At 71.8% G+C, this 57671-nt stretch carries 46 protein-coding genes (1 of these 46 only partly in view); 17 read left to right on the forward strand and 29 right to left on the reverse strand.

All coding sequences use genetic code 11. The annotated features are described in order from the left end of the window. Nucleotides 1–128 precede the first annotated feature (128 nt). The 3 genes from ACLVWQ_RS36035 (at nt 129) to ACLVWQ_RS36045 (ending at nt 2504) form a co-directional block, all read left to right on the forward strand. Entirely contained in the window at nt 129–1088 is a 960-nt protein-coding gene (locus ACLVWQ_RS36035; RefSeq protein ID WP_414113480.1) for a LysR family transcriptional regulator, read from the forward strand. Between the two features lie 113 nt (nt 1089–1201). Further along, nucleotides 1202–1915, forward strand: coding sequence for an SRPBCC family protein (locus ACLVWQ_RS36040; RefSeq protein WP_414113481.1), 714 nt, complete (start codon nt 1202–1204; stop codon nt 1913–1915). Nucleotides 1916–1970: 55 nt separating this feature from the next. After that, entirely contained in the window at nt 1971–2504 is a 534-nt protein-coding gene (locus tag ACLVWQ_RS36045) for a GNAT family N-acetyltransferase (RefSeq protein WP_414113482.1), read from the forward strand. A 25-nt stretch (nt 2505–2529) separates the two neighbouring features. Here the strand turns inward: ACLVWQ_RS36045 and ACLVWQ_RS36050 are convergent, their stop codons facing one another. The 4 genes from ACLVWQ_RS36050 to ACLVWQ_RS36065 form a co-directional block, all read right to left on the reverse strand. After that, on the reverse strand, nt 2530–3843 hold the full coding sequence (locus tag ACLVWQ_RS36050; RefSeq protein ID WP_414113483.1) for an alpha-glucoside ABC transporter substrate-binding protein: 1314 nt from the start codon (nt 3841–3843) through the stop codon (nt 2530–2532). After that, nucleotides 3840–5066: a hypothetical protein gene (locus tag ACLVWQ_RS36055; protein WP_414113484.1), complete on the reverse strand. Its 1227-nt coding sequence runs from the start codon at nt 5064–5066 to the stop codon at nt 3840–3842. The genes ACLVWQ_RS36050 and ACLVWQ_RS36055 overlap by 4 nt, the downstream gene beginning before the upstream one ends. Continuing rightward, complete coding sequence (locus ACLVWQ_RS36060) at nt 5063–7390, reverse strand: tetratricopeptide repeat protein (protein WP_414113485.1); 2328 nt, start codon at nt 7388–7390, stop codon at nt 5063–5065. The genes ACLVWQ_RS36055 and ACLVWQ_RS36060 overlap by 4 nt, the downstream gene beginning before the upstream one ends. Nucleotides 7391–7538: 148 nt before the next feature. Next, nucleotides 7539–7955 carry a RidA family protein gene (locus ACLVWQ_RS36065; protein ID WP_414113486.1) on the reverse strand — a complete coding sequence of 139 codons (417 nt, stop codon included), beginning with the start codon at nt 7953–7955 and terminating at the stop codon, nt 7539–7541. 162 nt (nt 7956–8117) lie between these two features. On the opposite strand from ACLVWQ_RS36065, the gene ACLVWQ_RS36070 reads away from it, so the two are divergent. Genes ACLVWQ_RS36070 through ACLVWQ_RS36085 form a run of 4 tightly spaced genes read left to right on the forward strand, consistent with a single transcriptional unit; the run spans nt 8118 to nt 13701 of the window. Beyond that, nucleotides 8118–8600: a cupin domain-containing protein gene (locus ACLVWQ_RS36070; protein ID WP_414113487.1), complete on the forward strand. Its 483-nt coding sequence runs from the start codon at nt 8118–8120 to the stop codon at nt 8598–8600. Continuing rightward, nucleotides 8597–9523 carry an acyl-CoA thioesterase gene (locus tag ACLVWQ_RS36075; RefSeq protein WP_414113488.1) on the forward strand — a complete coding sequence of 309 codons (927 nt, stop codon included), beginning with the start codon at nt 8597–8599 and terminating at the stop codon, nt 9521–9523. Before ACLVWQ_RS36070 ends, ACLVWQ_RS36075 begins: the two co-directional genes overlap by 4 nt. 52 nt (nt 9524–9575) lie before the next feature. Continuing rightward, the gene (locus ACLVWQ_RS36080) at nt 9576–11309 is read left to right on the forward strand and encodes an AMP-binding protein (RefSeq protein WP_414113489.1); all 1734 of its coding nucleotides are present in this window, start codon (nt 9576–9578) and stop codon (nt 11307–11309) included. Between the two features lie 10 nt (nt 11310–11319). Beyond that, nucleotides 11320–13701 (forward strand): bifunctional salicylyl-CoA 5-hydroxylase/oxidoreductase, encoded by a 2382-nt coding sequence (locus ACLVWQ_RS36085; RefSeq protein ID WP_414113490.1) that lies wholly within the window; start codon nt 11320–11322, stop codon nt 13699–13701. 33 nt (nt 13702–13734) lie between these two features. On the opposite strand, the gene ACLVWQ_RS36090 is transcribed toward ACLVWQ_RS36085, so the two are convergent. Beyond that, nucleotides 13735–14157 (reverse strand): PPOX class F420-dependent oxidoreductase, encoded by a 423-nt coding sequence (locus ACLVWQ_RS36090; protein ID WP_414113491.1) that lies wholly within the window; start codon nt 14155–14157, stop codon nt 13735–13737. A 580-nt stretch (nt 14158–14737) separates the two neighbouring features. Here ACLVWQ_RS36090 and ACLVWQ_RS36095 point away from each other — a divergent pair. The 3 genes from ACLVWQ_RS36095 to ACLVWQ_RS36105 all read left to right on the forward strand — a co-directional run bounded on the left by ACLVWQ_RS36095 (nt 14738) and on the right by ACLVWQ_RS36105 (nt 24115). Beyond that, nucleotides 14738–17284, forward strand: coding sequence for a beta-L-arabinofuranosidase domain-containing protein (locus tag ACLVWQ_RS36095; protein ID WP_414113492.1), 2547 nt, complete (start codon nt 14738–14740; stop codon nt 17282–17284). Nucleotides 17285–17392: 108 nt separating this feature from the next. Then, nucleotides 17393–20800: a glycosylhydrolase-like jelly roll fold domain-containing protein gene (locus ACLVWQ_RS36100; RefSeq protein ID WP_414113493.1), complete on the forward strand. Its 3408-nt coding sequence runs from the start codon at nt 17393–17395 to the stop codon at nt 20798–20800. A gap of 30 nt (nt 20801–20830) precedes the next feature. Beyond that, the gene (locus tag ACLVWQ_RS36105; RefSeq protein ID WP_414113494.1) at nt 20831–24115 is read left to right on the forward strand and encodes a family 78 glycoside hydrolase catalytic domain; all 3285 of its coding nucleotides are present in this window, start codon (nt 20831–20833) and stop codon (nt 24113–24115) included. A gap of 100 nt (nt 24116–24215) precedes the next feature. Here ACLVWQ_RS36105 and ACLVWQ_RS36110 read toward each other — a convergent pair whose 3' ends face one another. The 3 genes from ACLVWQ_RS36110 to ACLVWQ_RS36120 form a co-directional block, all read right to left on the reverse strand. Continuing rightward, nucleotides 24216–25670, reverse strand: a complete 1455-nt coding sequence (locus tag ACLVWQ_RS36110; protein WP_414113495.1) for a glyceraldehyde-3-phosphate dehydrogenase — start codon at nt 25668–25670, stop codon at nt 24216–24218. Nucleotides 25671–25887: 217 nt separating this feature from the next. Next, nucleotides 25888–27660: a coagulation factor 5/8 type domain-containing protein gene (locus ACLVWQ_RS36115; RefSeq protein WP_414113496.1), complete on the reverse strand. Its 1773-nt coding sequence runs from the start codon at nt 27658–27660 to the stop codon at nt 25888–25890. A 373-nt stretch (nt 27661–28033) separates the two neighbouring features. Continuing rightward, on the reverse strand, nt 28034–28969 hold the full coding sequence (locus tag ACLVWQ_RS36120; protein WP_414113497.1) for an SDR family oxidoreductase: 936 nt from the start codon (nt 28967–28969) through the stop codon (nt 28034–28036). 142 nt (nt 28970–29111) lie between these two features. Between ACLVWQ_RS36120 and ACLVWQ_RS36125 the strand changes: the two genes are divergently transcribed. Further along, nucleotides 29112–29678 (forward strand): TetR family transcriptional regulator, encoded by a 567-nt coding sequence (locus ACLVWQ_RS36125; RefSeq protein WP_414113498.1) that lies wholly within the window; start codon nt 29112–29114, stop codon nt 29676–29678. Nucleotides 29679–29999: 321 nt separating this feature from the next. Here the strand turns inward: ACLVWQ_RS36125 and ACLVWQ_RS36130 are convergent, their stop codons facing one another. Both ACLVWQ_RS36130 and ACLVWQ_RS36135 read right to left on the reverse strand, forming a co-directional pair. Continuing rightward, complete coding sequence (locus tag ACLVWQ_RS36130) at nt 30000–30959, reverse strand: YihY/virulence factor BrkB family protein (RefSeq protein ID WP_414113499.1); 960 nt, start codon at nt 30957–30959, stop codon at nt 30000–30002. Between the two features lie 77 nt (nt 30960–31036). Continuing rightward, nucleotides 31037–31696, reverse strand: a complete 660-nt coding sequence (locus tag ACLVWQ_RS36135; protein WP_414113500.1) for a TetR/AcrR family transcriptional regulator — start codon at nt 31694–31696, stop codon at nt 31037–31039. 103 nt (nt 31697–31799) lie between these two features. On the opposite strand from ACLVWQ_RS36135, the gene ACLVWQ_RS36140 reads away from it, so the two are divergent. Further along, nucleotides 31800–32741, forward strand: coding sequence for an NADP-dependent oxidoreductase (locus ACLVWQ_RS36140; RefSeq protein WP_414113501.1), 942 nt, complete (start codon nt 31800–31802; stop codon nt 32739–32741). Nucleotides 32742–32776: 35 nt separating this feature from the next. Here the strand turns inward: ACLVWQ_RS36140 and ACLVWQ_RS36145 are convergent, their stop codons facing one another. The 7 genes from ACLVWQ_RS36145 to ACLVWQ_RS36175 form a co-directional block, all read right to left on the reverse strand. Next, entirely contained in the window at nt 32777–33061 is a 285-nt protein-coding gene (locus ACLVWQ_RS36145; RefSeq protein ID WP_414113502.1) for a zinc-ribbon domain-containing protein, read from the reverse strand. 45 nt (nt 33062–33106) lie between these two features. Then, nucleotides 33107–33715, reverse strand: coding sequence for an MBL fold metallo-hydrolase (locus ACLVWQ_RS36150; protein WP_414113503.1), 609 nt, complete (start codon nt 33713–33715; stop codon nt 33107–33109). Between the two features lie 14 nt (nt 33716–33729). Beyond that, a complete protein-coding gene (locus ACLVWQ_RS36155; RefSeq protein ID WP_414113504.1) occupies nt 33730–34629 on the reverse strand; it encodes an STM4011 family radical SAM protein in 900 nt (299 codons plus the stop codon). A gap of 7 nt (nt 34630–34636) precedes the next feature. Continuing rightward, nucleotides 34637–35992, reverse strand: a complete 1356-nt coding sequence (locus tag ACLVWQ_RS36160; RefSeq protein ID WP_414113505.1) for an STM4012 family radical SAM protein — start codon at nt 35990–35992, stop codon at nt 34637–34639. Beyond that, a complete protein-coding gene (locus ACLVWQ_RS36165; protein WP_414113690.1) occupies nt 35989–36795 on the reverse strand; it encodes an STM4013/SEN3800 family hydrolase in 807 nt (268 codons plus the stop codon). The genes ACLVWQ_RS36160 and ACLVWQ_RS36165 overlap by 4 nt, the downstream gene beginning before the upstream one ends. A gap of 70 nt (nt 36796–36865) precedes the next feature. Further along, nucleotides 36866–38161 carry an STM4014 family protein gene (locus ACLVWQ_RS36170; RefSeq protein WP_414113506.1) on the reverse strand — a complete coding sequence of 432 codons (1296 nt, stop codon included), beginning with the start codon at nt 38159–38161 and terminating at the stop codon, nt 36866–36868. 36 nt (nt 38162–38197) lie between these two features. After that, complete coding sequence (locus ACLVWQ_RS36175; RefSeq protein ID WP_414113507.1) at nt 38198–39166, reverse strand: STM4015 family protein; 969 nt, start codon at nt 39164–39166, stop codon at nt 38198–38200. A 220-nt stretch (nt 39167–39386) separates the two neighbouring features. Between ACLVWQ_RS36175 and ACLVWQ_RS36180 the strand changes: the two genes are divergently transcribed. Together ACLVWQ_RS36180 and ACLVWQ_RS36185 are read left to right on the forward strand one after the other, a co-directional pair. Next, entirely contained in the window at nt 39387–39713 is a 327-nt protein-coding gene (locus ACLVWQ_RS36180; RefSeq protein ID WP_414113508.1) for a hypothetical protein, read from the forward strand. 88 nt (nt 39714–39801) lie between these two features. Then, entirely contained in the window at nt 39802–40827 is a 1026-nt protein-coding gene (locus tag ACLVWQ_RS36185; RefSeq protein WP_414113509.1) for a DUF6745 domain-containing protein, read from the forward strand. A gap of 33 nt (nt 40828–40860) precedes the next feature. On the opposite strand, the gene ACLVWQ_RS36190 is transcribed toward ACLVWQ_RS36185, so the two are convergent. The 5 genes from ACLVWQ_RS36190 to ligA form a co-directional block, all read right to left on the reverse strand. Then, complete coding sequence (locus ACLVWQ_RS36190; RefSeq protein WP_414113510.1) at nt 40861–41781, reverse strand: endonuclease/exonuclease/phosphatase family protein; 921 nt, start codon at nt 41779–41781, stop codon at nt 40861–40863. A gap of 333 nt (nt 41782–42114) precedes the next feature. Next, on the reverse strand, nt 42115–42555 hold the full coding sequence (locus tag ACLVWQ_RS36195; RefSeq protein ID WP_414113511.1) for a hypothetical protein: 441 nt from the start codon (nt 42553–42555) through the stop codon (nt 42115–42117). Nucleotides 42556–42884: 329 nt separating this feature from the next. Beyond that, entirely contained in the window at nt 42885–43031 is a 147-nt protein-coding gene (locus tag ACLVWQ_RS36200) for a hypothetical protein (protein ID WP_217456678.1), read from the reverse strand. Between the two features lie 96 nt (nt 43032–43127). Continuing rightward, nucleotides 43128–43706, reverse strand: coding sequence for a hypothetical protein (locus ACLVWQ_RS36205; RefSeq protein ID WP_414113512.1), 579 nt, complete (start codon nt 43704–43706; stop codon nt 43128–43130). Nucleotides 43707–43781: 75 nt separating this feature from the next. Further along, nucleotides 43782–45914 (reverse strand): NAD-dependent DNA ligase LigA, encoded by a 2133-nt coding sequence (ligA, locus tag ACLVWQ_RS36210; RefSeq protein WP_414113513.1) that lies wholly within the window; start codon nt 45912–45914, stop codon nt 43782–43784. Between the two features lie 159 nt (nt 45915–46073). On the opposite strand from ligA, the gene ACLVWQ_RS36215 reads away from it, so the two are divergent. Next, on the forward strand, nt 46074–46763 hold the full coding sequence (locus ACLVWQ_RS36215) for a hypothetical protein (RefSeq protein ID WP_414113514.1): 690 nt from the start codon (nt 46074–46076) through the stop codon (nt 46761–46763). A 176-nt stretch (nt 46764–46939) separates the two neighbouring features. Here ACLVWQ_RS36215 and ACLVWQ_RS36220 read toward each other — a convergent pair whose 3' ends face one another. Next, a complete protein-coding gene (locus ACLVWQ_RS36220; protein ID WP_414113515.1) occupies nt 46940–47506 on the reverse strand; it encodes a hypothetical protein in 567 nt (188 codons plus the stop codon). Nucleotides 47507–47801: 295 nt separating this feature from the next. After that, entirely contained in the window at nt 47802–48992 is a 1191-nt protein-coding gene (locus tag ACLVWQ_RS36225; RefSeq protein WP_414113516.1) for an FAD-dependent oxidoreductase, read from the reverse strand. Nucleotides 48993–49385: 393 nt separating this feature from the next. Between ACLVWQ_RS36225 and ACLVWQ_RS36230 the strand changes: the two genes are divergently transcribed. Next, a complete protein-coding gene (locus tag ACLVWQ_RS36230; protein ID WP_414113517.1) occupies nt 49386–51200 on the forward strand; it encodes an ABC transporter ATP-binding protein in 1815 nt (604 codons plus the stop codon). 94 nt (nt 51201–51294) lie between these two features. On the opposite strand, the gene ACLVWQ_RS36235 is transcribed toward ACLVWQ_RS36230, so the two are convergent. From ACLVWQ_RS36235 to ACLVWQ_RS36255, 5 genes are all read right to left on the reverse strand, one after another. Continuing rightward, on the reverse strand, nt 51295–52299 hold the full coding sequence (locus ACLVWQ_RS36235) for an ABC transporter permease (RefSeq protein ID WP_414113691.1): 1005 nt from the start codon (nt 52297–52299) through the stop codon (nt 51295–51297). A 23-nt stretch (nt 52300–52322) separates the two neighbouring features. Beyond that, on the reverse strand, nt 52323–53285 hold the full coding sequence (locus ACLVWQ_RS36240) for an ABC transporter permease (RefSeq protein ID WP_414113518.1): 963 nt from the start codon (nt 53283–53285) through the stop codon (nt 52323–52325). After that, nucleotides 53278–54840: a sugar ABC transporter ATP-binding protein gene (locus tag ACLVWQ_RS36245; RefSeq protein WP_414113519.1), complete on the reverse strand. Its 1563-nt coding sequence runs from the start codon at nt 54838–54840 to the stop codon at nt 53278–53280. The genes ACLVWQ_RS36240 and ACLVWQ_RS36245 overlap by 8 nt, the downstream gene beginning before the upstream one ends. Before the next feature lies 1 nt (nt 54841). Further along, nucleotides 54842–55933, reverse strand: a complete 1092-nt coding sequence (locus ACLVWQ_RS36250) for an ABC transporter substrate-binding protein (RefSeq protein ID WP_414113520.1) — start codon at nt 55931–55933, stop codon at nt 54842–54844. A 165-nt stretch (nt 55934–56098) separates the two neighbouring features. Further along, nucleotides 56099–57112, reverse strand: coding sequence for a LacI family DNA-binding transcriptional regulator (locus ACLVWQ_RS36255; protein WP_414113521.1), 1014 nt, complete (start codon nt 57110–57112; stop codon nt 56099–56101). A gap of 156 nt (nt 57113–57268) precedes the next feature. On the opposite strand from ACLVWQ_RS36255, the gene ACLVWQ_RS36260 reads away from it, so the two are divergent. Continuing rightward, a protein-coding gene (locus ACLVWQ_RS36260; RefSeq protein ID WP_414113522.1) for a PA14 domain-containing protein crosses the window boundary here: on the forward strand, nt 57269–57671 show its beginning. Its footprint extends 2201 nt past the window's final position; the window shows 403 of its 2604 coding nt (coding positions 1–403); it begins with the start codon at nt 57269–57271; its stop codon lies off the right edge, out of view.

Below are 57671 nucleotides of genomic sequence, written 5' to 3' on the forward strand. Positions count from 1 at the left end.
GGTGTCCGGCCCTTCGGGGGAACCATCGCGCGGGCGTATGCGCCGGTCAACGGCGACTCAAGCGAATGCTTAAGACACCTCGTACCGGAAAGGGTCCCTCCGGTCGAACAGCCCTTGTAATGGCGGGCATGACGCTGACCCAGCTGCGCGCTTTCGTCACGGTGGCCCGCCTCGGTTCCGTGAAGGACGCCGCGCGGTCGCTCGGTGTCACCGAGGCGGCGGTCTCCGGAGCGGTCGCCGCGCTCCGCCGCGAACTCGGCGACGTGCTCTTCATCCGGGCCGCCGGCGGGATCAGCCTCACCCCGGGCGGCAGCCGGCTGGCCGCGGGCGCCGCCGAGATCGTCGGACTCGCCGAGGAGACCAGGCACCGCGTCCGGCAGGCGAACTCCGGCACCGCCCATCTGCGGGTGGCGTCCACCGAGGCCGGCGTCGAACAGGTGCTGCCCGCGCTGCTCACGGCCTTCGGACGCCGGCAGCCCGACCTGGACGTCGAGACCCTCGCCGTGCCGGTCGCGGTCTTCGGCGACCTGCTCCGCGACCGGCGTGCCGACGTCACGATCGGTCCGGCGCCGCGTCCGGTACCGGCCGTGGAGTCGATACCGTTCCTGCGCTTCCAGCTGGCCGTCGTCGCCGCCCCGGACCACCCGCTGACCCACCGGCAACGGCTGGCCCCCGCCCAACTGGCCCACGGACCCTGGCTGCTGGGCCCGGCCGGCCTCGACCCGGACACCCTGTCAGGCGCCTTCCTCTCGCACATCGGAGTCGAGGCCACCGGCGCCAAGGCCTTCCCCAGCGTCACGGCCTCGCTCAACGCGGTGGCCGCGGGGGCCGGCCTGTCGGTGACCTTCCTGCACGTGGTGCGCGACGACCTGCGGCGCGGGGCGCTGGTCCGGCTCGACGTCGTCGGCGCCCGGCTCGGCGGCATGCTGTACGCGAGCGCGCTCACCGGTGACCGACGGTCGACGACGTCCGCCGCGCTGTGCCGGTTCGTGACGACTCCGGCCGCCACCCAGGCGGTCCTGACCCGGTCCGACGGGGTTCCCATGAACGAGTTCCGCCCGCCCGTCCACGTCACGATCTGGAGCTGACGCGGGCTGACGGGCGCTGACGCGGGCCGACGAGGGCGGACGGCGTGGCGTCTTAAGCAAAGCCTGAAGAGCGCATTGACGCCCCGGTGGGCCGCGCCCATCGTGTGTCCGTCATGGACTTCACCCACGAGTTCCGAGTGAACCTGCCGCCCGACGGGGCCTGGGACCTGCTGACCGACGTGGAGCGGATCGCTCCCTGTATGCCGGGCGCCCAGCTCACCGGCGTGGACGGCGACGCGTACAACGGCGTCGTGAAGGTCAAGGTCGGCCCCATGACCGTCCAGTACAAGGGTGTCGTCTCCTTCGTGGAGAAGGACCAGGCGGGGCGTACGGCGGTGCTGCACGCCCGCGGCCGTGACACCCGTGGCCAGGGCAACGCCGACGCCCGGGTGACCGCCCGGCTCGTCCCGGACACGGCGGGCGAGGGCGGGGGAGAGGCCGAGGGAACACGGGTGACCGTGGACACGCGTCTCACCGTCACGGGCAGGATCGCGCAGTTCGGCAAAGGGATGATCGAGGAGATCAGCGGGCGGCTGCTGGCCCAGTTCGTCGACAACCTGGAGGTACGACTCGCGACGGAACGTGCCCACGAGCCACTGACTCCGGCGCCGCCCGCGCCGGCCGCCGCCGAAGCCGCGCAGGAGCCTGCCTCAGCGACTCCGGTGACTCCGGTGACTCCGGCGAGTCCCGGGGCCGCAGCCGCACAGCCCCTGGACCTGATGGGCGTCGCCCGCGGTGCCGTCCTCAAGCGAGCACTGCCGGTCCTGGTCGTCGTGGCCGTGCTCGTCGTCGTCCTGGTCGTCCTTGTCGTCCAGCTCACCCGGTAGCCGCGCGGGGCACGCGGATTTCGCACTCACGCCCGCGTATCGACAGGATGGGGGCATGAACGACATCCGCACCCCCCGCCTGCTGCTGCGCCGCTGGCAGGAGGACGACCTCCTGCCCCTGTCCGAGATCCACGCCGACCCGACGGTGATGCAGTGGATCGGCGACGGCAGCCCGCGCTCCCTGGAGGAGACCGCCGAGGACATCGAGGCGTGGGAGGAGGAGTGGGACGAGGAGGGCTTCGGCCTCTTCGCCGTGGAACTCCTCGGCTCCGGGGAGCTCGCCGGCGCCGTGGGCCTGTACGTCGCCGACTCCCCGCCCCAGCTCGCGGGCCGGATCGCGATCAGCTGGCGGCTCGGCCGGGTCTACTGGGGTCAGGGGTACGCGTCGGAGGCCGCCCACGCCGCGCTCGAATTCGCGCTCCAGGACCGCGGCATCGACCGGGTCGTCGCCGCGCCCCGGCCGGGCGACAGCGCGTCCGCGAACGTGCTGGACAAGCTCGGCATGCAGGAGGAGGGCTCCGCACAGGACCCGGTCCACGGACACGAACTGCGGCTGTACTCGATCGACCTGACGGAGTTCGAGGGCTGACCGCCGGGCGGCGACGGTACGGCCGTCAGCCGCCGGGGCCGGCGCAGATGTCCTCGGGCGGCCGGAACGAGGGCGCGTCGGCCGACTCCTCGGCCACCTGGACCCGTACGGTCTCCAGCTGGCGGAGCAGCGAGGCGAGGTGCTCGGGCGCGGGATCGCGGAAGAACTCCAGGACCGCCCGGTGGAAGGCGTCCCGCAGCTCGGGCGGCATCACGTCCGACGCGTCGAAGCACAGGGTGCGGGCCGTCGAGTTGAGCAGGGCGTCGATCTCCTGCTCGACGGCGTCCGTGGGCTCGGTGGGCGGCAGCCCCGTCGTGCTCGGGAACAGCGGACGCACCCCGGGGTCCGCCTCGGCCCGCCACCGCTGGCGTCCGGCCGGGCTCGACAGCCGCTCCACCAGTTCCTGGGCCGCCGGGTCGTCGCTGAAGACGGCGGCCATGTCACCGGCCACCTCGAACGCGCCCCGGTACTCGGACCGCCCGTCCAGGAACCGGGCCGACGGCTCCACCCGGATGTCGTCGCCCGCGTACACGTACCGGATGAAGGCGCTCTGGTGCTCGTGCGTGCAGGAGAAGCCGGGGGAGTCCAGCAGGCCGCGCGGTCCGGCCGGCCCGGAGACACCCTCGTACGACGTGGTCAGGGACCGCTCCACGGACGCCCCGGAGCGGCCGGCGAGCAGCCGTGCCCAGGTCGTCCAGGCCCGTACGACGTCCGGGTCGCGCCAGCTGAGCCGGCTCGTCGCCCACTGCGTGTAGCGGGCCGGACCCGCCTGGTGGAGCAGGATGTCCTCGATCCAGTCGGTGCCGGGCCAGCCCGAGGTGGCCTGCGAGGCGAGCCCCACGCACCAGGTCGGATCGTCACCCGACGCACCCTCCTTGCTCCACACCAGGCTCTTCAGGTCGACCTTCAGCGGCACCCAGTAGGTACGGCGCCGTCCGTCGACCAGCAGGGTCGGCGCCCAGGGCGGATACGCGCGTTCGGCGGTCGGCTCGGCGAGCGGCTTCAGCTGGTCGCGGCGGGCGTACTCGGTGAGTTCGCCGATGCTGTTGAGGACCGCCACGTCCGGCGGGGTGCCCGCCTCCAGCTGTGAGACGAGGGTCTCGCGCAGTGAGCGGGTGCCCTCGTAGGTGTACGTCCTGCCGGTGCCGTCGTCGAGCCGCTGGAGCGCTGCTTCGAAGGCCTTGCCCTCCGCACCGGTCCACGGGCCGAGGACGACCAGGGGGTCGGGCTCGGCGGACGTGCAGCCGGGGACCAGCGCGAGCAGGCACGCGGCGACCACGACACGCACGGCCCGTACGGCACCCAGGCCGCGCGGGACACGGTTCGTGCGGCAGGTCATGAGACGGCTCCCGGCCGGGTGACCACGAGGTACTCGCGGCGGTACGTGTGCAGGGCGCCCCCGACGAGCCCGGCGACGAGCAGGCCCGCGGGCAGGACGAAGGGCGCGACCCCGTCCAGGAAGGGGAGCCGCCCGTCGGAGAGCGTGCCGTCGATGCGGGACTCCAGGACGCCGATCGCGTACGGGTCGGGGCCGTCGAAGGGGCGTTCCTCGGCGATCGTCTCCGTCTGGGGCGAGGTCCGCCCGGCGAGCGAGTCGGCCAGGGGCGCCGACCGCGCCTGGGCATGCTGGGCGAGCAGCGCGTCGGCCGTCAGGAGCGGTACGGCGAGCAGCGGCAGGGCGGCCACGGCCAGCGGCACGCTGAGCCGGATCCGGAAGCGCCGGCGCAGGAACACGGCCGTCCGCCAGAGACCGGCGGCGAGCAGCACGAGGGCGACCCCGCAGACCACCGCGGCGGTGAGCACACCCCCGCCCCAGGCGGCCCGCTCCGCGAGCCGTTCGCGCAACTGCCGCTCCAGACCCGCGACCCGGTCCACGATCGAGGTCGCGCCGGAGCCGGTGGCCGCCGGGCACGGCGGGTAGCGGTCCTGGCGGTCCGCGGCGGCGACCGGCTCCGAGCAGAGCATGCTGCGCGCGTAGGTCAGCTCGGCGTCCCGCAGCACGGCGTCGCTCGCGTGGCCCTGCGCCCGGCCGATCCACCCCGTGTAGTCGACGACCAGCGCGGACACCACGCGCAGCTCCTGTTCCTCGGCCACGGTGAGCGCTCCGCTGCGGGTGACCTGGTTCAGGCTCTGGGTCGCCCGCGCCACCCGCGTGCGGTACCGCTCGCTGAGACCGCCGAGTTCCGCCGCCCCCGCCTCGGCGAGGTTCCGCTCGGCCTCGCCCTGCGCGATGAACAGCGACGCCTTGGCGTGCGCGAGTCCGACCAGCGCGGGCGCGACACGCTCTCGCAGATACTCCGAGTCGTCACGCACCTGCGCGTACGCCCAGCCGAGCGTGCCGAACGCCACCACGGCGAGCAGGGGCAGCGCGAGGAGCCGCTCCCGCAGGTACGCGCGATTGCGGCGGCCCGAGACCGACGGCCAGGCGTAACGCCGGAGCCGCCGGGCGAGTTCGGCGACGACGGCCGCCGCTCCCCTGGCGCCGCGGCGCAGGCGTGCCGCCCTGGCCGAGGGCGCCGGGGTGCCGCCGGCCGGCCGCCCGCGCCGCGACGGGCCGGTCACTCGCGGGCCCTCCGGGCGTCTTGGCCCTGCGCCGGTGCATGGGCGACCGTCCGCAGCCAGGTCGCCACTCTCTTTCCGAGCCAGGGGCTGTCCCGGTGGTGGCGGAAGGCGAGCGGACGGACCGCGTAGGCACGGTCCAGCAGGGTCTCGGCGACGGCTCCGTCCTGGGGCGCGGCGGAACGGGCGGCCTGGTGCGCGAGGGTGAGATAGAGCCGGGAGAGCTCTCTGCGCAGACCGGGTTCGTCGGACGGCAGCCCCAGCCGGCTGTCGGCGCCCGCGGCGAGCCCGGCCAGCGCCGCCGCGTCGATCGCTCCCCGGGCGAGAGCGCCCCGTACCGCCTCCCAGACCTCCGCCGTCATACGGACCCTGGCCTGCTCGTCCGTCAGTCCGTGCGCGTGGAAGAGCCGCGCCAGCCGCTCCAGTACCTCGCGGAGCCGCTCGGCCGGCTCGGCGGGGCGGTCGGTGGCGCGTACGTGTTCGACCCCGACCCGTACGGCGGCGGTGCGTGCGGCGGTCCGGTGCCGGGAGTGCTGCGGCACCGCGTCCAGGGCCCGCACGGCGTCGTCCCAGGCCCGCTCCCCGCCCAGCGCGAGCCGGGCCCGCGCGGCGCCGAACGCCGCGCTGCCGAGCGACGGGTTGCGCAGCCGCACCGCCTCGTAGAAGGTCAGCGCCTCCTGCCAGCGGCCGAGGCGTTCGGCGCAGTAGCCGAGTGCCAGCTTCGGCGCGTACTCACCCGGTATCGCCGCGAACACCCGGTCGAAGTGACTCCGCGCGGCCTCGACCCGGTCCCGTCCGAGCGCGAGCAGTCCGCGGTGCCAGCCGAGCCGCCAGTCGTGGGGGGCGCGCTCGGCGCCGATCAGGGTCTCGGCGGCCCGCAGTTCGCGTTCGGCGGCCTCCGCCCGACTCCCGTTCCCGCCGCCGTTGCCGGTGCTGCGCAACCGCAGGCGGCAGCGCAGCAGATGGACCTCCGGCGAGTCCCGCCAGTCCCCGGTGTGCTGGAGCAGCGCCTCGGGAGCGGCGTCGGCCAGCCGGCTCAGCTCGGCGTGATGGAGGTCGCAGGGGTCGGGCCGCGGGACGGGCAGCCGGTGGGCCACCTCCGAGGGCGACGGCGGGGCGTACGGGGCGGGGGCGTCCGGGGCCGCCCACCGGGTGAGGGGCGGCGCCGAACCGAGGGCCGCGTCGAGCGCGTACGGGGACTGGAAGAAGAGCGGGGACGGCTCGAAGGTCTCGGCCCCGGTCCGCAGCGACCGCAACTCCCGGAAGACGCCCCGCAGCTGCTCCTCCATCTCCCGTGCGGTGGCGAACCGCTCGGCCCGTTCGCTCCGGGTGGCGCGGTGCAGTACCCGGGCGAGCGACACCAGCCCCAGTCCACGGGGAGCGGGCGCCGTCATCGGGTGGTGGGCCCCGGGAGCCGGAAGGGCTCCGGCGCCGTCGGGCGGCTCCGGCCGGCCGGACAGGTCCAGGCGGCCCAGCTCCGCCAGGTCGTCGGGGGAGCGTCCGAGTCCGCTCAGCCGCCGCAGCGTCTCACCGAGGCTGAACAGGTCGTCCTGGCCGGTGGATTCGCCGTCCGGGCCGACGGTCGGGGCCCGGAACCCCTCGGTGGTGTGACCGGGCGTCCCGGCCGAGCGGACACTGCCCACATCGATGATCTTCGTGGAGGTGCCGTCGTGCATCACGTTGTCCGGTTTGAGGTCGCCGTAGACCTTGCCGGGCCGGTCGGCGTGCAGATGCCCGAGCGCGGCCAGGATCCGCACCCCGTAGGCGAGTACGAACTCGTGGAAGCGTCCGCCGCCGAACTCGTCCGGGTTCACCTGGACCCGGGCCCGTACCTCTTCAAGGGTGAGCCCGTCCACGTACTGCAGGACGAGGAAGTCGCCGACCTCGGGATGGTGCCCGTAGTTGAAGACGCGGATGATGTCGCCGTGGCTGAGGTCGACCAGCGCGCGCCGCTCCCGGGCCAGCGCGCCCGCCGAGGCCGCCGCCTGCTGAGGGTGGAGGATCTTGATGGCGACCTCGCGGTCGTCGACCTTGGTGTCGAGCGCGAGGTACACCTCGCCCATTCCGCCGTAGCCCAGCGGCCGGATCAGCCGGTACTGCCCCGCGAGCAGTTGTCCGGACGGCAGCGGCAGCCCGTCCGGATCGCCGCGGTGGGACGCCGAACGCTCCAGCAGGGTGATCGACGGCAGCAGGACCGGGTCCGGGCTCTCCTCGGGCAGCTCCACGTGTGCGGCCCGCAGGATCGGCGACGCGACGACGAGCGGGCCGAACGACGCGCTGGACTCCCGTGGTTCACCGGTCGCCCTGCCGCCCGCTGCCCCCTCCATGCGACCTCAGAATAGACGCGAAGGCCCGAAATGGCCCCGTGCCGAAGGGGAGATGCTGTGTTCGACGACGACGACGTCGACCGACTCGACCGCCGCAGCGCGAGGGCGTACTGCGGGTCGCCGCCGGGCGGTGGGAAGTCGGTGCCGGTCACGCCGGTCGGACCAGTCGCTCCTCGGGGATCACGGCCACTCCGAGGATCTCGATCAGCGCCTCGGGCTGCCACAGGGCGGTGCAGCCGATGCCGGCCATCGCCGGGTAGACGGGACCGGCCAGCTCGCGCCACACCGTGCCGATCTCCTTGCCGTGCGCCTGGTAGTCGGGGATGTCGGTGAGATACAGCGTCACGCTGACCAGGTCCCGCGGCTCGCCGCCCACCGCGCGCAGCGTCGTCAGGACGTTGCCGAACGCCTGGCGGAACTGCTCGACGATACCCCCCGGCACGATCTTCATGTCGGCGTCGAGAGCGGTCTGTCCGCCGAGGTGGAGGGTGTTTCCCGCGAGCGTTCCGTGCGAGTAGCCGCGGGGCGTCGGCAGCGCTCCCGGGTTCACGGCGAGGGGAGTCACAGGGCCTCCGGGGTTCGGTGAGGGCGGTCCGGCTGGACGGGGTGTCTCCGGCATGCTGTATTGACAATAAATGACGGTCGTGAAAAAAACGAGATACAGCAACGACGGTGCCACCGAACCACCCGCTCCCGAAGCCGCTCGACCGGAACGGAGCCAGCCGCCATGGAGCCCGACCTCAGCAAGTACCGCATCGAGGGCGACGCCTCGATGTACCGGCTGCCCAGCGGGATCGTCGCTCCCGTGGTGACACGCTCCGGATCGGAGAGCGCGAACACCGCCGACTCCGGCGGGGCCGTCCGGATCTCCGGCGTCAGCATCCAGCACACACCCGCCACGAAGCTCTGGTTCGGCAAGGTCAGCAACGAACCCGGCTACCGCTCGGTCACCCACCACCACGGCGAGGCCGAGACGGGCGGATACGTCCTGTCGGGGCGGGCGCGCATCTACTTCGGCGAGAAGTTCGAGGACTACGTCGACATGGCGGAGGGCGACTGGGTCTTCGTCCCGCCGTTCATGCCGCACATCGAGTGCAACCTCTCCCGCACCGCGCCGCTGACCTGGATGACCACCCGCACACCGGAGAACATCGTCGTCAACCTCGCCGACGTCCCCGACGCCGACCTGCGCGACTGGCTCGACCGATGACCCCGGGGCCCGGCCGGGCACCGGGCGGGACATCGCCGACCTCCGCGTTCTTCACCGAGGCCGTCACCCTGACCCCCGTCCCGCCGGTCCACCTCGACCTCGCCTTCACCGCCGTCACCCAGCCCTGCCCGTGGCCCAAGGCGTACGGCGGCGACCTGGTCGCCGCGGCGGCGGCGTCGGCGATGCGCTCGGTGACCGACGCCAAGACGCTGCACTCGATGCACAGTTACTTCCTGCGCCCCGCCGACATCGGCGCCGAGGTGCGCTACGAGGTGGAGGTGCTGCGCGACGGCCGCGGCTACAGCACCCGGCAGGTCCGCGGCTACCAGAACGGCAAGCCGCTCTACGTCTGCCTGGCCAACTTCGCCGCGGGGGAGCCCGGCGGGACCTTCCACGCCGAGTTCGCCGAGGTCGTCCCCGACCCGGAGGACCTCCCCGGCTCGGCGGCGTACCTCCAAGAGCGCAGCGGCGGCTCGATGACAGAGGAGTCGAAGGCCTACTGGTCCGCGGGGCGCAGCTTCGACATGCGGCATGTGCCAGGTCCGGTCTACCTCACCGTCGAGGGCAAACGGCTGCCCCAGCAGGCGGTCTGGGTGAGGCCGTTCGACGCGCTGCGCGCCGTCGGGGGGCTGACCGACACCCAGCGGGACCTGGCGGCACTGGCGTACGTCTGCGACTACACGATCCTCGAACCCGTCCTGCGCGTCCTGGGCCTGGCCTGGGCCGACCCCGGGCTCGTCACCGCCAGCCTCGACCACGCCATGTGGTTCCACCGCCCGGGGCCGGTCGGCGACTGGCTCCTCTACGTCCAGGAAGCGGTCGCCGCCGACGCGGGCCGCGGACTGGCCACCGGCCGTTTCTTCACCCGCGACCACTGTCACCTGGCCACCGTCGTCCAGGAGGGAATGATCCGCCCCGCCTGATCCGCCGCCCGGTACCGCCCGACACCGGCGGGCTCCCGGAAGGACTCCTCCGTTGACTCCTCAGCCCTCTTCCCAGCCCCCGCCCTCGCCTCCGTCCCGGCCCTCGCCCTCGGCGCACCGGGACACCTTCACCCGTGACCACCTGCCGCCCGCGCACCTGTGGCCGACGATCGAGTTCACCACGCCGGACCTGCGGCACCCCGAGCGGCTCAACGCCGCCACCGAACTCGTCGACCGCCCCGCGTCGAGGTTCGGGGCCGACCGCCCGGCGCTGCGCACACCGGCCGGGGAGACCTGGACCTACGGGGAACTGAGGAAGCGGGTCGGCCAGGTGGCCCAGGTACTGACCGAGGACCTCCACCTGGTCCCGGGGCAGCGGGTCCTGCTGCGGTCGCCCAACACGCCCTGGACAGTGGCGTGTTGGCTCGGCGTGCTCAAGGCCGGGGGAGTGGTCGTCACCGTCATGGCCGCGCTGCGCACCCGAGAGATCGCCCAGATCGCCGAGCGTACGCTGCCCGCCCTCGCCCTCGTCGACCACCGGTACGCCGAGGACGTCCGCGCCGTACGGGACACCGTGCTGCCGTCACTGAAGGTCGTCGAGTTCGGCGGCACCGGGCCGGGCGACCTCGTGGCCCGCGCCACCGCGAAGTCCGGCGAGTTCACCGCCGTGGACACCGCCGCCGACGACGTCGCCCTCCTCGCGCCGACGTCCGGCAGCACCGGCACCCCGAAGATCACCATCCACGTCCACCGGGACGTCCTGTCCATCGACGACACCTTCGGCCGCCGGGTGCTGTGCCTGCGCCCGGACGACGTGGTCGCCTGCAGCGCCCCCTTCGCCTTCACCTTCGGCCTCGGCATGCTCGTCGTCTTCCCGCTGCGAGCCGGTGCCTGCGCGCTGCTGACCGAGACCGTGACCCCGCTGGGCATGGCGGAACTCGTCGAGCGCCAGGGCGTCACCGTGCTCGCGACGGCGCCCACGGCGTACAAGGCCATCCTGCGCGAAGGACGGGAACAGCAGCTCGCCGGGCTGCGCGTCGGTGTCTCGGCGGGCGAACACATACCCCTCGGCGTCTGGGAGCAGTTGCGCGACAGGATCGGACTGCGGGTCGTCGACGGCATCGGCGCCACCGAACTGCTGCACATCTTCATCTCCGCGGCCGGTGACGACATACGGCCCGGCGCCACCGGCAAACCGGTCCCGGGCTTCCGCGCCACCATCCTGGGCCCCGACGGCGGCGAACTGGGCCCCGGCGAGCCGGGCAGGCTGGGGGTCATCGGCCCGGTCGGCTGCCGCTACCTCGACGACGAGCGCCAGAAGGACTACGTCGTGAACGGCTGGAACGTCACCGGTGACGTCTTCCACCGCGACGAGGACGGCTACTTCCACTACCACGCCCGCGGCGACAACATGATCGTCTCCTCGGGCTACAACATCGGCGGACCCGAGGTCGAGGCGGCCGTCGACACCCACCCCGACGTCCTGGAGTGCGCCGTCGTCGGCCGCGGTGACAGCGAACGCGGCGAGGTCGTCTGCGCCTTCGTCGTCCTGCGGGACGGCGTGACCGGTGACGCCGCCAAGGCCAAGGAGATCCAGGACCACGTCAAAGGCGTCATCGCGCCCTACAAGTACCCGCGCGACGTGCGGTTCCGCGCCTCGCTGCCACGCAACGCCAGCGGCAAGCTCCAGCGCTTCGCACTGCGCGCGGCCGTCGAGGAGGAGCGGACCACGACGGCCGCCGCCGTCGAGGACGACCAGGCCGCCGCGTCCGCCGGCGAGCACTGAGAGGAACCCCGTGAAGATCGCGATCGTCGGCGGTGGCCCCGGCGGCCTCTACTTCGCCGCGCTCATGAAACAGCTCGACACGGCCCACGAGATCACCGTGTGGGAACGCGACGCCCCCGACGAGACCTTCGGCTTCGGCGTGGTGTTCTCCGACGAGACGCTCGGCGGCATCGAGAACGCCGACCGGGAGTTCGCCGAGGCCATGGCGCGCCGCTTCGCCCGCTGGACCGACATCGACATCCACTACCGCGGCCGGACCCACACCGTGGGCGGCCAGGGCTTCGCCGCGATGAGCCGCAGGGAACTGCTCCGGCTGCTGCAGCGCCGCTGCCACGACCTCGGGGTGCGCGTCCGCTTCACCGAGTCCGCCCCCGACACCGGGCTCCTGCGGGCCTCGTACGACCTGGTGGTGGGGGCGGACGGCGTCAACTCGCGGGTCAGGGAGGCCTACGCGGACGTCTTCCGCCCCACCCTGGACCGACGGCGCAACAAATACATGTGGCTGGGCACGGACCGCGTCTTCGAGGCGTTCCAGTTCTTCGTCAGGCAGACGCGGTGGGGGACCATGCAGGTGCACGGCTACCCCTACTCCGAGACCGGCTCCACCTTCATCGTCGAGATGCACGAGGACGTCTGGCGCCGGGCCGGATTCGACGTCACCGAGGGGGCCGACCTCCCGCCGGGTGCCTCCGACGAACAGGCCGTCGAGCGGGTCCGCGGGCTCTTCGCCGAGGAACTGGCCGGGCACCGGGTGTTCGCGAACAACTCGAAGTGGCTCGCCTTCACCACCGTACGCAACGAACGCTGGCACCACGGCAACCTCGTCCTCGTCGGCGACGCCGCCCACACCGCGCACTTCTCGATCGGCTCGGGCACCAAACTGGCGATGGAGGACTCCCTCGCCCTCGCCGCGTGCCTGCACGAACACCCGGACACCGAGGGCGCGTTGAAGGCGTACGAGGCGGAGAGACGCCCGGTCGTCGAGTCCACGCAGCGGGCCGCCCAGGCCTCCCTGGAGTGGTTCGAGAACATCGGCATGTACGCCCACCAGGAGCCGACGCAGTTCTGCTTCAACCTGCTCACCCGGTCCCGCCGCATCACCTACGACAACCTCCGCACCCGTGACGGGGAGTTCGCCGACCGGGTCGACGCGGCCTTCGCCGCCTCGCAGGGACTGCCCGGGACGGTCCCGGCGATGTTCCAGCCGTTCCGGCTGGGGGAGTTGGAGCTGAAGAACCGGGTGATCGTGTCCCCGATGGACATGTACTCGGCCGTCGACGGCGTACCCGGCGACTTCCACCTCGTCCACCTCGGCTCGAAGGCGATGGGCGGCGCAGGGCTGGTCATGACGGAGATGGTCTGCGTCTCACCCGAGGGCCGCATCACACCCGGCTGCACGGGCCTGTGGACCGACGAGCAGCGCGACGCATGGGCGCGGGTGGTGTCCTTCGTGCATGACCGCAGCACCGCCCGGATCGGCCTCCAGCTCGGCCACTCCGGCCGCAAGGGCTCCACCCGGCTCATGTGGGAGGGCATGGACGAGCCGCTGCCGTACGACAACTGGCAGACCGTCGGCCCGTCGCCGCTGCCCTACGGCCCCGGCTCGGCCGTGCCCCGCGAGCTGGACCGTGCCGGGATGGACGAGGTGGTCGCCGACTTCGTGGCCGCCGCCCGCCGTGGCGCCGAGGCGGGCTTCGACCTGCTCGAACTCCACTGCGCACACGGCTACTTGCTGTCCTCGTTCCTCTCGCCTGTGGCGAACCACCGCACCGACGAGTACGGCGGTTCGCTGCCGGGCCGGCTCCGCTTCCCCCTGGAGGTCTTCGACGCCGTCCGTGCGGTCTGGCCGGCCGGGCGGCCGATGATCGTGCGGGTCTCCGCGACGGACTGGGTCCCGGACGGCACCACCGAGCACGACGCCGTGGAGATCGCCCGTGCCTTCATCGCCCACGGCGCGGGCGCGATCGACGTCTCCTCGGGCCAGGTCACCCAGGACGAGCGCCCGGCGTACGGCCGCTCGTACCAGACGCCGTTCGCGGACCGGATCCGCCACGAGGTCGCCGCGGCCACCGGCACGGCCGTCATCGCGGTCGGGGCCATCGCGTCCTACGACGACGTGAACTCGATCCTGCTGGCGGGCCGCGCCGACCTGTGCGCCCTCGGCCGTACCCATCTCTACGATCCGCACTGGACGCTGCACGCGGCGGCCGAGCAGGAGTACCGGGACGCGTCGGCCCAGTGGCCGCTCCCGTACCGGGCCGGTGCCCGCAAGCCGCCGAGCGCCCGCACCGACGCCGTCCGCCCGCGGCTGTCCCTGCTGCGGTCCGAGGACCCCGGCCAGACCGTCCACCTGCGCTGGATCCCGCCCAGGGAACCGGCCACCGTCCCCTGACCGGCAGCCGCCATCCGGGCCTGGGGGTCCGGCCTACGTGGACGCCTGGTCGTTGTCCTTCAGCGCGCCCCAGCCGTGCCACCGGTCGATCTCGACCCAGGCGCTGACCCGGGCCCGTACCCGGTCCGGATAGGGCTTGCCGGTGTAGTGCCGGGAGATGCGGTCGATGTCGGCCAGGCCCTCGTCGTCGTGCAGCTCGAAGGCGCTGCCCAGGAGGGTGACATGGGTGTACCAGTCGCCCTCGGCGAGGACGGTGAGGGTCACCCGCGGGTCGCGCCGCAGATGCTTCAGCCGCACCCGGCCCTCGTCCATGCTGAGCAGCACCCGGCCGTCCTCCCACAGATACCAGGTGGGCGTGGACACGGGCGCGCCGTCCGAGCGCACCGTGGCGATGACGGCCGCGTTGGGGCGGCTCAGCAGTTCGACGGCCTCGGGCGGAAGCGGCGGCTTGGACATGGGAACTCCTCGATGTCGGCGGGCGTCCGGAACGCGACGACGCGGACGACGTCCTGCGTCCGGGGCGGACCGCGGCCGCCGGGTCCCGCGAGTGCATCCTCGCAACCCGCGTCCGCGGGCGCCACTCGGCCACCCTGCCTTCTTCGACGGTCTTGAGCTTCTCGAACCGGGCCTCGTCTCCCGCACGCGGTGGCACCCCGACGCCGGACCCCTGCCCCCTGACCGCGACGTGTCGAGTCCCCCGAACCGTCAGCACCGCCGTTCTGCCCGTCGAGCACGCCGTGCGACCGCGACGATTGTGGTCCGCCCCTGCGTGCAGTGGCGTCCTTGATCACTTTGAACGATTCAAAATGCTGGGAAACGCTGTCGGCAACTTTCCCCCGTGCGCGCACTCTTGACGCCTGTGAGGTACACACTTACCGTCTCCCGCGGACGACATAAAACGATTCAAGTTTCCGAAGAGCCGCCACCCCTGCGTTTCGCCGAAACCCCGGTCCGTCGCCGCCGCGCGCCGCTCCCGCGTGCGGGGTGGCGCGTGCGTCCGGAGGCACTCTTCCCTGCCCGGAAGGAGCACCGCGCCTTGCCCGCACCGCGTGACCTGCCCCGCCCGTCCCGCCGTCAGATCCTGGTCGCCGCGTCCGTGACGGCAGCCGCCGCCTCGCTGGCCCCGCACGCGGCCGCCGCCGCGACGGCCGCGCCGCGGTCCGCCCTCACCCCCTTCCGGATGGCCGACGTCCGGCTGCTGGAGAGCCCCTTCCTCGCCAACATGCGGCGCACCTGCGCGTACCTGCTCTTCGTCGACGCCGACAGGCTGCTGCACACCTTCCGGCTGAACGTGGGACTGCCCTCCTCGGCCGAACCCTGCGGCGGCTGGGAGGCGCCGGGCATCCAGCTGCGCGGCCACACCACCGGACATCTGCTCAGCGCGCTGGCCCAGGCGTACGCCAACACCGGCGACGACGCCTACGCGGCCAAGGCCCGTACCCTCGTCGCCGCACTGGCCGAGTGCCAGCGGGCGGCCCCGGCGGCCGGCTACCACGCCGGGTACCTGTCCGCGTTCCCCGAGTCCGTCTTCGACCAGCTGGAGGCGGGCGGCAAACCGTGGGCCCCGTACTACACCCTCCACAAGATCATGGCGGGGCTGCTCGACCAGTACGAACTCGGCGGTGACGAGCAGGCGCTGGCCGTGCTCCTGGCCATGGCGGCCTGGGTGGACGCCCGCACCGCGCCGCTCTCCGCCGAGCGGATGCAGACGCTGCTGAAGGTGGAGTTCGGCGGCATGAACGACGTACTCGCCCGCCTCCACCTGGTGACCGGTGACCCGGCGCATCTGCGGACCGCCCGGCGCTTCGACCACGAGGAGCTGTACGCGCCGCTGGCGGCGGGCCGGGACGAACTCGCGGGCCGCCACGCGAACACCGAGATCGCCAAAGTGGTGGGAGCGGTACCGAGTTACGAGGCCACGGGCGAGCGGCGCTACCTCGACATCGCCGACCACTTCTGGACGACGGTCGTACGGGACCATTCGTACGCCATCGGCGGCAACTCCAACCAGGAGCTGTTCGGCCCGCCGGGCGAGATCGTCAGCCGGCTCTCCGAGGTGACCTGCGAGAACTGCAACAGCTACAACATGCTCAAGCTCGGCCGGCACCTCTTCCTGCACCGCCCGTCCCGCGCCGCGTACATGGACCACTACGAGTGGACGCTCTACAACCAGATGCTCGGCGAGCAGGATCCCGACTCCGGGCACGGGTTCGTCACGTACTACACCGGGCTGTGGGCCGGTGCGGAGCGGCAGCCCAAGGGCGGCCTCGGTTCGGCGCCCGGCAGTTACAGCGGGGACTACGACAACTTCTCCTGCGACCACGGCTCCGGTCTGGAGACGCACACCAAGTTCGCCGACAGCATCTACTTCCGCACCCGCGAGACCAGCGGCCCCTCGCTGTACGTCAACTTGTTCATCCCCTCCGAACTGCGGTGGCGCGAGACTGGTGTGACCCTCCGTCAGGAGACCGGCCACCCCACGACCGACCGCACCCGCCTCACCGTCACCGCGGGAGACGCCCGGTTCACCCTGCGGCTGCGGGTCCCCGCCTGGGTGGCCGACACCGGCGGACGGGCCCGGCTCAAGGTCAACGGCCGGCACCTGCCGGTCCGGCCGGAGCCAGGCACGTACGCCGCCGTGGAACGGCACTGGCGCGCCGGGGACACCGTGGAACTCGTGCTGCCCCGACGGCCCGTCTGGCAGGCCGCGCCCGACAACCCGCAGGTGAGGTCGCTGTCGTACGGGCCGCTCGTCCTCGCGGGGGCGTACGGCGACACCCCGCTCGCCACCCTCCCCTCGATCCGGCCGGACACCCTGCGCCCGGTGCCCGGCACAGCCACGCAGTTCACCGCGCTCGCCGACGGACGCCGGGTGTCACTGCGGCCGTTCCACGAGGTGCACCACCAGCGGTACAACGTCTACTGGGCCGTGCCTCCGCGCCAGGCCCGCGAACGCGACGTCGCCCGCTACCCCTTCGACGAGGGGAGCGGCACCTCGGCGGCCGACCGCACCCGCACCTTCGCCGACGCCACGCTCGTGGGAGGCGCCACCTGGTCCGCCGGGACCGACGGAGTGCGGTCCGTGGCCCTGGACGGACAGGGCGGACATGTCGTTCTCCCGGCCGGACTGCCCGGCGGACTCGACGAGTTGACCGTCAGCGTCCGGGTCCGCGTGGACGCCCTGGCCGCGTCCGCCCGCGTCTTCGACCTGGGATTCCACAAGGACACCTATCTGTTCCTCGCGGCGACCACGGGTGCCGGGCGCGCCCGCGCCGCCCTGAAGATCGCCGGTATGGAGTCCGAGGACTTCGTCGACGCCACCGGCCCGCTCCCCGTGGGCCGATGGGTCCATGTGGCGCTCACGCTCGGCGGCGGCACCGGCGTCCTCCACCTCGACGGCGTCGAGGCGGGCCGCAACACCGCCATGGTGGCGAGCCCGCTCCTGCTCGGCGCGAGCACCCGCAACTACCTGGGCCGCTCGCAGAACACCACGCACCCGTATCTGCGCGGCGCCGTCCGTGACTTCCGTCTGCACAACCGGGCCCTGAGCGCGTCCGAGGTGGCGCGCCTGGCGGCCGGCTGACCAGCCGCCTCCGGTGCTCCACCGGGCACCGGCTCCCACCACACACACGCACCACACCGTTCCGTCCGGCGGGCACCCGGTGCCCGCCGTCCACGCAGGAGTTCAACCATGTCTCACGACGACCTGTCCAGACGACGTTTCGTGGCCGCGGCCGGTGCCGCGGGCACCGTGCTCGCGGTCGGACTGCCCGCTCCCGCCCACGCCGCGGGAGAAGCGGCCCCCGGCGCGAGCGGCACGGCCACGAGCGCCGGGCCCACGTTCTCGGCGAAGCACTTCGCCGACCCCAGACGCGACAGCAGACCGACCGTCTACTGGTACTGGAACGGGCCCGTCACCCCCGAACTCGTGGACCGGCAGATGGCCGACCTGCGGGACAAGGGCATGTACGAGGTCGTCCTCTTCCCCTTCGACAACGCCGAGATGCAGCCGGTGTTCTTCACCGAGGAATGGTTCGACATCGTCGGACACGTGCTGCGCACCGCCGAACGCACCGGCATGCGGGTGTGGCTGTTCAACGACGACCACTTCCCCAGCGGCCGCGCGGGCGAGTACGTCGTCAAGGGCGGCACGGTCGGCTCCCGCACCTACGCGCCACGGCCCGACCTGCGCCTCAAGGCGCTGTGGCGCTCGACCACCGTCGTGACGGGCCCCGCCACCGTCGACCTGCGCCGCACCAGCGGGGTGGGCGTGGAAGCGGGACACCTGGTCGCCGACGCGGCCCTGCTCGACGGAGCCGCCGTGCTGCGTGAGGGCGACGCGTGGACGGACTACACCGTCACCGGCAGCGCCAAGGCCGAACACACCGCCGCCGGCCTTGTCGTCAGGGCCTCCGCCGACGGCCTCGACGGCTACGCGGTCACCTTCGACCAGACCGGAGTCGTCACCGTCCAGCGCCTGGCACGCGGAGCGGACCCCGTCGCCCTGCTGACCAGCACCCGTACCGACGGCTTCAACAAGACCAAGTTCCACACGGTGGCCGTCACCGTCCACGGGACCACGCTGTCCGTCACCCTCGACGGCAAGGACAAGGGCACCGTCGACGACGACCACCGGACGTCCGGCGGGGCGGGCGTCCGGGCGGTGGCCGACCAGCGCTCCCTGTGGGACAGCCTCACGGTCACCGGAGCCGACGGCACCTCGCTGTACACCACGGACTTCGACGACTCGGCCGCCGCCGGGGACTTCCCCGAGCGCGCCGGCCTCGGCGGGGACGCCACGGCCGTCGCCGCCGCCGTGCGCCCGGCGGGCAGCACCGACGCCACCGAAGTCGTCGACATCACCGGCGAGTTGAGCGGCGCGCACAACTGGCACGCGCCGGCCGGGCGTTGGCAGATCGACCTGTTCGGCGGCGCCCCGCTCGTCGACGACACCCAGGGCTACAGCCGCAGTTACGTCGACCTCCTCGACGACGAGCCCGTGGAACTGTTCCTCGACATCGTCCCCGGCGAGTACCACCGCCGCTTCCGCCGCTACTTCGGCACGGTGATACCCGGCTTCTGGGACGACGAGCCGTTCTTCGCCTCGGCCGAGGCGCACTTCAAGCGCCTGCCCTGGTCGCCCACGCTCGACAAGGCCCTGCGCGCGGTGGGCGTCGTACCCGGTCTCGCCTACGCCGCCGCCTTCGACGACCTGGGCCGCGACGGCCGGATCGCCCGGGGCCGCTACTGGCAGGCCGTGTCCAACCGCTTCGCCCGCTACTTCCAGAAGCAGGCCCACTGGTACGAGCAGCGCGACGTCGCCCTGATCACCAACCCGCTCTACGACGAGACGTCCCCGGCCAAGCGCATCCCCTCCACCGGCGACCTCCACAAGGTCAACCAGTGGGCGCACGTGCCGGGCGGCGACATCATCACCGCCGAGTACGTGGCCGGTGAGCCCACCATGATCCCCCGTAACCCGGTGTCCGTGGCGCACCAGATGGGCCGGGAGCGGGCCCTGCTGGAGATGTTCGGCAACATGGGCTGGCAGGTCACGCCCGGGTTCGTGCACACCACCGTCGGCGCGCAGGCCGCCCGGGGCGTCAACCTGACGGTCCTGCACGCCCTGTGGACCGACGAGGTCCGCGTCTACTTCCCGCCGCCGTTCGGCCCGCGCGCCCCCTGGTGGTGGGCGATGCGGCCGCTCGCCGAGTGGATCGGCCGGGTCATGGAGGCCGGACGCGGCACGTCGGGCGCCCGCACCGCCCTGCTGCAGCCGCAGCGCGCCGCCGAACAGTGGACCGGCACCGACCGGCAGGGCGAGGTCGACGGCGCGCTCTCCGACGCCGCCTACGCGCTGGAGCGTGCCCAGGTCGACTTCGACCTCGTCCACGAGGGCGCCCTCACCGGCGACCCCGATCTGCTCAGCCAGGCCAAGGTGCGCGGCGGCCGGCTGGCCGTGGGCGCGGCCCGCTACGACCTGGTGGTGGTGCCCGTGACGCCCACCCTGGACGTGGCCTCCGTGCGCACCCTCGCGGAGTTCGCGCGGGCCGGCGGCACCGTCGTGGCCGTCGGGGACCTCGCCGCCGAGGAGGCGGACCACAAGGACCGCTCCCTGGCACGGGCCCTGACGGACCTCTTCGGCGAGCGGGTGCCGGGACGCCGAGCCGTCGGCCGCGGGCACGCCGTGCGCGTCGCCGACCCGACCGGACTGCGCGCCGCCACCCACGAGGCCGGGGTGGCCGCCGCCGTGCTGGAGACCCCGCAGGACGCCGTACGCGTGCTGCGGGTCCACCGGGGCGAGGACACCGCCTTCCTCGTCAACAACGAGGGCGGCACACACGTCGAGACCTCCATGACCCTCCCGGCCACCGGCGTGCCGGAACTCTGGGACCCCGCGACGGGCGACACCGGCACCGCCCCCGTGCACCGGAGCGGCAAGAGCGGCGTCCAGCTGCCCCTGGACCTGGAGCCGTACCAGACCCGGATCGTCGTCGTACGCCACGACGCGCGACCCGTCCCGCACCTCACGGACTCACCGCTGCCCGTCCTCGCGGTCGAGCGGCACGGCAAGGGACTGCGCGCGACGGTGGAGGCCTCGGCCCCCGGCAGCCACCGGTTCACCGGCACCGACGGCACCCACACCTACCGCGGTACGGCCCGCACCGACGACCCGCTCGCACCGGTCACCGTGGACGGCGACTGGACCCTCACCCTGGACCGCGACGGCGCCACACCGGTCAGCGGACCCCTCGGCAGCTGGACCACGACCGACCCCCTCTTCTCCGGCAGCGGCACCTACACCACCGAGGTAGACGTCGAGCGCGCCGTCCTCGACGGGCACCGGGTACTGCTCGACCTCGGTGACGTCCGTGACGTGGCGGCCGTCACCGTCAACGGCACCGAACTCCCGCCGCTGCTGTGGGCGCCCTGGGTCGTCGACATCACCCGCCAGGTCAGGGCCGGCCGCAACTCCCTCGCCGTGCGCGTGGCCAACACGCTCTCCAACGAGCGGAACAAGCCGCTGCCGTCCGGACTGCTCGGACCGGTGACCCTGCGCCTGCGACGGCACCTCACCGTCGACCTCACCCGCGACTGATCCACCCCGCACGCACTCCATGGAGCACACATGCCCAGACCCCGACCGCGCGGCGGACACCGGCGGCCCCTGCCCGTCCTCCTCGCCGGACTGACCGCGTTCGCGACCGTGCTGGCCGGCGCCGTCACCGCCGACGCCACCAGCGCCGCGGCCACCGCCACCATCACCCCGGAGCGGCCGCGCACCCAGCACCTGACCCAGGCCCTGGGCATCGACGACACCACCCCCGGCCTCAGCTGGTCGACCGGCTCCCGGGCCCCGAACACCCGCCAGAGCGCCTACCGCCTCCAGGCCGCCAGTTCCCCGGAGCTGCTGCGGCGCGGCCGGCCCGACCTGTGGGACTCGGGCAAGGTGCGCTCGGCGCTGCCGGAGACCACGTACGCAGGCAAGGAACTCGGCTCCCGCACCCGGGTGTACTGGCGGGTCATGCTCTGGTCGTCGCACGGGCCGCGTGACTCCGGCTGGAGCGACACCGCCGTCTTCGAGACCGGCCTGACCCGGCGGTCCGACTGGAACACGGGCAGGACCGCCGACTGGATCACGCACCCCGACTGGCGGCTGAGCGAGCGCACCGCCGAGCCCGTCGTCGTCAAGGTCCCGCGCACCACGTCCCGTTACGTACGCCTGGACGTCACGAAACTGGGCCTGCCCCTGGAGGAGTCCTTCCCCGACCGCACCTGGCGCGTCCAGCTCGGCGAGATCGACCTCCGGGACTCCGCCACCGCCACCACCGGACTCGCCCAGGGCGCCGCGGTGACGGCCTCGGAGACCAACACCCTGCGCAAGACCTGGGAACCCGCCCTGGCCGTCGACGGCCTGCCCAACAGCGCCCTGCAGACCGCCGCCGGATACGCGAGCGCCGCGCACACCGGCGCCGATGTCGCCGACGCACCCGTGGTCCTCACTCTCGACCTCAAGACGGCGAAGACCTTCGACGAAGTGGCGCTCCACCCGCGCGCCGACGTCCTCACCGCCGACGGCCGTGTCCCCGACTTCCCGGTGGACTACGCCCTTTCGAGCGGTGACAGCGCCACAGGACCGTTCAGCACGCTCGCCCGCGTCGACGGACAGAAGCCGCCGAAGCCCTATCTCCCGGCCGGACTGCCCCTGCTCACCGACGACTTCAAGCTTCCCGAGAAGGTGCGCAGCGCCCGCCTGTACATCGGCGGACTCGGCATCTACGACGCCACCGTCAACGGCGAACCGGTCGGCGACGCCGTCCTGGAACCCGCCAACACCGACTACGCGGAACGCGTCCAGTACGCCACCTACGACGTCACCGACCGGCTGAGGCGCGGTGCCAACACCCTCGGCGTCGCCCTCGGCAACGGCATGTCCAACGTGGTCAGCACCGCCGACCGTTACCGCAAGCTGTACGGCAACCTGAGCGACCCCAAGCTGATCGCCCGCCTGGAGGTGACCCTGGCCGACGGCAGCACCCGTACCGTCACCAGCGGCGACGACTGGCGCACCACGCTCGGCCCCACCACCTCCTCCAACTGGTACGGCGGCGAGGACTACGACGCCCGCCGCGAGATCGCCCACTGGGACGAGCCGAGCGGCGACCGCCGAGGGTGGGACAGGGCGGTCGCGGTGGCCGGCCCCGGCACCGCACAGGACCCGGCCGAACTCAGCGCCCGCGAGACCGAACCCATCAAGGTCGTCGAGACCATCGAGGGCAAGGAGGTCGAAGGAGCCGAGCACAGCCGCGTCTTCGACCTGGGCCGCAACATCGCCGGCTGGCCGGAGATCACCGTCGGCGCGCCCGCCGGCACGGCCGTCCGCGTCTACCCCGCCGAATCCCTCAAGGACGGCCACGCGTTCCAGTCCATCAGCAACGTGGGCGGCCCCCTCTGGGACAGCTACACCACCCGCGGCGCCCGCAGTGAGACCTGGCACCCCAGCTTCAGCTACCACGGCTTCCGCTACCTGGAACTCAGAGGCGTGCCCGACGGCGCGACCGTGACCGTACGCGGCAAGGTGCTGCGCACCGACAACACCTCGGCGGGCGACTTCAGCAGCTCGGACCCGCTCGTCGACGACATCCACTCGCTGATCCGGCGGGCCGTCGAGGGCAACATGATGAGCGTCCTCACCGACTGCCCCAGCCGGGAGAAACTGGGCTGGCTGGAGCAGAACCAGCTGGTGTTCCCGGCGCTCGCGGGCAACTACGACATGCGCTCCTACCTCCGCAAGATCGTCCGCGACATGGCCGACGCGCAGACCTCGGAGGGGCTGATCCCCAGCACCGTGCCCGAGTACACCAACCTGCCCGGCGCCTACCGCAACGACGCCAACTGGGGCGGCGCGTTCGTCCTCGTCCCCTGGCAGCTCTACACGGCCTACGGGGACCGGGACACGATGGCCGCGTACTACCCGCGGATGCGGCAGTACGCCGACTTCCTGGAGACGCAGGTCTCCGGCGGCATCCTCGACTACGGCCTGGGCGACTGGTTCACACCGGACCGCACCTTCCCGCGGGCGGTCGCCGGCACCTACGGCTACTGGCGCGTCCTCGACGCCCTCAGCCGGACCGCCGGTGTCCTCGGCGACCAGGACGCGGCCGACACCTACCGGGCGAAGGCCGACGCCAGTGCCGCGGCCCTCACCACGAAGTACTACGACCCCGCGACCGGCACCTTCGGCGGCGGAGGCCAGGGAGCCGAGGCCCTCGCCCTCGACATGGGCGCGTACCCGGCGGGTGAGAAGGACCGTCTGCTCGGCCACTTCACCACGGCCGTCGCGGACGCCGGGTACCACCTGACGCTCGGAGAGATCTCCCTGCCGGCCGCCTTCCGTGTCCTGTCCACCGCGGGCCGCGACGACATCGTCCACACGATCGCCACGCGGACGACCAGCCCGAGCTACGGATACCAGGTGCTCGCGGGCAACACCACGCTCGGCGAGTCCTGGGACGGCGGACCCGGCCAGTCGCAGAACCACTTCATGCTCGGCGCCATCGACTCCTGGTTCACCACCCGGGTCGCGGGCATCGGCCAGACCGCCGACTCCGTCGGCTACGCCGAACTGCTCATCGACCCCGCCGTCGAGGGCGACATGACCTCGGCGTCCGGCTCCTACCGCACTCCGTACGGAGTCGCACGGACCGAGTGGAAGCGGGACGGCGGGCGGTTCCGCCTCACCGTGGACGTGCCGGCGGGCAGCACGGCGGAGGTGCACGTCCCCCTGTTCGGCGGGCAGGACGACACGACTGCCCACGCGCCGGCCGGGGCACGCCCGGTGCGCACCGGGGAGGACGAGGCGGTGTACGAGGTCGGCTCGGGCCGCTGGACCTTCCGCTCGACCGCGTCGTAGCCGCCGGGCACGGCCCGGAGTCACCACGAGGAACGCGCACCCCGACCGTCGGGGTGCGCGTTCCTCGTGCTCGGGCCGCCGTCCCGGGGCGCCGCCCCGGTCAGGCCGCGGGCGCCGGGTACGTCGGGTACTCGACGCCCGTCACGTGCTGGACGACGCGGACGACCTGGCAGGAGTAGCCGAACTCGTTGTCGTACCAGAGGTAGAGGATCGCGTTGTCGCCGTCGACCTTGGTGGCGCCGGCGTCGACGATGGAGGCGTGACGCGAGCCCATGAAGTCGCTGGAGACGGCGTCCGGGGCGGTGGTGAAGTCGATCTGCCGCTTCAGCGGCGAGGTCAGCGACACGTCGCGCAGGTAGCCGAGGACCTCCTCGCGCGTGGTCTCGCGGCCCAGCCGCAGGCTGAGGATCGCGATCGACACGTCCGGCACCGGCACCCGGATCGAGCTGCCGGTGATCGGCGCGTCGAGGTCGGGCAGCGCCTTCGCCACGGCGGACGCCGCGCCCGTCTCGGTGATCACCATGTTGAGCGGCGCCGAACGACCACGGCGGTCGGCCTTGTGGTAGTTGTCCAGCAGGTTCTGGTCGTTGGTGAACGAGTGGACGGTCTCCACGTGCCCGCGCAGGACGCCGTACTCGTCGGCCATCGCCTTGAGCGGCGGGACGATCGCGTTCGTGGTGCAGGACGCGCAGGACAGGATCTGCTCGTCCGGCTTGATCGTGTCGTGGTTGACGCCGTGCACGATGTTGGGGACGTCGCCCTTGCCCGGAGCGGTCAGGACGACCTTGTCGATACCGGGGCGCAGATGCTGCGACAGCCCCTCACGGTCGCGCCACATGCCGGTGTTGTCGATGAGGACGGCGTCCTTGATGCCGTACGCCGTGTAGTCGACCTCCGACGGGTCGCTCGCGTAGATCACCTTGATCGCGTTGCCGTTGGCGATGATCGTGCTGTTCGCCTCGTCCACGGTGATCGTGCCCTGGAACTGGCCGTGGATGGAGTCGCGGCGCAGCAGCGAGGCGCGCTTGACGAGGTCCTCGGCGGGCCGGCCGCCGCTCCGGCGGACGACGACGGCACGCAGCCGCAGACCGTTCCCGGAGCCGGCCTTCTCGATGAGCAGCCGGGCGACCAGGCGGCCGATCCGGCCGAAGCCGTACAGGACGACATCGCGTCCCGCACGGCTCTCGATCTTGTCGGCGCCGGTGGCGCCGGCCACGGCCTCGGCGGTGAAGTCCTCGACGGTCAGGCCGCGTTCGTCGCTGCGGTGCGTGGCGGCGAGCATGCCGATGTCGATTTGCGAGGGGCCGAGGTCGAGGGTGGTCAGGGCCCGCAGGTAGGGCAGTGTCTCGGTGACCGAGAGTTCCTCACCGGCGATCTGCCGGGCGAACCGGTGGGTCTTGAGGATGCTGACCACCGACTTGTTCACCAGGGAGCGGCTGTGCAGGAGGACGGTGACGTCCCGCTCGCGGTGCAGCTTCCCGATGACCGGGATCATCGACTCCGCGATCTCCTCGCGGTTCTTCCAATTGGTGAACGAGTCGTCATTGACAGTCACAGGTTTATCTTTCGAGCTAGGCGGTGCTCATATGGTAATCCGTCCTTGATCTCGTCCTTCAGGGGGTCCGGCAGAGGTCCGGCAGGAGGTCGCCGCGCGGTGGCCAGGGGTGTGCCCGAGCATGCCTGTGGCCCGCCGGGGAGGGCGGGCCACAGGCATCGGGGCGGCTTTCGTTCGGCCTCGGGTCGGCCTCAGGCCGACCTTCGGACGGGTGCGGTTACGGGAAGCTGGTGATCTTGGAGGGGATGGTGTCCGAGCCCGAGGTCGCCGCGCCCGTGTCGTTCACGACGTGGGCGTACTGCCCCTTGCCGCCGAGGGAGATGACCTGGACGCTGTGCAGCTTGACGCCCGACTTGACCGGCACCTGGAACCCGTGGTGCTGGACGATCGACGAGTCGGCCGTGAAGTTGCAGTAACTGCCCAGTCCCCACGCCTCATGGGTGTCGACGCTGTCGGCGACCTTGTATCCGGCGTACCCGACGATGCCGTCATGGGTGATGGCTTCGGCGTTCGGCACGTCGTAGGCCTTCTCGTTCTGGAAGAAGATCGTCCGACCGTGTTCGCCGCTCCAGAGCACGTCGTACTTGTTGAAGTGCTCGACGAACAGGCCCGTGGCGAGGACGTCGTCGCCGTTGACCTCGAGGCCGTAGTCGGCGCGGTTGGTCTCCCAGCCGACGCCTTCGCCGTGGTCGGCGCGCCAGATCCAGGTGTGGTCGATGATGGTGTCGTCGCTGTTGACGACCATCGAGTGGGTCGCCAGGCCCGGTCCGGCCCCGCCGATCCGGACGAACACGTCCTGCACGGTGGTCGGATCGGCGGCGTGGTCGGCGGAGGAGCCGGGCTCCCCGACCTGGAGCAGGGTGTCGGACCTGGTGGAACCGGCGTCGATCAGGAAGCCCGCCAGCTTGACGCCGTCCACGTCACCCACGTGCATGGCGTCCACGCCGTTGTCCGGGACGATCGTGGCCAGGCCGAGACCGAGGACGACGGTGTCGGCCCGGTTCACCTCGATGGTTTGGTCGAGGTGGTAGACCCCGGGCGTGAACAGGAGGTTGAGGCCCTGCTCCACCGCCGCGTTGATGGTCTCGGCGCTCGCGCCGGGCTTGACGACGTAGAACTGGTCCAGCGGGAGCGAGGAGCCCCCGGCGTTGGCGGGCCAGGACACCCCGCGGGCGTCGGTGCGCTTGCCGGGCACGAACACCTTGTACTCGTCGCCGTCCAGGTAGAGGAACGGCTTCTCCCGGGAGACCGGCGTGGTGTCCAGCGTCGTGTAGGGGCCGGTGTCGAAGTCCGTCGCCGGGGCGCCCTCCACACCGGAGGACGTCATGTTCCACACGCCGTTGGACCAGCCGCCGACCGAGCTGTCCCGGGTGTACCACTGCTGCTGCGAGTACGGGCTGACCGTACCGTCGATCTTCGAGTCGGCGATGTAACCGCCCGAGGCCCAGCCGTAGCCGTCGGGCGCGAGGTTGAGGCCGCCCTCGACATGGATCCGGCGGAACGGAGCGGCCTGGGCCACCGCCCAGCGGTCCGTGCCGTTGACGGGCTTGAGCGACAGGTTCTCCGCCGAGCGCCAGAAGTTCTGGGTGGCGTTCCCGTCGAACCAGCCGGCGTCCACGGTGATGTCACCGTTGATCTTCGTGTCGTCGGGGTTGAGGCCGAGTCCGGAGATCGAGGTGTAGAAGCCCAGCTGGGCGTTGATGCCGTCGTACGTGCCCGGCTTCAGCAGGAACTGGTAGCGGGCGTCGCCGAACTGGTTGGACTCCTGCTCCGCGAAGACCTGGTCGAACTTGGCCTGCAGACCGGGGGTGTTGGGATCCACGACGATGACGTTGTCACCGAGGTCGCCGCCGCCCTCGACACGAGGTTCGGCGCCGGCGGTCGTGCCGTGGGGGAGCGATACCTCGGCCGCGGCGGTCGGTATCTGTGAGGGGATGGTCACGAGTGCCGCCGCTGTGGCGAGCGAGATCCCCAGGTATCTGAACCTCATACGTTGACTCCGTGCGGTTGCGAAGGGCGGGGCCGCCGTGGCGACCCCAGGTGGGGGGATGGGTGCGCCACACGCGCGGGCCAGGGGCCTCCCGGCGAATCCGGAAAAGCCTGGAATGCCCAAAACCGCATCGGTGACGCTTAGTTCAAGCATTGATTTAAGTAATGAATCAATGGTTGGGCAACCCGTGGGACGTGATTTCTTTGCGATTCGGTTCGCAAATTCACGTGGCTCGGTTCGCAAACCGTCCGATTGCGGGAGGGGGCGGTCGGCCGGCGGTGCCGGGAACGCCACCGGCCGCCGATGAGGTATCGGCGGCCGGTGACGGGGCTGGTCGACGCCCGGGGCCGGGCGGTGCCGGCGGCGAGGGCGGTCAGGCGGCCGGCGCGGTGAAGTAGTGGCCCTTCTCCAGGTCCTCGATCAGTCCGGGCCCGGTCGGCTGCCACCTCAGCAGTTCGCGGGTCCGGGCGCTGGACGCGGGGCTGTCCAGGCCGAGGAAACCGCCGAGCCAGGCGAAGTGCTCGGTGGCCTTGTCGGGGGAGACGGAGACGACGGGCAGGCCGAGGTGGCGGCCGATCACCTCGGCGACGGTACGGATCGGCACGCCCTCGTCCGCGGCCGCGTGCAGGGTGGAGCCGGCCGGGGCGCTCTCCAGCGCCAGGCGGAACAGGTGCGCGGCGTCGGACCGGTGCACGGCGGGCCAGCGGCTGGCGCCGTCGCCGAGGTAGCCGGAGACGCCCTTCTCGCGGGCGACGGCGACCACGGAGGCGAGGAAGCCCTTGTCCCCGTCGCCGTGCACGGTCGGCGGGAGCCGTACGACGGACGAACGGACGCCGCGGTCCGCGAGGGCGAGCGTCGCGTGCGCGTTGGCCTGCCGCTTGGCGGGGCCGGCGGGCACGTGGTCGCCGGGCGGGTCGGACGGCCCGCCGTCCTGCTCGGTGGCGACCCTCCCGGGTGTCAGCCCGAGGAGCCCCGAGGCGATGAGGAACGGCCGGTCGGAGCCGGCGAGCGCGTCGCCGAACGTGTCGATGGCGAGCCGGTCCGCGTCGGCGGCGCTCTCGAAGCCGCCGCTGAACGCGATGTCGTGCTTGAAGGCCAGGTGGATCACGCCGTCGGACTCGGCAGCCGCGTCGCGCAGGGTGTCCAGGTCGTCGATCGTGCCGCGGCGCACCTCGGCGCCGGCCCCGGTCAGGGCGGCGACCGAGGCGTCGGAGCGGGCGAGCCCGACGACCTGGTGGCCGGCGCCGATGAGTTCCGGGACGACGGCTGAACCGATCCAGCCGGACGCACCGGTGATGAACACACGCATGAGGGAGAACCTCCGGGTAGGTCGACCGTCCTGGTCGCGGGCGCGGGAAATCCCGGCACCCGTGGCGCACCGGCCGATGTCAGCGACTGTCATCAACCGTAACAGGTGATGTCAGTCGCTGCCATCGCGGTAGGATCAAGGAATGGGACGATGGGAGCCGAACGCGGGCGGACGGCTTGCGCAGGCAGCGCTGGACCTCTACAGGGAGCGGGGGTTCGAGCAGACGACAGCCGCGCAGATCGCCGAACGCGCCGGGCTCACCGAGCGGACGTTCTTCCGCCACTACGCCGACAAGCGCGAGGTGCTGTTCGGGGGTGCGCACGTGCTGGAGGACGCCTTCGTGCAGGCCCTCGCCGACGCCCCGGACACGGCCGCGCCGATCGACGCGATGGCCGCGGCCCTGGCGGTGGCCGCCGACCAGTTCCTGGACCGCCACGAGTTCGCCCGGCAGCGCCATGCCGTCATAGTGGCCAACGCGGAGTTGCGCGAGCGCGAGCTGATCAAACTGGCGTCACTGTCCGAGGCGCTCGCGGCCACCTTCCGCCGCCGCGGCGTCACGGACCCGGCGGCGAGCCTCACCGCGGAGGCGGGCATCGCGGTCTTCAAGGTCGGATTCGAGCGCTGGGTCACCGGGGACGGGGCGCGCCCGTTGGGGGAGTTCCTGCGGGAGGGGCTGGCGGAGCTGAAGGCGGTGGCGGCGGGGGAGTGAGGGGTGCGGCCCGGCGACGCCGGCGGGTGCGGGTGCGGGTGCGGTCCAGTCGACCGGCCCGTCGGAGGAGGGGAGCGCGACCGGGCCGGACTCCCCGATGTCCCCGAGGAACCGCGGCGCGCCGGCGGCGTGGAAGCCGTCGCGCGACGAGGTGAACGGCGCCGCGGCCGGGCCGTCCGTGAGGGCTGGGGCGGATCGCCGCACACCGAATCGACCCCACCCACGAGGCTGGCCTCGCCCACCCACGAGGCTGGCCTCGCCCACCCACGAGGCTGGCCTCGGGCGACGGGAGAGACTCCCTGCGCACTCCCCGTGGCGTCCTCACCCGATGCGGTGCTGGTCCTCGTCACTCCAGGCGCGGGTGTCCCGAGGCGGGACATAGGGCTCCTCGGTCTTCGGCAGGCCGTCGGCGATGGCGCGCTGTCGGGCCAGCTCGGAGTCGAACTCCAGGCCGAGCAGGATCGCGATGTTGCTGATCCACAGCCAGACCAGGAAGACGATGACACCGGCCAACGTGCCGTAGGTCTTGTTGTACGAGCCGAAGTTCGCCACGTAGAACGCGAACCCGGCGGAGGCGATCAGCCAGATCACCAGGGCCAGCACGCTTCCGGGAGTGATCCACCGGAAGCCCCGGCCCTTCACGTTCGGCGTCGCCCAGTATAGGAGGGCGATCATGATCGTGACCAGGACGACCAGCACCGGCCACTTCGCGATCGACCACACCGTCAGCGCCGTGTCGCCGATGCCCAGAGCCTCGCCCGCCGCACGGGCCAGACCGCCGGTGAACACCACGATCAGCGCGCTGAGCACCGCCAGTACCAGGAGCACGACGGTCACGCCCACCCGGACGGGCAGCACCTTCCAGACGGGGCGCCCCTCGGGCATGTCGTAGACGGCGTTCGCGGAGCGGATGAAGGCCGCCACATAGCCGGAGGCCGACCACACGGCGAGGGCCACACCGACCACCGCCATGACCGAGCCGATACCGCCCCGGCCCTGCAACTGGGTCACCGCGTCGCTGATGATGTCCCGCGCCGAGCCGGGAGCCAGTTTCCTGAGGTTGTCCAGGACCTCCTGGGTCGCCGACTTCCCCGCGATGCCCAGGAGCGAGACCAGGAGCAGCAGCGCGGGAAACAGCGAGAGGACCCCGTAGTACGTCAGCGCCGCGGCCCGGTCGGCGAGCTCGTCGTCCTTGAACTCCTTGACGGTGCCTTTCAGCACGGCGGGCCAGGACCGTTTCGGCAGGTCGGTGGGTTTTTCGGGTTTCGAGGCTCTGGACATGTCGGCCGGGTATCCCGCTGCGCCCCGCCCATGCGCCGACCGGCCCGCCCGCCCCCGCCCGGGGGAATGGGGACGCCCTACGCGGGATCGGCGCGGCCGCCCGGAACCTCGGGAGCGGTCTCGGCGTGCGGGTTCATCGTGTGCGGCGGGTTCGGCGGGATGGGCGGGTTCGGTGGGTACGACAGACCGGCCAGCAGCAGGTTCGCCAGTCGGGGGATCGCCGTGCTCGCCCTCTCGACGGGCAGGGCACGGAAGGAGGCGATGGCCCACAGGCCGACCCGTACGTCCTCGACCGACACATCGGGACGGACGGCACCCGCGCCGCGAGCACGCTCGACAAGCCGGTCGAGCGCGGTCGCGTGGGCGCGGCGCTGCGCGGCGAACGCGCGTCCCGCCGCGTGAGAGCCGAGCAGCGCCTCGGTCAGCCCCCGGTCCCGGAGCTGGCGTTCGGAGAACCACTGGACGACGCCGCGCAGCGCACGCCAGGAGTCGGGATCGGCCAGCGCCGACCGCATCCGGGTGCCGCAGACGCCCACCTGCTCGGTGAGGACCGCGTCGACGAGGTCGGGCCGGGCCGGGAAATGCCGGTAGACGGTCGCGACGCCCAGTCCTGCGCGCCGGGCGATCTCCCGCATGGGCAGTTCGAGACCGTCCGCGGCGAACCCGGCACGCGCGACGGCCAGGATGTGCTGACGGTTCCGTTCCGCGTCCGTCCGCGGTTTCCGAGTCGATGTCATCGCCGCGCCTCTCACTTTCGCACGATCCGGAGCAGCTGTTCCGGATCGCTGCCTAGCGTAGTGAGCGATCTTGTACACGAAGCCAGGAAGGTGGAAGGCCACCATGTTCGCAGTACTGTTCGACCGGTTCGGTGCTCCCGAGGTGCTCACTGTCGGTACCTCGCCCGAGCCGCACGCGGGCCCCGGCGAGGTGCGCGTCAGGGTCGAGGCGGCCGGGGTGTCACCCGTCGATCTCGCGCTCCGCGCCGGTCTGTCACCGTCGAGCGAGAAGATCGCCCTGCCCCATGTCCCGGGTGTCGACGCGGCCGGTGTGATCGACGAGGTCGGCCCGGACGTCACCGGGTACGCGGTCGGGGACGAGGTCTTCGGCGCGGTCGACGTCGCACGGCTGGGCGGTGCGAGCGCCGAGTTCGCCGTCCTGCGGTTCTGGGCCCGGAAACCGGCCTCGATGCCGTGGACGGAGGCGGGCGCCGCCGGGACGAGTGTCGAGACGGCCACCCGGGCGCTCGACCGGCTCGACGTGCGCCCGGGAACGACGCTCCTGATCGACGGTGCCACGGGCGGCGTCGGAAGCGTCGCCGTGCAACTGGCGATCGCCCGCGGCGCCCAGGTGATCGGCACGGGACGCCCGGAGAGCCGCACCTTCGTCACCGGGCTCGGCGCGACCCCCGTCACCTACGGTCCCGGGCTGGCCGAGCGGGTCCGTGCGCTGGGGCTCGGGCAGGTCGATCGCGCGCTGGACGCCGCCGGCGCCGGCTCGCTCCCCGAGCTCATCGCCGTCACCGGCACGGCGGCGTCGGTCCTCACCATCGCCGACTTCACCGGTCCCGAGCTGGGGGTCCGCGTCTCGGTCGGCGAACTGGGAGGCGAGCCCGACGGCAGACACGGTCTCGACCTCGCGGCCGGGCTCTGGAAAGAGGGACGTTTCCGTGTTCCCGTGCGGGAGGTGTTCCCCATGACCCGGGCAGCCGAGGCACACGAGGCCGCCGCGCGAGGGCCCCGGCAGGGGAAGATCGCCCTCACCGCGCGCGACGATCACCACTGACGGGACAGCCCCGCCGGTCAGCCCGGTCAGCCCGGTCAGCCCTGGTACGGCTGCTGCTGGGGCTGACCGTGCTGCGGAGGACCGCTCGCCGCCTGTACCTGGAGCTGCTCCGCCTGCTCCTGGTCGATCTTGTGCTGAGCGCCGCAGAAGGTGCACTGCGTCGCGTACTTCGTCGAGACGGGGAACAAGGGGATGAAGAACAGGGTGAACTTCGTGACGCGCTTGCTGAGCGTGTGCGCGGCGGGGTTGCCGCACTGGCCGCACAGCAGCGTCAGTATCGCGAGCTGGTAGAGATATCCCTTGGTGCCGAAGATGATCATGCGATCGGGTCCTTTCGGGACGGACGGTGTCCGATGGGGTGCGGATCAGAGCGCTTCGCCGGGCGCCAGCCAGCGGTATCCGTGGTCGGTCTCCTCCGTGAGCCAGCCGTTGACGCTGTGGAGGCCACGGTCGTTGATCTGGCCGTCGTGTATCGCGAACGCCCGCCGAGGCCCGATGGCCCGGACGAAGTCGATCGCCTCCGCCGTCCTCATCCATGATGCCTGCACCGGGACGGCGAGCGTCTCGATCGGCCGCCGCGACGGCTGCCGGGGGACGTGCAGCGCGTCGCCGGGGTGGTAGAACTCCTCGTCGACGAGGTAGCCGAGGTTCACACACGCGGGCAGGCCGCCGTACACGGGCGCATGGCGTCCTCCGACCGCCCGTACGCGGAAACCGGCCACGTCGAACTCCGTGTCGACGCCGACCTCGGTGACATCGAGGCGCGGCAGGTCCGCTCCGGCGGGCGCGTGCACCGGTACGCCGAGCCCGGCCAGCCGCAGCACGTCGACGTGGTCGGCGTGCTCGTGGGTCACCAGCACGGCGTCCGCGCCGTTCAGTGCGGCCGGCTCGCTCCAGATGCCCGGGTCCACGACCAGCACACGGCCCTTGTGCTCCAGCCGTACGCAGGCGTGGGTGTATTTCGTGATCCGCATGGTGTTCCGGGCGGTCAGCCGGGTCCGGGCGCCGACGTGAACGGCAGCAGGGGCAGGAGTGGACGGTCGGGGAGGATGTGCGGCACGCGCTCCAGGATGCCGCCCGCGAACACGTCGTACAACGGCAGCGTCTCCAGATGTACGTATCCGATGTGGCAGTCGCACAGTTCCTTCGGGCAGGCCCGGGGGCCGAGCGCGGCACGGTAGGAGCCGTCGTAGAGGTTGCCCAGTTCGGTGCGGACGAAGTGGCAGCGTCGGACCGTGCCCTCCCCGTCGACCGAGAGGACCGACTCGCCGGTGCGGCAGGGCAGGCCCGCCGAGCGGTGCGGATGCCGGCTGAACGGGAAGAGCGGGTCGAGCGCCGTCCACCGGGCGGCCTCTTCGTCCGTGTAGGTGTGCCCTTCCGCGGCGTTCACCCACATGTAGACGCGCGACGGCAGTTCGGCGCGCAGCCGTCGCGCGTGCTCCAGATGGTCCGGTACGCCCACGACGCCCACGCTGAACCGGACGCCGAGGCCCGCCAGGGCACGCGTCTTGGCCAGGAAGCGTTCGTACGGTGTCTGTCCGGGGTGGTAGGTGCACCACAGGGCGACGGTGTCGAGGTCCGCTTCCTTCAGCCAGTCGGTCCGGCAGCTCAGATTGGTCTGGACGGCGACCCGCTGTATGTGCGGCCGGTGCGAGAGCTCCACCAGGGCGCTGCGGTACCAGGAGCGCGTCAGACCCTCTCCCCACGGGGTGAAGAGCACCGAGAGACGGTCGTCCTGCTGCGCGTGCGCCCAGGCGGTGAACCGCTCGAGAGCCGTGCGGTCGGCGCGCAGCTGCTCCGTGGTGTCCCGCCGCTTCGCGAACGGGCAGTACGGGCAGTCGTAGTCGCAGGAGGACAGGGGGCCGCGGTACAGCAGTGTCAGGTCCACCGGGCCCTCACTTCGTCTCGTAGGCGGCCATGGCGGCGCGTACGGCTGGTGAGAAGAACTCGGGACCGATGGCGTCCGAGTGGGCGAGCCCCTCGGCGGACAGCCGGAGCAGCTCCGGCCGGGCGTCGTCGAGCCAGCCGCGCGCGGCGAGGGCGTCCAGCTCCTGCGGGAAGTCGTCGGACGGCTCCGTACCGAACCGCAGACGGTAGTCGGCGAGGGGCAGGCCCGCCGCCTGGAGCAGCGACTGCAGCAGATGCCGGCGCCGCGCCTCGGCCACGTCGACCCACCTCCCGTGCAGGGCGTGCGAGAAGTCCTCGGTGGCGGTGTAGTCGTCGATGATGCCGCGGATCTCCCGCATCGACACGGCGTAGTCGAAGGAGTAGTGCAGCCGCGAGGTGTACGAGCGGGCGCCGCAGCCCAGACCGATCATGCCGTCGGTCTGGCAGGCGTAGTCGTCAGGACCCTGCGGCGGCGCGTCCGTGCGCCGGAACATCCGCATCGACACCTGCTCGTACCCGTGGGAGAGCAGATGGTCGCGGCCCTCCCGGTAGCGGCGCAGACGCTCCTCGTCCCACTCCCGGTCGGCGGCCCCCGGGTCGGTGTGGCGGCCCAGGCCGGTGAGCGGGCGTATGTAGAGGGGATAGAGGTAGATCTCCTCGGGACGCCAGGCCAGGGCCGCGTCGAGGGAGTACCGCCAACTGGCGGCGGTCTGGCCGTCGATGCCGTAGATCAGGTCGACGTTCAGGACCGGGACGGCGGCCGCGCGGATGCGGGCCAGCGCCGCCTCGACGTCGTCCCGGCGCTGCGGGCGTACGGCGGCCCGGGACTCCTCCTCGACGAAGGTCTGCACGCCGAGGCTCAGGCGCGTGGTGCCCCGCTCGACCAGCACGGCCAGCCGGTCGGCCGTGGCCGTGGCCGGCGAGGCCTCCACGGACAGGGGCACGGCCCGCAGGTCCACCCCCGTCTCCCGCTCGGCGATGTCGCACAGCCGTTCCAGCTCGGCGGCCTCCAGATAGGTCGGAGTACCGCCGCCGAACGCCGCGTTGGCGAAACGGGGCAGCTCCTCGTCGCCCAGCGCCTCGCGCACGGCGGCCGCCTGGCGCTGTACGGCGTCCAGGTAGCGGCCCGTCAGGCCGTCCGGGGCGCCGATGCGGGTGAAGAGGTTGCAGAAGCCGCAGCGGATTTCGCAGAACGGGATATGCAGGTACAGCGACAGCGACTGCCGGGACTCCCCGGCCCACAGGTCCGCGAGCCGGGGCTTCGGCGCGAGCGGCCGGTAGGCGGTCTTGTGCGGATACGCGTACGTATAGCTCTGGTAGGGGCGCGGCAGAGCGACGGAGGTGCCCGTGGCGGTGACGGTCATGCGGGCGGCTCCAGGAAGAAGTGGCCGTAGGGCACGGTCCACACGGATTCGTGGCCGAGGCGGTGGCCGGTGTAGCCGTCGTCCCCGTAGGCGGTGCCGTGGTCGGAGCAGACGATCGCGAAGCAGCGGCGCCGCGAACTCATCGCGTCGAACAGCCGCCCGACATGACGGTCGATGTACTCCAGCGCCGCGGCGTGGGTCAGCCGGCTGTCGCCCGTCTCACGGGTCGCGCCGGGGAGGTGGAACCAGTTCGGCTGATGCAGCGCCGAGGCGTTCACGAAGAGGAACAGCCGCTGGTCCAAGGGCAGTTCGGAGACCACCTGCTCGGCGCGTGTCACCTGTGCCTCGAAGGAGGTCGCGGAGGCCACGGAGAACTCAGGCTCCCAGTGGCTCTCCTGGAAGTAGCCGGGCAGTACGTCGCCCAGAGCGCCCTGTTTGTTGAAGAAGCCGACGCCGCCGACGCAGACCGTGCGGTAGCCGCGCGCCGCCAGGGCGGACACGAGGTCCGGGGTCTCGAAGACGTATGTGCCGTCCGCTGTCGTCTCGCTGCCCGCGAACCGGGCCGCGAACAGCCGCGGATGCGGTCCGGGCGCGGCGGGCGTGGGGAGGAATCCCGCGAACATCGCCTGATGCGAGGCGTAGGTGAAGTTTCCGGGGGCATGCCGCTTCTCCCATGTGCCGCCCGGGAGACGGGCGGTGAGGTTCGGCAGTCGCCCGGCCGCCGCGAGTTCGACCGCCACGTCGTGGCGCAGGGTGTCCAGGGTGAGGAGCAGCAGGTCGTCCCGGCCCACCACGTCGTTCATGTCCGGTGTCGCGGTGGCAGTGGCGGCGGTGATGTCCGAGGGCGGTACGGGGCCGGCGTCGGGCTCGGAGTCAGGCTGGGGCATGGGCTGTCCTCGGCAGACGGTGCGGTGGTGCGGGCCGGCCGGGCGACCCGGGAAACCCGGCCGGTTCAGGCGGCGTGGACAGGTCGTGACCGGGGCCGGGGCGCAATCCACCAGGGACGTCGGGGCACAGTCCGCGGCAGAAGGAGCCGGCCGCGGCGACCTGCGCCGCGTACGTGTCCTGCCCCTCGGCCTCACTGCCCGGCAGGCCGGTGAGGCGGGGGAGCAGGTCGCCGAACGCGTTGACCTCGCCGACGGCGAAGCGGCGCCAGCCGATGGCGGGCAGCAGATCGACCCCGACACACAGCGTGCCGGGGAAGCAGGCGGCGGCCCGCTCGGCGGTCTCGACGGCCGAGGCCCACCGGTCGCCGGCCAGCGCCCGCACGGCCGCCAGATCTCCACGCGCCCCGCCGAGATGGAGATTGGTCAGCGGGGAGCGGCTGGTGCGGACCACGGCGTGGGTGGCCCGGCCGCCCACGACCACGATGCGCAGGTCGGCCGATCTGCCGCCGAGCGCGGCCTTCGGCAGCCACCGCTCGACATGCAGCCCGTCGGGAGCCAGGGCGTCGACGATGGCGGCGATCTCCGCCTGTGCCGTGTAGCGGCGCAGCCGCAGCGAGTTGTGCAGCCGTCCGCCCTCGGCGAGCTCCACCGACGTCGTCGCACGGATCCGGCCCGAGGCGCCGGTCTCGATCGCCAGGACACCGGAGGCGGACGAGCCGTGGGCGAGCTTGACGAAGACGCGCCGCATGCCCGCCGTCTCCATGGCGTCCCGTACGTCCGCCCAGCCCCTGACGGGTGTGCGGCCGCCGGACGTGGGGGACGGCGGCACCGGCACGTCCGCGCGGACGAGCCGCTCGTGGCACAGCCGTTTGTCGAACATCACGGCCAGGTCCGCCGGGTCGTCGAGGCGCAGGCCCCCGCGCAGCGAGGCCACACCCCCCAGGAACCGCGAATACCAGCGCGCGGAGCCCTCCACCCGCGTCGGATCGGTCATGCCCCGCAGGGTCGCGTCCACGCCGGCGTCCTCCCCGGGGGAGTCGAGGCGGACGACCTCGTCGTCGGCGAAGTCGTGTCCGCCGTCGCGCAGTACGTCGTGCCACTCGACGACCCGGGGTGTGCCGTGTCCCGCGGCCTCGGCGGCGGCGGTGAACAGACCCACCCTGCGGTTGCCCCCGTTGGCGACGACCACCCACTTCGGCGGGGCGTCGGTCCTCGGCGGTGCGTCCGCCGTGGCCGGTGTGCCCGCCGACGGCGGTGTGCCCGCCGGTCCCGTACGGCGCATGTGGTCCCCCTCCCCTCGTCCGGTCCTCGCGGCGCGCTACTCGCCCACCGCGACGAAACGCCAGACCTCACCGTCGTCGTCCTCGTCGTCCTCGGCGTCGTCCGCGTCGACGTCGACCTCCACCCCCGCGGGCTCCAGCGTCTCGAGGAGCCGGGTGCGCAGGGCCGCACTGAGGTAGTTGTGGTGCAGGTCGAGCCTCTTGAGGTGGGTCAACGGCTGGCCGGTCAGCAGCGCCGTGGCCCCGTCGTCGGTGAGCACCCCCATGGAGACGTCGAGTTCCTCCAGGCGTGCCACCACGGGGGCGGACGCGAGGGACGCGCATATGGCGTCCTGGATCTCGCTGTTGCGCAGGGCGAGCCGGGTGAGGGAGGGCAGCCGGGTGCCGGCGAAGAAGGGCTCCAGATCGGCGATCTCGCTGTCTCCGCCGTACTCGGACGTGCCCAGCCACAGGTCGAGTTCGACGAGGGCGGGCAGGTCGCTCGCGGCGATGCCGCGCACGGCCTTGGCGGGCATGCCGCCGGTCTCGACGGTCAGCCTGCGCAGCCGCTCGTGCCGGACGGCGGGGAAGACCAGCTCGTTTCCGCCGCGGACGCCGAACTCCTCCAGGGCGGGGAAGGCTTCGAGGAGCGGACCCATGTCGCCCTGGGTGATCCAGGAGATCTCCGCCTCCTCCATCGCGATGTCCCCGACGAACAGGCCCCGCAGCGCGGGCAGCCGGTCACGGGCCGCCACCAGTGCCCCGACCACCTCGTCGGGAGCCGAGTCGTACACATCGCTCCACGCGCCCACCACCAGCGCCCGCACCCGCCTGGTGTCGACGGCCGCCGCGAAGCGGGCGAAGGCCGCGTCCCACTGTTCGTCGGAGTCGTAGGAGTTCACCGCGATGTGCCAGGCGACGGACTCGGGTGACGGAAGGGAGGACGCGTCGGGCATCGGTTCGTCGATGTCCGGAAAATGGAAGGCCGGCAGGCCGTGGAACTCCGTGAGGTGGCTACCGATGGTCATGCGCGCCTGCTCCTTCGCCGAGGTCGGTGGATCGGTGGATCGGCGGTCATGGGCCCGGAACCCGGCGCGCGCCGACCGCGTCCAGGTACCGGAGTTCTACCAAGTCCCACTGACAACGCCGTGAACGGGGGTCCCCCGCGCCGGTGCGGAGGGTGATTGTCAGTGCCCGCCTCTAGGGTTTTCTCCAGGGCACACGGTGTGCCGCAGCGGGAGGAGACCCATGTACCGGCAAGGAGACGTCCTGATCGTGGCGCTGGCCGAGAGCGCGGTGCCGGAGCACGCGGCCGACGCGGCGTCCGAGCCGCGCGACGGCCGCGGCAGGCTCGTCCTGGCACTCGGTGAAGTCACCGGCCACGCCCATGCGGTGGTCGGTCCGGGACGGCTGATCCGCGAGGCGGGCCTCTTCGGCCCGATGCTGCTGCACGTGCCCGACGGAGCCCGCGTGGTGCACGAGGAACACGCGGCGATCCCGCTCCCCAAGGGCTGGTACCGCGTCATCCGCCAGCGGGAGTACGTGCCCGGCTCGGTGCGCGTGGTCGCCGACTGACGAGGGGCGTACCCGCACCACCCGGCCGCGGTCCGTGGGGCGGCGGCACAGTACTTGCGGCACAGCATCCGAAAGAGGAACGGCGTCGATGGATCAGAACAGTTGGCGGGCGGCGGCAGCGGCGACAGGACCGGGCGACCGGGCGGCGGCCGAGGAGGGCGTACGACTCGCCTACCGGCGAGCCGGCCTGCCCGAGCCCGAGCGCATCGTGTGGACCCAGTCGCCCCGCAAGGCGGTCCGCATGCTCATGGTGGCGGCACGCCCGGACGGCTCGGAGCGGGACACCCTCGGCGCGAGCGTCCGCGACACCGTGCTGGGCGCGCCCTGGGCCGCCGAGAGAGCACGGCTGCACGCCCGACTGGGCCCGGAGGGGTGGAGCGGTCACTGGCGTGCCACGGCGGCGGGCCTGTGGGAGTCGACCCGCACCCTGGTCGACCGGGTGCGGGCGGGCATCGTCGAGGAACTCGCCACCGACCGGAAGGAGGAGACACAGATCCGCCTCCTCCTGCTGGACGCGGCACTGGGACAGCACGACGCGGCCTGGCTGTGCGCGTTCGACTCCGGCGACGAGAGCCCCCTGGGAGGCCTGGCCGCCGTGGCGCGCGACGCGGGCTGGTGGTGGCCCTACGAGAAGGTGGCCATCGTCAGCGAGCGCCCCGTGACCCTGCACCGCGACGAAGCGGGACGCCTGGACCGCGGCGACGGACCGGCACTCGGCTACGCGGACGGGTTCGAGCTGTACGCCTGGCGGGGAATGCCCGTCCCGCGCGACTTCCTCGACGAACTGACCAGGCTGACCCCCGAGCGCATACGCGGCGAGGAGAACGCCGAACTGCGCCGCGTCATGCTGGAGCACTACGGCTACGACCGGTACCTGGACGAGTCCGGCGCGAAGCCCGTCCACCGCGACGAGACGGGGGTGCTGTGGCGGGTCCAACTGGTCGGTGACGAGGACGTGGTGATGGTCGAGGTCGTCAACTCCACCCCGGAGCCCGACGGCACCAGCCGCACCTACTGGCTGAGGGTGCCGCCGACGACCCGCACGGCCCGCGAGGGGGTGGCCTGGACGTTCGGCATCGGCGCGGAGGCGTACGAGCCGCTCCGGCAGACCTAGGGTCTTGGCGGGACGGGAGTTCGGGGGAGCACGTCAGGGGGCGGGAGGTGAGTCGCCGTCGTCGCGGCCGAGGCTGATGTCGACGGCGACGGGCAGGTGGTCACTGCCGGTGGCCGGCAGGGTCCGGACACCCGTCACGGTCGCCGAGCGGGCCATCACATGGTCGATCCGGGACACCGGGAACGACGCGGGCCAGCTGAAGGCGAAGCCCCGGGACCCGCCGGTCGAGTCCATCCGCGAGAGGACGGGATCCAGGCCCCGGTCGTCCACCGAGCCGTTGAAGTCACCGAGCAGGATCACCGGGTCCAGCCTCTCGGCCGCGAGGGCCGCGCCCAGCAGCTCGGCGCTCTCGTCCCGCCGACCGGAACCGAGACCGGCCGGTCCGAGGCGGATCGAGGGCAGGTGGGCGACGTACACCGCGATGTCGCCCCGGGGGGTACGCACGGTGGACCGCATCCCGCGGTTCCACCCCGCGCCGATCCCGGCCGGTCTGATGTCCACCGGGCGGACGGCCGACAGGGGATGCCTCGACCACAGCCCCACCGTTCCCTCGACCGCGTGGTACGGGTAGTCAGGGCCCAGCGCCTTCTCGTAGGCCGGCAGCGCGGAGGGTGTCACCTCTTCCAGCGCGACGAGGTCAGGCGCGCCCTCGATCAGGGCCCGCGCGGTGCCCGTGGGGTCGGTGTTCACGTCGCTGACGTTGTGCTGGACCGCCGTGAGATCGTGCGGGCCGCGGTCGTCCGCCAGGAGCCGCCCGCCGAACAGCTGCGCCCAGACGGCCGCGGGCAGCAGCACGACCACCAGCGCGGTGACCGAGCGGCGCAGCACGGCCAGGACCGACAACAGCGGAACGGCCAGACCGAGCCAGGGCAGGAACGTCTCCAGCAGGCTGCCGAAGCGGCCCACCGTATTGGGCACCACGGAGTGGAAGGCCAGTAGAGCGGCGGTCAGCACGGCGAGCGACGCGAGGACACGCCCACGCGCCCACCGCGACCGGCCTTTCGCGTCCGGGCCCCAATGCCGCCAGGGGAGGTGCCTGCTCCACCGAGAGGGCGACCCGTCCTGCGATCTGGTCGCCACCGCCACACTGCCGTCCGCCCGCTCCACCGAACTCCACCCGTCTGTCCTGGAACCGCCTTCGCCCCCGGTCACGGGCGGGCGTGCCCATAACGACGCGCAGCGCGGTGATCGGGTTCCGGATCCGGGTGCGAGCGCGAACGGGCCCGTCGGAGCGGAGAGCTCCGGCGGGCCCGGTCGCAGGTTGCCGTGGCGGCGGCGTCCGTCACCTCAGAGACGGCCGCCGCTGAGACGGGAGAGCGGGCCGCGCTGCCGCAGACCGGCACGCCGGCCCGCCGTGTAGGAGCAGAGGACCACGGCCACGGTCCCCGCTCCGGCGGCGGCCGCCACGGCCTTCCTCGTCTTGAGGAGGGCCCAGGCCACGCCGGCCCGACCCGCCGTCTGCCGAGCGGCCGTGGACACGGTGCCCTGCACCGTCCTCGCCGTCTCCTTGGCCTTCTGCGACGTGGCTCCGCCGATGTTCACCAGGGCTTCCTTGCTGCCACGGCCGACGGCCCCGGCGGCGTCCCCCGCCTTCTTCACCGCCTCGGTGGCGGCCTTCTGCGACTCCTCAGCCGGCGCTTTGGCACCTTCGGTCACGATGTTCTTCGCCACTTGCGCGTGCGCGGTGGGCGACTGTCCGTTCGTGGTTTTGTTGTGAGCTCCAGCCATGACACCCGGGTATCCGGCTCGGCGGTCGCCAAACGGGAATGCTGTCCGGCGAATCTCCGCCCACGGACGGCCGGTTCCTCTCGCCGGCTCTCCCGGGGAGTGTGCTCCGGCAGGCGTCGGGGCTGATATCATTGATCTTGAGCGCACGGCAGAACGACAGTGCGTCTCGCGTCGGTGGTCCAAGGAAAGACGCCCCGCTTCCTGCGGGGAAATGCAGGTGCAAGGCCTGCCCGGCGCTCCACAGAACCCCACCCGCATGTCGCGGGTGGGGTTTTCGCGTGAAGAAGGCGTGAGGGCCGAGAGAACCTCGGGCGCCGGTGCCGCCGGGGTCAGCGGCGACCGCGCAGCTTGCCCAGCAGCCGCTGGGCCTGGGCGCGGCGCCGCGGGTCGGCGGAGGCGCGACGGGCCTGTTCGATGGTGCGCCGTCCTTGCGGGCTCCTGGCGAACTGCTTGATCTTGTTCAGAATGCCTGCCATGGCTCTACTCCTGTGGAGGGGGACGGTGGTGCGGTCCGTGCACAGCTCCGTATACCCCGCCACGGGCGGTCGACAACGGCAACCGGTCTTCGCATGTCACGGGGTGAAGGCGTCGGTGAGGCGGACCGTGTAGCCGTCGTCCTCCATGAGGAGGACGGTGACACCGAAGGGGGAGGGGTGGTCGAGCTCCAAGGGGGTGAAGGAGTAGTCGAGGGCGGCCCGGATCGGCGGAGACAGTTCCCCGTCCGGCTGCGGTCCCGGCGCGGGGAGCCACGTGGGTCCGGCCCCGGCGGTGCCGCCGGCGGCGGAGTCCAGTGGCGCGTGCGTGTGCGTGTAGGGGAGCTGGTGCAGTACGTGCCCCTCCTTGGTGGCGTGCACCAAGTTCAGGCAGGGAGCGGGAGCGGTGACCGGAAGCCCGCACGCGGCGGCGACGTCCTGGGTCTCCCAGGCGAGGACGACCTCGTCCGCGCTCGCCGCGGAGGCGACGTTCGAGAGCTCGACGATCGCGGACATCGCGTCCTTGCCGACCTGGGTGGGACGCAGCCCGACGAGCCCGACCAGTTCGCCCCGTACCAGGGGCATGAGGACCGGTCGGGGCACGGTTCCCTGCGCCAGATCCGCGCTGTACGCGTTCTTCATCGATGCGACCAGCGTGTCCCAGGTCTGCGTGTCCACGGACTTCCCCTCACCCACAGCTTGTTCACGAGCGACGCTGAGCCTGTCACGGCGGCCCGGTCGCGCGCCAGCGGGCTATGCGAGGTAGTCGGTGACGAGGGCGGCGAACTCGTCGGGGGTGGCCAGGCGGATGCCGAGGGTCTCGGCCTTGGCGCGTTTGGACCCGGCCCCTTCTCCCGCCACCACCAGGGCCGTCTTCTTGGAGACGCTGGAGGAGGAGCGGCCTCCGGCGCGCTCGACGAGTTCGTTCATCTGGTTGCGACTGAGCTTCTCCAGCGGACCGGTCATCGCGCCGGTCACGACCACCGTCATCCCGGCCAGTGGCCCGCCCGCGGGCTCCGAGCTCTCCGAGTCCTGCGAGCGCTCCCGGGCGCCGTCGGAGCTGTCGGTACCGTCGGACCGGTCGTCGTCGGCGACGGGCGGGCTCGGCGGGGTGGCGCCGGGCTCCGTCATGTTCACCCCGGCGGCGACGAGCTTGTCGATCAGCGGGGCGAGTTCGGTGAGTTCGGCGACGATCGACGGCGCCTTCTCGGTGCCGATGCCCTCGACCTGCCGCATCGACTCCACGTCGGCTGCGCGGAGGTGGTCCATCGTGGCGAAGTGGCGGGCGATACGGCGGGACATCGACCGGCCCGTACCCCGCACTCCCAGCGCGCACAGCACCCGCGAGAGCGGCCGTCCCTTGGCGGTGGTGAGCGCCGCGAGGAGGTTGTCGGTGCTGGTCCCGCCCATCCGTTCCAGACTCAGGAGTTGGTCGCGGGTCAGGGTGAACAGATCCGCGAGGTCGGCCACCAGGCCCGCCTCGACGAGCTGGACGACGCGGGTGTGACCGAGGCCCTCGATGTCGAGCTGGTCGCGGCCGGCGGCGTACGAGAGGGAGGCGACCAGATGGCAGTTGCGGCCGTTCTCGCAGCGCCAGCGCTGCTCGCCGGTGTCGATGCCGCTTCCGCACCGCGGGCACACCTCGGGGAACACGATGGGCTGTTCGGCGCCGGTGCGCAGATGGGCGACGGGGGCCTCGATCCGGGGAATGACGTCGCCGGCCCGGTGCACCATGACGTGGTCGCCCAGCCGCAGATCGCGTCGGGTGATGTCGGCCGGGTTGTGGAGGGTGGCGTACGTGATGGTGGCCCCGTCGATGACGACCGGTTCGAGGACGGCGCGCGGGGCGATGATGCCGGTACGGCCCACGTTCCACTCGACCTCCAGGAGGCGGGTGATCTTCTCCACCGCGGGCAGTTTGTAGGCGATGGCCCAGCGCGGGGCACGGGAGCCGGACCCCGCGGCCCGCTGGTCGGCGGCCAGGTCCGCCTTGACGACGATCCCGTCGATCCCGAACGGCAGTTCCGCGCGCAGCCCGGCGATCTCCCGCACCCGCGCCAGGACCTGCTCGGCCGTGTCGGCGGTGGTGCCGGGGACCGCGGTGCCCGCGGTGGTGTGCACACCGAGTCCGGCGGCGTGGGCCATCAGCTCGCTGTGGGACAGCTCGCGCAGCCGCCCGGCGAGTTCGGCGTCCGTGTCCGGCAGGGGCAGCAGGCCGTAGCCGAAGAACGTCATCGGCACGGTGTAGGCGCGCTCCTTCGCTCTCAGGGTGCCCGCCGAGGCGCCGCGCGGATTCGCGAAGGGCTGGCCGCCGTGCGCGGTGCGCACGTCGTTGCCGTGCTCGAACTGGGCGGTGGTCATCAGGACCTCACCGCGGACCTCCACCGTGACGGGCTCGGCCAGGACCTCCGGCAGTCCTTCGACGGTGCCGATCGCGTGCGAGACGTCCTCCCCGGCCGTGCCGTCCCCCCGGGTGATCAGACGCTCCAGACGGCCGGCCCTGTAACGGGCCGCGATCGCCAGGCCGTCGAGCTTCGGCTCGACACTGAACCGCTCCACGTCGCGGCCGAGGCGCCGGGCCAGCGAAGCCGTCCAGGCGGTGAACTCCTCGGGCGAGAACACGTTGTCCAGGCTGAGCATGGCCACCGTGTGCGGCACATCGCCCTCGACGGCACCCCCGGCGACCTTTCCGGTCGGTGAGCCGGGCAGCACCTCGTCGGGATGCTCCGCCTCCCACGCGGCGACGGCGCGCACCAGCCGGTCGTAGGTGTCGTCGTCCATGGGCGAGGTGCCGCCCGTGTAGTAGGCGGCCGACGCCTTCACGGCGTCCTCGACCGCCTGCGCGTAGGCGGCGGCATCCACGATCACTGCAACGGGTGAGGTCATGCGGTCATCCTGCCTGCCACCACTGACAACGGCCCCTGTCCGCGGCCGCGGCCGGTCGTCGGCGGGGCAACCATGCGACGGGACCGGCGGTCGTACGTCATGTCGTGCGCGTGACACAGCACGTGGCGCGGAACCAACCGGACACAGGGGGAGGCAGGTATGCGGAAGACGCGGGTGAACCGACTGCTGGGAACGCTGCTGGTCACGATGGCACTGGTGTTCGCGGGACCGGCCGTGGCGCGGGCCGCGGGTCAGGGGAGCGGCGCCGCCGAGGACGTACCGCGTGTCGGGACGGCCGAGATGCAGGTGCAGTCGTTCGACGCGATCGTCCCGCAGCCCTACACACCGGATCCCGACGCGTTCTTCGGGCCGTACAAGTGCCGGCTGTACATCCGGGACTACTGGCCCACGGCCGGCTGCGGCGGCTTCTCCCTCTACACGACCCTGAGCCATGTGCGCGAGCAGCCCGGATACATCGAGGGGGTGGAGGACAACTCCTACTTCCGGGCGACCGCCGACACGTCCCGTACCTTCGGCTGCACGGACGCGAACGGTGTCTTCGACCAGGACACCGCCTTCGAGGTGACCGAGCGGCGGGGGATGTCCTCGTACTACTACACCCCCAGCACGTCGTACCTGCTGTACCAGTACCGCACCACCGGGACGACCGACCTCGGGCCGGGCTGGTTCGTGAACTTCGCACCGGTGGACGTCGACTGCGCCGAGGGCATGACACCGACGCAGTACGACCTCAGGGTCCACGAGGTGCGGGTCACCCTTGAGGAGTCACCCGTCTTCGGCGACCGCACCTGGGAGTTCGGCCCGTTCACCGCGGTCAGCGGCGCGTGACGGGACGACAGCCACCGCCGCGACGGGAACGACGTGATCCAATGCGGGATGACATCGTTCTGGACCGGCGAACGGATACGCCTTCGTGGCATCGAGCCCGACGACTGGACTGCACCCGACGCGTTGAACCGGTCGTGGGTGGCCGGGCCGGCCTGTGCCGCCGACGAGGAGAGGGATCAGCCGGCCGTCGCGGCCGGCCTGGGCTCGGTGTCGGCCGTGTAGAAGACCGAGGAGCCCTGCTTGCTGCGGTGGACACTGCTCCTGGCGACCAGGTTCTCGAGGCTGGTGCGTACGACGGTGGTCCTGATGGTGCGGTCGGGGTGGGCCGCGGTGAGCGCCGCGGTGACCTCGGCCGCGGAGCGCGGCTCGTTCTGCTCTTCCAGGTGAGCGCGGATCAGGTCGATCAGGCTCGGCTGGGATGCTGACTCGGCTGCCTGCGCCGCGGGCTTCCTGGCCGCGGACTTCTTCTCGGCAGGGGCAGCTGTCTTCTTCTGCTTGGACTGCTTGACCTGCTTGGACTGCTTGCTCCGGGCGGACGGGCTCGCGCCGCCGAGCGCCTGCTGCATGTTCACCAGGATCGTGTGGTCCTGCCGCAGCGCGAGCAACTGCTCCTGCAGGGCCGCGATGTCCGCGGCTACCCGGTCCTGCTCCTTGGCGTTGCTCTCGAGGTCGTTCGTCACCTGTGCGATGTACTGCGAGGTGAGTTCTGTGGGGCGTGCGGTGGAGGTCTGGTTCTCAGGCATGACTGGAGCCTCTCTCTCGGTCCGCCGGCACATGTGCGAGAAGGGGGAACGCGGTGTGCACGGGTGGGGAGCGGGACGGTGTCTGTCAGGGTTGGACCGTCAGAAGGACACAACTGCGTACTTTGCGCCAGTGTAGAGATAGTACGCACGACCTGAACGCGCTGTTCCCGGTACATGTCTCATCGACTGCCGTACCCGACGCGGGCCCGAGTCACCAGAGACCCGGGCCATGTGCGGTGTCACGTGTGTGGTGTCACCTGTGCGGTGTCACGTGTCTGGTCCCAAGGCGAAGAGGTCAATTCACAGTCCCTGCCGCGGTCCACAGGTCGGTGTGCCAGTCCAGGTGTCGTACGAGTTCCTCGTCGCCGGGACGGGAGGCGGGCGCTCCCCGGCCGGGACGGGACGGCGGGGGAGCGCCGCGCGAGATCCTCCCGCTGACCGTGACGTTCTCCTCGACGCGGGGACGGCGCAGTGACTCGTAGAGGGCGAGCGCGGCCTCGGTGCCGGGTGCGTCACGCAGGGACTTCGCGAGGAGGACGGCGTCCTCCAGCGCCATCGACGCCCCCTGACCCGTCGCCGGGGACGCCGCGTGGGCCGCGTCCCCGATGGTCAGGGTGCGGCCGGAGCGCCAGGGCGTGCCGGTGGGAATCTCCGTGGCGTCGGTGACCATGAGGCGCTCGGTGGTGGCCGCGACGATGTCCGCGGCCGGGGTGCTGTCCTCGCGCAGCAGCGACAGGAGCAGCTCGCGCCAGTGGCCGGACGAGCCGTGGGCGATCTCGTCCGCGGACAGGGGCCCACCGGCCACACGCGCGAACCAGTACGTCTCCCCGCCCGGCGACACCGCGTAGCCGAAGGCCGCCGAACTGCCGCGCACCATGGTGATCCGCTCGCTGTCTCCGGCGTCCTCCCCGGCCACGCTCCGGTCGCCGGTGCAGCCGTAGAAGACACGCTGTCCCGCGTGGACGGGCTGTACGTCAGGTGCGATGCCCTGCCGTACGGCGGAGTTGAGGCCGTCGGCCCCGACGAGCAGGTCGCCGGTCGCGGTGGCGCCGTCGGCGAAGTGCGCGGTGACCGCGTCCGCGTCCGGGGTGTCCCGGACGGAGGTGAGCCGGGCTCCGTGCCTGATGTCGATGCCCCGGCGAACGGCCTCCGCCTGCAGCGCGGCGGCCAGTTCGCCGCGGGGCAGACAGCGGAAGCGCAGGAGCGGGTCGTCGGCCTCGCCCAGCGGCACCTGGGCCACCGTGGCGCCCGTGCCGTCGAGGACCCGCATCGAGCGCAGCGGGAAGCCGACGGCCGTGACCGCTGCGGAGGCGTCGATCTGGGCGAGCGCCCGCATGCCGTTGCTCGCGAGGGTGAGGAACGCGCCGATGTCCGCGGCCGATTCGGGGTGCGCCTCGTACACGGTGACGTCCGCCCCGGCCTTGTGCAGGGCCAGCGCGGACGCCGTGCCGGCGATCCCGCCGCCGATGACAAGAATGTGCGTCACGTCATGTCTCCCACTCGTGCACGTGCGGCCCGACTGCCACGCGAGTACCTGGTGAACGGCCCGACGACTCCCATCGTTCCAGGAAACACCCGGTTGCGGATTCGCACGTGCGCATGGGGGCTGATGAGTGCCGAAGGGTGCTGACGGGTGCCGACGGGTGGGAAAACTCGTGGACTCCGCACAGGGCGTCGCGGGACAATCGGAGTCCTGGCCCACCCGCACTCGCACACGGCGCAAGGTGACTGCGCGGGGGCTCCGTTGTCGATCCCCGCCCTTCGGAGACGACCTGAGCGAGGCATCGCCCGTACCGGACCGCGGCCGGGCACCGAGGCAACGGCATCTCCCCCGAGGAGCGGGCGACGGGCTGCCGTACGACGACGACACGGGGTGAGGATGGGATCGACTGAATCACGCAAGGTTCAGCCGGGCAAGGGTGCGGTGTTCCTCGCACTTCGTCACTACGGAAGGGAACTGGCGCGGTTCCGGCTGTTCGCGGTACCCGCGTTGCTGCTGCCCGCCCTGGGCAACATCGGAATCAACTACGTCGCACCGCTGATCGTCGCGAAACTCGTCGGCCGGATCGCCGCCGACGGCGGTATCTCGGTCACCGCGGCGTTACCGTACATTCTCGGCTTCGCGGGCGTCCTGCTGCTCGCGGAGACACTGTGGCGCCTGGGCCTGCACTGCCTGAACCGGCTCGCCGCCCGCGGTATCGAGGATCTGTACGTGATCGGCATGGACGAACTGTTCGCCAAGGACGCGGCCTTCTTCCACGACAACTTCGCCGGGTCGCTGACCAAGCGGGTGCTGAGCTTCGCCTCCCGGTTCGAGGAGTTCGTCGACACGCTGACGTTCCAGGTCGTGGGCCGCCTGGTGCCACTGGTGTTCGGGTCGGTGGTGCTCTGGCACTACGAACCGCTGCTCGTCGTCGGCCTGTTGACGATGATCGTGCTGACCGCGCTGTGCGTGGTGCCCCTCATCCGCCGCCGGCAGCTGTTGGTCGACAAGCGTGAGGAGGCGATCGCCCGGGTGTCGGGCCATGTCGCCGACAGCCTGATGAACATGGACACGGTCCGGGCGTTCGCCGCCGAGGAGCGCGAGGCCGCCGAGCACCGGTCCCGGGTCGCCGAGTCGCGGCGGCTCACCCTGCGGGCGTGGGACTACGGCAACCTGCGCATCGACACCCTGGTCGCGCCGATGTCGGTGCTCACCAACGCGCTGGGCCTGCTGCTCGCGATCGCGCTGAGCGGCGGCGGGCACGGCGTGGAGGCGGTCGTGGTCGCCTTCACCTACTACACGAACGCGACGCGGATCATGTTCGAGTTCAACCAGATCTACCGTCGTCTGGAGAGCTCGATGACGGAGGCAGCGCAGTTCACCGAACTGCTCCTGATGCCGCCGACCGTGCTCGACCCCAGGTCGCCCGAGCCGCTGCGGTCCAGGGCCGCCGACGTGCGCTTCGAGAAAGTGACCTTCGCCCACGCGGGGGCGGGCCCCCTTTTCGAAGGACTCGAACTGGCCGTGCCCAGCGGGACGAAGATCGGGCTCGTCGGCCGCTCGGGCGGAGGCAAGACCACCCTCAGCCGGCTGCTGCTGAGGATGACGGACCTCGACGCGGGGCGGATCCTGATCGGGGGACAGGACATCAGCCGGATGCGCCAGGCCGAACTGCGCGGCCTCATCGCCTATGTGCCGCAGGACCCGGCGATGTTCCACCGCACCCTGCGGGACAACATCGCGTTCGCCCGGCCGGACGCCACCGACGGGGAGATCCGCCACGCGGCGGAGATCGCGCACGTCACGGAGTTCGCCGACGCGCTGCCCGAGGGCTTCGACACCATGGTCGGCGAGCGGGGCGTGAAGCTGTCGGGCGGCCAGCGCCAGCGGGTCGCGCTCGCCAGGGCGATCCTGCGCGACGCGCCGATCCTGCTGCTGGACGAGGCGACCAGCGCCCTGGACTCGGAGAGCGAGGTGCTTGTCCAGGAGGCGCTGTGGAGGCTCATGGAGGGCCGGACGGCGCTCGTGGTGGCGCACCGGCTGAGCACGGTCGCCACCATGGACCAGCTCGTCGTCCTGGACCGTGGCCGGATCGTCGAGCAGGGCACACATCAGGAGCTGCTCGCCACCGAAGGCGCCTACGCGAAGCTGTGGCAGCACCAGTCCGGCGGCTTCCTCGACGACGACCCCCTGGGGGCCGAGGTGCGCTGAGACCGGGAGAGGTCCGGGAGAGGTCCGGGAGAGGTCCGGGAGGGGTCCGCGGGCCCGGTGGTGCCATCGGCCGGCACCACCGGGCCCGCCTCCCTCACAGCACCCGGCGCCGACGGCCCAGCCAGGTCTGGGCCACCACCACCACGGCGAGGAAAGCGCCGCTGACGACCTGCTGGTACGCGGAGTCCAGCGAGCCGATCTGGTTGATGACGTTCTGGATCACCTTGAGCAGGAGCACCCCGACCAGCGCGCCGCTGACGAAGCCGAAGCCGCCGGACAGCAGGGTGCCGCCGATGACGACCGCGGAGATGGCCTCCAGCTCCATGCCCGAGCCGAGGATCGTCACGCCCGACACCAGCCAGGCCGCGTTGAGCGCGCCCGCGAGGCCCGCGCACAGCCCCGACAGGGCGTACACCGCGATCTTCGTACGCGCCACGGGGGCGCCCATCAGCGCCGCCGCGTCCTCGTTGCCGCCGACCGCGTACACGTACTGCCCGAAGCGGGTGCGGCGCAGGACGAGCGCTCCCAGGACGAACAGCACCACCGTGATCCAGATCGGTACGGCGATGCCGAGCAGCGAGCCCTGCCCGAGCGTCGCGAAGAACGAGTCCTTGTCGACGAGGTACGTCGTGGAACCCTCGTCGGTGATCGCCAGCAGGATGCCGCGCGCACCGAGCAGGGCGGCGAGGGTGACGATGAACGGAGCCAGTCCCGAGCGGGCGATGAGCAGGCCGTTGACCACACCGATCAGCCCGCACACCGCGAGCGGCAGCAGCAGGGCCACCACCGTGCCGTACTGCGAGCCCCAGGCCGCCAGCACTCCGCCGAGGGCGAAGAGCGACCCCACCGACAGGTCGATCCCGCCGGTGACGATGACGAACGTCATGCCGAGTGCGACCACGGCGAGGAAGGCCGAGGACAGCGCCATGTTCTCGAGGTTGTCACCGGTCAGGAAGGTGTCGAAGCTCAGAGAGGCCGCCACCATGGCCACCAGGAGGGTGACGAGGGCGCCGTGCTGCTGGGCGATGGCGCTGAACCGCTCGGCCCGGGTGGGCCCGGCCTCCTTGTCGGCCTCCTTGTGGACAGCGGCCGGTCGCATCTCGGCCTCCGTGGTTTCCGTGGTCATCGCTTCCCCCGTTCACGGGCCGCGTAGACGGCGGCGATGATCACCACGGCCTGGGCCATCTGCGTCCATGACGGTTGCAGGTCGTGTTTGATGAGCGTGGTCGTCAGCAACTGGATCAGGACGGCGCCGGCGACGGTGCCGCCGATGCGTACCCGGCCCCCCGACAGGGGAGTGCCGCCGACGACCACCGCGGTGATCGCCGACAGTTCCATCAGGGTGCCCAGCGAGGTGGGATCGCTGGCCGTCAGCCGGGCGGTGGCGAGGATGCCCGCCACCGCGGCCAGGGCGCCCGAGCACGCGTACACCACGATGAGGACCCGGCGCACGGGCAGGCCCGCGAGACGGGCCGCCGGCCTGCTGTCGCCCACGGCGAGCAACTGCCGCCCGAAGATGGTGCGGCGCACCACGAAGGCCACCAGCAACGCCAGGGCCGCGGCGATGAGGACGAGATAGGGCACGCCCAGCACGTCACCGGAACCGAGCTTCGCCATGCTCGGGTCGCGTACGTCCTCCAGCTGGGGGAGCAGCACCAGGGCGATGCCGCGTGCGGCGACCATCAGGGCGAGCGTGGCGACGATGGGCTGGACACCCAGGAACGCGATCAGCGACCCGTTCGCCAGACCGATCGCGATACCGCCGACCACCGCCATGAGGATGGCCAGCCAAGGCCCGTAGCCGAGGTACAGGGACAGCAGCGAGGTGGACAGGGCCATCACCGAGCCCACCGACAGGTCCACGCCCTCGGTGCCGATCGCCAGGGCCATGCCCAGGGCGACGATGAGCACCGGCGCGACCTGGACGGCCTGGGTACGGAAGTTCTCCGCCGAGACGAAGTGCGGGGTGAAGGCGAAGTTGAAGACCATGAGCACGACGACGCCCGCATAGACGCCGTACTCCTGGAGCAGGCGAAGCAGCCGCTCGCGGTCCACCGGGCCGCGGGTGAGCGTCAGGTCAGTCATGGGCGCTCCCGGCGGGTTCAGCGGGTTCGGCGGATTCAGCGGGTCGGTCCTGTGGAGCGGGTTCGGCGGCGATGGCTCGCATCAGCGCGTCCTCGGTGACGGCGTCGCCGGTCAGCTCGTCGACGATCGCACCGTCCTTGAGGACGACGATCCGGTCACTGCCCTCGATCAGCTCCTCGGTGTCCGAGGAGATCAGCAGCACGGCCAGTCCGTCCTCGGCGAGTTCGTCGATCAGGGCCTGTACCTCCGCCTTGGCGCCGACGTCGATGCCCCGCGTCGGCTCGTCGAGCAGCAGCACCTTCGGATGCATGGCGAGCCAGCGGGCCAGCAGCACCTTCTGCTGGTTGCCGCCGGAGAGTTCGCCGACCTTCTGGTGCGGCCCCGCCGACTTGATGCGCAGCCGCTTCACGAACGTGTCGACGACCTTGTCGACGCGGGCGTTGTCCACCAGCCCGAACCGGGAGAGCCCGGGAAGGGCGGCGAGCGCGATGTTCTCCCGGACCGACAGGCCCGGCGAGATGCCCTCGGCCTTGCGGTCCTCGGGCAGCAGGCTGATACCGGCGCGGATCGCGGCCGGTGTGGAGCCGGTGCGCACGGACACGCCACCGACCGAGACCCGGCCCGAGTCGGTCGCCAGCGCTCCGGCGACCGCCCTGGCGGTCTCGCTGCGGCCCGAGCCGAGGAGTCCGCCGAGACCCACCACCTCGCCCGGCCGGATGGAGAGCGACACGTCGTTCAGCTGGTGACGGATCGTCAGCCCCTCGGCCCGCAGCACCGGTTCGGCCGACGCCTGGTGCGAACCGGTGAACTTGGTCAGGCCCTCGCTGCGCACCTCGCCGATCTCCCGGCCCAGCATCAGCGAGACCAGCCGCAGGCGTTCGAGGTCGGCGAGCCGCCCGGTGTGCACCACCCGGCCGTCACGCAGCACGGTGACGGCGTCACAGATCTCGTACAGCTCGTCCATGCGGTGGCTGACGTAGACCACGGCGATACCGCGCTCGCGGAGCATGCCGATCACGTCGAACAGGGTGCGCACCTCGCGCGGTTCGAGCGAGGAGGTCGGCTCGTCCATGATCACGACGCGGGCGTCGATGGCGACGGCCCGCGCGAGCGCCACCATCTGCTGGACCCCGACGCCCAGTTCCCGCAGCGGACGGCGTACGTCGACCCGGATGCCCAGGCCGCGCAGCGCCTCCTCCGCCTCACGGTGCATACGCCGGAAGTCGATCAGGCCGAGCCGGCCGCGGGGTTCGCGGCCGAGGAGCAGATTGCGGGCCACACTCATCAGCGGGACGAGGTTGACCTCCTGGTAGATGGTGGAGATGCCTGCCTGCTGGGCCTGGAGGGGGGTGGTGAAGTGGACCGGCGTGCCGTTGTGCACGACGTCGCCGGCGTCCGGCTGGTAGACGCCGGTGAGTACTTTGATCAGGGTCGACTTGCCCGCGCCGTTCTCGCCGACGAGGGCGTGCACCTCCCCGGCGCGGGCGGTGAAGTCCACGTCGGACAACGCCTTCACGCCGGGGAAGTGCTTGGACACGCCGGTGACGGAGAGCATCTCAGAACGCCTTGTCGAGGTCCGACTCGGCGTTGGCCTCGGTGTACGCGCTGTCCTTGATGACGATGTCCTGCGCGACCTCGTCGCCCTTGGTGAAGCTGTCCAGGGTCTGGAAGGCGAGCGGCCCGAAGCGGGGGTTGGACTCGACGACACCGCTGATCCAGCCGTCCACGATGCTCTGCACGGCGTTGCGCGTGCCGTCGACCGTGACGATCTTCACGGCGCCGGGCTTCTTGCCCGCGCCCTTCAGGGCGTTGACGGCGCCGAGGCCCATCTCGTCGTTCTCGGCGTAGATGCCCTTGATGCCGGGCTTGGACTGGATGAGGTTCTCGGTGACCGACTGGCCCTTCTCGCGGGCGAACTCACCGGTCTGCTGGAACACCACCTTGAGGCCGGGCGCCTTCGCCTTGATCTGGTCCACGAAGCCCTTGGTGCGTTCCGTGGTGACGTTGTTGCCCGCCGCGCCGAGCAGGATGGCCAGCTCGCCCTTGCCGCCGGTCGCCTCGATCATCTGGTCGGCGGCCCGCTTGCCCTGCTCCACGAAGTCGGAGCCGATGAAGCTCACATAGTCCTCGCAGGCCTTGGCGTTGATCTTCCGGTCCACCGTGACGATCGGGATGTGCTTGGCCGCCGCGGTGCGCAGCACGGGCTCCCAGCCGTCCGAGTTGAGCGGTGCCACCACCAGCAGGTCGGCGCCCTTGGCGATGAGGTCCTGGACGTCGCTGATCTGCTTGGAGAACTGCGACTGGGCGTTGGCGGTGAGGAGCTTGACGCCGCGCTTCTTCGCCTCCGCCTTGATCGAGGCGGTCTCGGCGATCCGGAAGGGGTTGGCCTCCTTCTCGGACTGCGAGAACCCGACGGTGGCGTTCTTGAGGTCGAGCTTCTTGCCCCCGTACGTGTCGATGGTGCAGGTGGGCCCGGAGCCGGCGCTCGGCGAGGCGACCTCCTGGCCCGCGTCGGCCTGCTGCTCGGTGGCCTTGTCGTCGGTGGAGTCCTCGGACTTGGTGCATCCGGTCAGTGCCAGGCTCGTGAGGAGGCCGGTGGCGAGTATGGCGCGAGCGGTGGTGCGGCGAGGAGATGCGGTCAACTTCATGAAGGTCCCCAAAACGGCGCGGCCCCGGAGCTGTGAACACTCCCGGGAGTTCGGCACTTGACGGTCAACACGGCATGCACGGCGTTCAGGGGAGGTTTTTACATCGTTGGAAGGAGCGTGTAAACCCCTCCGTCCGAAATCTCGATCAATTGCTTCGGCCCGTCGTCACCGGCGGCCCAGGGTGCTCTCCCTCTCCACCAGCTCGAACGCCGCTGTCAGCTCCCGCCCGCCGGGCTCCTGGCGGCCCGAGAGACTGCGCAGCAGGGAGGCCACCGCGAGGCGGGCGATGGCCTGCTTGTCCGGCGCGATGGTGGTCAGCGACACGGCGCCGAAACGGCTCTCGGCGATGTCGTCGAAGCCCACCACGGCGATGTCCCAGGGCACCCTGAGCCCGCGCTCGTGCAGCACCCGCATGGCGCCGATCGCGATGAGGTCGTTGAAGGCGAAGACCGCGTCGGGCCGGTGGCCCGCGTCCAGCAGCTCGGCCATGGCGCGTGCGCCGTCGTCCCGGTCCCAGCCGCCGACCGGCACGATCAGGCCCTCGTCGGGCGTCACGCCCGCCGCCGCCAACTCCGCCCGCCAGCCGTCGAGTCGCAGATGGGCCGGGCGGTTCGCGGAGTCCGTCCGGGCGCCGAGGTAGGCGATCCGGGTCCGGCCGCGGTCCAGTAGATGGCGCACCGCCGCCCGTGCGGCGGCCACGTTGTCGATCGCGATGTGGTCGAAGGGCAGACCGTACGTGCGCTCGCCGAGCAGCACCAGGGGCACGTCGTCGGCCCGGCCCTGCAGGTCCTCGGCCTCCAGCTCCAGCGGGCTGAGGATCAGCCCGTCGATGACGCGGGCCCGGAAACCCTGGCTGACCAGCAGTTCCTGCTCGCGTTCGCCCCGCGTGTGGTCGAGCAGGACGGTGAACTCGTGCTCGGCGGCGGCGTCGATCACCGCGCCCGCGAGTTCGGCGAAATAGGGATTGCCGAGCTCGGGGACGGCGAGCGCGATGATGCCCGTGCGGCCTTTGCGCAAATGGCGCGCGGTGAGGTTCGGGCGGTAGCCGAGCTCGTCGATCGCCTCCTGGACCCGGGCGCGCATCGCCGGGGTGATGTGCGGATAGTTGTTCACGACGTTGGAAACGGTCTTGATCGAGACGCCGGCCCGTTCGGCCACGTCTTTCAGGCTGACCCGCAAAGGATCTCCTCGGCATCGACGGAACTCCGCGACCGGAGCTGTCATGAACCTGGACAGCAGGCTTCGAGCCGTGCTCTCATGCGAACTGCCTCATGCTTCCAACGTTGTACAGACTGAAGCTCCGAGCCGCCACCCTTCCTCACCCTAGGAGGATTCGTGCGCATCAGACCACTCAGAAACCGACTCGCCCTGCTTCTCGCAGCGGTGCTCGGTGCCGCGGGACTCGCCGCGGCGCCGGTCGCGACGGCCGTGGAGGACCCTCCCGAGATCCACGGCCTCAAGGGCGAGTACTACACCCAGTCCGCCCCGGGTGCCTTCGACTTCGACGAGCTCAAGGCCACCGGATTCGATACGAAGCTCGACTTCGACAACCTGGAGTCCCGGCTGCGGTCCGCGACCGGCCGGTCGGACGACGTCAGCGTCCGCTGGACCGGCCGGATCGTACCGGAGAAGTCCGGTCCCACGACCTTCTCGATCATCGGGGACAACGGCTTCCGTCTCTGGGTGGACGGCGAACTCGCCATCGACCACTGGGTCGACGACTGGGACCGCGAACAGA

The sequence above is a fragment of the Streptomyces sp. CWNU-52B genome, assembly GCF_047444975.1.
Lineage (GTDB): Bacteria > Actinomycetota > Actinomycetes > Streptomycetales > Streptomycetaceae > Streptomyces.

Bases quoted from the DNA above. Each gene is read 5' to 3' on its own strand.
- ACLVWQ_RS36180 (WP_414113508.1), top strand. From the start codon at position 39,387: ATGTACCGGCAAGGAGACGTCCTGATCGTGGCGCTGGCCGAGAGCGCG.
- ACLVWQ_RS36150 (WP_414113503.1), bottom strand. From the start codon at position 33,715: ATGCGGATCACGAAATACACCCACGCCTGCGTACGGCTGGAGCACAAG.
- ACLVWQ_RS36235 (WP_414113691.1), bottom strand. From the start codon at position 52,299: ATGCGACCGGCCGCTGTCCACAAGGAGGCCGACAAGGAGGCCGGGCCC.
- ACLVWQ_RS36035 (WP_414113480.1), top strand. From the start codon at position 129: ATGACGCTGACCCAGCTGCGCGCTTTCGTCACGGTGGCCCGCCTCGGT.
- ACLVWQ_RS36125 (WP_414113498.1), top strand. From the start codon at position 29,112: ATGGGACGATGGGAGCCGAACGCGGGCGGACGGCTTGCGCAGGCAGCG.
- ACLVWQ_RS36200 (WP_217456678.1), bottom strand. From the start codon at position 43,031: ATGGCAGGCATTCTGAACAAGATCAAGCAGTTCGCCAGGAGCCCGCAA.
- ACLVWQ_RS36105 (WP_414113494.1), top strand. From the start codon at position 20,831: ATGCCCAGACCCCGACCGCGCGGCGGACACCGGCGGCCCCTGCCCGTC.
- ACLVWQ_RS36215 (WP_414113514.1), top strand. From the start codon at position 46,074: ATGCGGAAGACGCGGGTGAACCGACTGCTGGGAACGCTGCTGGTCACG.
- ACLVWQ_RS36145 (WP_414113502.1), bottom strand. From the start codon at position 33,061: ATGATCATCTTCGGCACCAAGGGATATCTCTACCAGCTCGCGATACTG.
- ACLVWQ_RS36075 (WP_414113488.1), top strand. From the start codon at position 8,597: ATGACCCCGGGGCCCGGCCGGGCACCGGGCGGGACATCGCCGACCTCC.
- ACLVWQ_RS36220 (WP_414113515.1), bottom strand. From the start codon at position 47,506: ATGCCTGAGAACCAGACCTCCACCGCACGCCCCACAGAACTCACCTCG.
- ACLVWQ_RS36060 (WP_414113485.1), bottom strand. From the start codon at position 7,390: ATGGAGGGGGCAGCGGGCGGCAGGGCGACCGGTGAACCACGGGAGTCC.
- ACLVWQ_RS36115 (WP_414113496.1), bottom strand. From the start codon at position 27,660: ATGAGGTTCAGATACCTGGGGATCTCGCTCGCCACAGCGGCGGCACTC.
- ACLVWQ_RS36175 (WP_414113507.1), bottom strand. From the start codon at position 39,166: ATGACCATCGGTAGCCACCTCACGGAGTTCCACGGCCTGCCGGCCTTC.
- ACLVWQ_RS36195 (WP_414113511.1), bottom strand. From the start codon at position 42,555: ATGGCTGGAGCTCACAACAAAACCACGAACGGACAGTCGCCCACCGCG.
- ACLVWQ_RS36230 (WP_414113517.1), top strand. From the start codon at position 49,386: ATGGGATCGACTGAATCACGCAAGGTTCAGCCGGGCAAGGGTGCGGTG.
- ACLVWQ_RS36240 (WP_414113518.1), bottom strand. From the start codon at position 53,285: ATGACTGACCTGACGCTCACCCGCGGCCCGGTGGACCGCGAGCGGCTG.
- ACLVWQ_RS36040 (WP_414113481.1), top strand. From the start codon at position 1,202: ATGGACTTCACCCACGAGTTCCGAGTGAACCTGCCGCCCGACGGGGCC.
- ACLVWQ_RS36140 (WP_414113501.1), top strand. From the start codon at position 31,800: ATGTTCGCAGTACTGTTCGACCGGTTCGGTGCTCCCGAGGTGCTCACT.
- ACLVWQ_RS36250 (WP_414113520.1), bottom strand. From the start codon at position 55,933: ATGAAGTTGACCGCATCTCCTCGCCGCACCACCGCTCGCGCCATACTC.
- ACLVWQ_RS36120 (WP_414113497.1), bottom strand. From the start codon at position 28,969: ATGCGTGTGTTCATCACCGGTGCGTCCGGCTGGATCGGTTCAGCCGTC.
- ACLVWQ_RS36135 (WP_414113500.1), bottom strand. From the start codon at position 31,696: ATGACATCGACTCGGAAACCGCGGACGGACGCGGAACGGAACCGTCAG.
- ACLVWQ_RS36170 (WP_414113506.1), bottom strand. From the start codon at position 38,161: ATGCGCCGTACGGGACCGGCGGGCACACCGCCGTCGGCGGGCACACCG.
- ACLVWQ_RS36090 (WP_414113491.1), bottom strand. From the start codon at position 14,157: ATGTCCAAGCCGCCGCTTCCGCCCGAGGCCGTCGAACTGCTGAGCCGC.
- ACLVWQ_RS36185 (WP_414113509.1), top strand. From the start codon at position 39,802: ATGGATCAGAACAGTTGGCGGGCGGCGGCAGCGGCGACAGGACCGGGC.
- ACLVWQ_RS36130 (WP_414113499.1), bottom strand. From the start codon at position 30,959: ATGTCCAGAGCCTCGAAACCCGAAAAACCCACCGACCTGCCGAAACGG.
- ACLVWQ_RS36165 (WP_414113690.1), bottom strand. From the start codon at position 36,795: ATGAACGACGTGGTGGGCCGGGACGACCTGCTGCTCCTCACCCTGGAC.
- ACLVWQ_RS36100 (WP_414113493.1), top strand. From the start codon at position 17,393: ATGTCTCACGACGACCTGTCCAGACGACGTTTCGTGGCCGCGGCCGGT.
- ligA (WP_414113513.1), bottom strand. From the start codon at position 45,914: ATGACCTCACCCGTTGCAGTGATCGTGGATGCCGCCGCCTACGCGCAG.
- ACLVWQ_RS36045 (WP_414113482.1), top strand. From the start codon at position 1,971: ATGAACGACATCCGCACCCCCCGCCTGCTGCTGCGCCGCTGGCAGGAG.
- ACLVWQ_RS36160 (WP_414113505.1), bottom strand. From the start codon at position 35,992: ATGACCGTCACCGCCACGGGCACCTCCGTCGCTCTGCCGCGCCCCTAC.
- ACLVWQ_RS36245 (WP_414113519.1), bottom strand. From the start codon at position 54,840: ATGCTCTCCGTCACCGGCGTGTCCAAGCACTTCCCCGGCGTGAAGGCG.
- ACLVWQ_RS36070 (WP_414113487.1), top strand. From the start codon at position 8,118: ATGGAGCCCGACCTCAGCAAGTACCGCATCGAGGGCGACGCCTCGATG.
- ACLVWQ_RS36050 (WP_414113483.1), bottom strand. From the start codon at position 3,843: ATGACCTGCCGCACGAACCGTGTCCCGCGCGGCCTGGGTGCCGTACGG.